General features: G+C 41.9%; 36 protein-coding genes. 9 read left to right on the top strand and 27 right to left on the bottom strand.

Annotated features, from left to right (window positions below; translation table 11 throughout):
* Window positions 1–439: 439 nt before the first annotated feature.
* The 5 genes from WBM98_RS11495 to WBM98_RS11475 all read right to left on the bottom strand — a co-directional run bounded on the left by WBM98_RS11495 (window position 440) and on the right by WBM98_RS11475 (window position 7,897).
* Window positions 440–3,718: a S41 family peptidase gene (locus tag WBM98_RS11495; protein WP_424366164.1), complete on the bottom strand. Its 3,279-nt coding sequence runs from the start codon at window positions 3,716–3,718 to the stop codon at window positions 440–442.
* 214 nt (window positions 3,719–3,932) lie between these two features.
* The gene (locus tag WBM98_RS11490; RefSeq protein ID WP_424366163.1) at window positions 3,933–4,304 is read right to left on the bottom strand and encodes a VOC family protein; all 372 of its coding nucleotides are present in this window, start codon (window positions 4,302–4,304) and stop codon (window positions 3,933–3,935) included.
* Window positions 4,305–4,338: 34 nt separating this feature from the next.
* On the bottom strand, window positions 4,339–5,091 hold the full coding sequence (locus tag WBM98_RS11485; protein ID WP_424366162.1) for an SOS response-associated peptidase: 753 nt from the start codon (window positions 5,089–5,091) through the stop codon (window positions 4,339–4,341).
* Between the two features lie 139 nt (window positions 5,092–5,230).
* The gene (gene recG, locus WBM98_RS11480; protein WP_424366161.1) at window positions 5,231–7,336 is read right to left on the bottom strand and encodes an ATP-dependent DNA helicase RecG; all 2,106 of its coding nucleotides are present in this window, start codon (window positions 7,334–7,336) and stop codon (window positions 5,231–5,233) included.
* A 261-nt stretch (window positions 7,337–7,597) separates the two neighbouring features.
* The gene (locus WBM98_RS11475) at window positions 7,598–7,897 is read right to left on the bottom strand and encodes a GIY-YIG nuclease family protein (protein ID WP_424366160.1); all 300 of its coding nucleotides are present in this window, start codon (window positions 7,895–7,897) and stop codon (window positions 7,598–7,600) included.
* Window positions 7,898–8,219: 322 nt separating this feature from the next.
* On the opposite strand from WBM98_RS11475, the gene WBM98_RS11470 reads away from it, so the two are divergent.
* Entirely contained in the window at window positions 8,220–10,307 is a 2,088-nt protein-coding gene (locus WBM98_RS11470; RefSeq protein WP_424366159.1) for a M1 family metallopeptidase, read from the top strand.
* Window positions 10,307–11,218 carry a patatin-like phospholipase family protein gene (locus WBM98_RS11465; protein ID WP_424366158.1) on the top strand — a complete coding sequence of 304 codons (912 nt, stop codon included), beginning with the start codon at window positions 10,307–10,309 and terminating at the stop codon, window positions 11,216–11,218. The genes WBM98_RS11470 and WBM98_RS11465 overlap by 1 nt, the downstream gene beginning before the upstream one ends.
* A gap of 80 nt (window positions 11,219–11,298) precedes the next feature.
* On the opposite strand, the gene WBM98_RS11460 is transcribed toward WBM98_RS11465, so the two are convergent.
* The 5 genes from WBM98_RS11460 to WBM98_RS11440 form a co-directional block, all read right to left on the bottom strand.
* The gene (locus WBM98_RS11460) at window positions 11,299–11,817 is read right to left on the bottom strand and encodes a hypothetical protein (RefSeq protein ID WP_424366157.1); all 519 of its coding nucleotides are present in this window, start codon (window positions 11,815–11,817) and stop codon (window positions 11,299–11,301) included.
* A gap of 89 nt (window positions 11,818–11,906) precedes the next feature.
* Window positions 11,907–12,683 (bottom strand): hypothetical protein, encoded by a 777-nt coding sequence (locus tag WBM98_RS11455; RefSeq protein WP_424366156.1) that lies wholly within the window; start codon window positions 12,681–12,683, stop codon window positions 11,907–11,909.
* A gap of 50 nt (window positions 12,684–12,733) precedes the next feature.
* A complete protein-coding gene (locus tag WBM98_RS11450) occupies window positions 12,734–14,308 on the bottom strand; it encodes an FMN-binding glutamate synthase family protein (protein WP_424366155.1) in 1,575 nt (524 codons plus the stop codon).
* A 90-nt stretch (window positions 14,309–14,398) separates the two neighbouring features.
* Complete coding sequence (locus tag WBM98_RS11445) at window positions 14,399–15,673, bottom strand: amidohydrolase (RefSeq protein ID WP_424366154.1); 1,275 nt, start codon at window positions 15,671–15,673, stop codon at window positions 14,399–14,401.
* An 11-nt stretch (window positions 15,674–15,684) separates the two neighbouring features.
* Window positions 15,685–16,227 carry a DsrE family protein gene (locus WBM98_RS11440; protein WP_424366153.1) on the bottom strand — a complete coding sequence of 181 codons (543 nt, stop codon included), beginning with the start codon at window positions 16,225–16,227 and terminating at the stop codon, window positions 15,685–15,687.
* 132 nt (window positions 16,228–16,359) lie between these two features.
* Here WBM98_RS11440 and WBM98_RS11435 point away from each other — a divergent pair, with 132 nt between their 5' ends.
* From WBM98_RS11435 to WBM98_RS11425, 3 genes are read left to right on the top strand one after another with little or no spacing between them, the layout of a single operon-like run.
* Window positions 16,360–18,687 (top strand): ATP-dependent helicase, encoded by a 2,328-nt coding sequence (locus WBM98_RS11435; protein WP_424366152.1) that lies wholly within the window; start codon window positions 16,360–16,362, stop codon window positions 18,685–18,687.
* A gap of 28 nt (window positions 18,688–18,715) precedes the next feature.
* Window positions 18,716–19,582 carry a glycoside hydrolase family 16 protein gene (locus WBM98_RS11430; RefSeq protein ID WP_424366151.1) on the top strand — a complete coding sequence of 289 codons (867 nt, stop codon included), beginning with the start codon at window positions 18,716–18,718 and terminating at the stop codon, window positions 19,580–19,582.
* Window positions 19,583–19,595: 13 nt separating this feature from the next.
* A complete protein-coding gene (locus tag WBM98_RS11425) occupies window positions 19,596–20,216 on the top strand; it encodes an L-threonylcarbamoyladenylate synthase (protein ID WP_424366150.1) in 621 nt (206 codons plus the stop codon).
* 71 nt (window positions 20,217–20,287) lie between these two features.
* Here the strand turns inward: WBM98_RS11425 and WBM98_RS11420 are convergent, their stop codons facing one another.
* From WBM98_RS11420 to WBM98_RS11410, 3 genes are all read right to left on the bottom strand, one after another.
* Window positions 20,288–21,139 (bottom strand): OmpA family protein, encoded by an 852-nt coding sequence (locus WBM98_RS11420; RefSeq protein WP_424366149.1) that lies wholly within the window; start codon window positions 21,137–21,139, stop codon window positions 20,288–20,290.
* A 104-nt stretch (window positions 21,140–21,243) separates the two neighbouring features.
* A complete protein-coding gene (locus tag WBM98_RS11415; protein ID WP_424366148.1) occupies window positions 21,244–22,245 on the bottom strand; it encodes a glycosyltransferase family 2 protein in 1,002 nt (333 codons plus the stop codon).
* A 12-nt stretch (window positions 22,246–22,257) separates the two neighbouring features.
* The gene (locus tag WBM98_RS11410) at window positions 22,258–22,704 is read right to left on the bottom strand and encodes a type I restriction enzyme HsdR N-terminal domain-containing protein (RefSeq protein WP_424366147.1); all 447 of its coding nucleotides are present in this window, start codon (window positions 22,702–22,704) and stop codon (window positions 22,258–22,260) included.
* A gap of 26 nt (window positions 22,705–22,730) precedes the next feature.
* Here WBM98_RS11410 and holA point away from each other — a divergent pair, with 26 nt between their 5' ends.
* Entirely contained in the window at window positions 22,731–23,732 is a 1,002-nt protein-coding gene (gene holA, locus WBM98_RS11405; protein ID WP_424366146.1) for a DNA polymerase III subunit delta, read from the top strand.
* Here holA and WBM98_RS11400 read toward each other — a convergent pair whose 3' ends face one another.
* The 5 genes from WBM98_RS11400 to uvrA all read right to left on the bottom strand — a co-directional run bounded on the left by WBM98_RS11400 (window position 23,733) and on the right by uvrA (window position 33,321).
* Entirely contained in the window at window positions 23,733–24,110 is a 378-nt protein-coding gene (locus tag WBM98_RS11400) for a DoxX family protein (RefSeq protein WP_424366145.1), read from the bottom strand.
* Window positions 24,111–24,314: 204 nt separating this feature from the next.
* Window positions 24,315–26,726, bottom strand: a complete 2,412-nt coding sequence (locus WBM98_RS11395) for an alpha-ketoacid dehydrogenase subunit alpha/beta (RefSeq protein WP_424366144.1) — start codon at window positions 26,724–26,726, stop codon at window positions 24,315–24,317.
* A gap of 164 nt (window positions 26,727–26,890) precedes the next feature.
* Window positions 26,891–29,731: a M1 family aminopeptidase gene (locus tag WBM98_RS11390; RefSeq protein WP_424366143.1), complete on the bottom strand. Its 2,841-nt coding sequence runs from the start codon at window positions 29,729–29,731 to the stop codon at window positions 26,891–26,893.
* A gap of 9 nt (window positions 29,732–29,740) precedes the next feature.
* Window positions 29,741–30,427, bottom strand: a complete 687-nt coding sequence (locus tag WBM98_RS11385; protein WP_424366142.1) for a TIGR00730 family Rossman fold protein — start codon at window positions 30,425–30,427, stop codon at window positions 29,741–29,743.
* A gap of 56 nt (window positions 30,428–30,483) precedes the next feature.
* Window positions 30,484–33,321 (bottom strand): excinuclease ABC subunit UvrA, encoded by a 2,838-nt coding sequence (uvrA, locus tag WBM98_RS11380; protein ID WP_424366141.1) that lies wholly within the window; start codon window positions 33,319–33,321, stop codon window positions 30,484–30,486.
* Window positions 33,322–33,533: 212 nt separating this feature from the next.
* Here uvrA and WBM98_RS11375 point away from each other — a divergent pair, with 212 nt between their 5' ends.
* The gene (locus WBM98_RS11375) at window positions 33,534–34,061 is read left to right on the top strand and encodes a hypothetical protein (RefSeq protein WP_424366140.1); all 528 of its coding nucleotides are present in this window, start codon (window positions 33,534–33,536) and stop codon (window positions 34,059–34,061) included.
* Window positions 34,062–34,073: 12 nt separating this feature from the next.
* On the opposite strand, the gene WBM98_RS11370 is transcribed toward WBM98_RS11375, so the two are convergent.
* Together WBM98_RS11370 and WBM98_RS11365 are read right to left on the bottom strand one after the other, a co-directional pair.
* Entirely contained in the window at window positions 34,074–34,733 is a 660-nt protein-coding gene (locus WBM98_RS11370; RefSeq protein ID WP_424366139.1) for a TIGR03915 family putative DNA repair protein, read from the bottom strand.
* A 6-nt stretch (window positions 34,734–34,739) separates the two neighbouring features.
* Window positions 34,740–34,925, bottom strand: a complete 186-nt coding sequence (locus WBM98_RS11365) for a hypothetical protein (protein WP_424366138.1) — start codon at window positions 34,923–34,925, stop codon at window positions 34,740–34,742.
* Between the two features lie 99 nt (window positions 34,926–35,024).
* Here WBM98_RS11365 and WBM98_RS11360 point away from each other — a divergent pair, with 99 nt between their 5' ends.
* The gene (locus tag WBM98_RS11360; RefSeq protein ID WP_424366137.1) at window positions 35,025–35,786 is read left to right on the top strand and encodes an XRE family transcriptional regulator; all 762 of its coding nucleotides are present in this window, start codon (window positions 35,025–35,027) and stop codon (window positions 35,784–35,786) included.
* A 1-nt stretch (window position 35,787) separates the two neighbouring features.
* Here WBM98_RS11360 and WBM98_RS11355 read toward each other — a convergent pair whose 3' ends face one another.
* The 6 genes from WBM98_RS11355 to WBM98_RS11330 form a co-directional block, all read right to left on the bottom strand.
* Window positions 35,788–36,213: an N-acetyltransferase family protein gene (locus tag WBM98_RS11355; RefSeq protein WP_424366136.1), complete on the bottom strand. Its 426-nt coding sequence runs from the start codon at window positions 36,211–36,213 to the stop codon at window positions 35,788–35,790.
* Between the two features lie 49 nt (window positions 36,214–36,262).
* Window positions 36,263–36,937: a lysoplasmalogenase gene (locus tag WBM98_RS11350; RefSeq protein WP_424366135.1), complete on the bottom strand. Its 675-nt coding sequence runs from the start codon at window positions 36,935–36,937 to the stop codon at window positions 36,263–36,265.
* 4 nt (window positions 36,938–36,941) lie between these two features.
* Entirely contained in the window at window positions 36,942–39,137 is a 2,196-nt protein-coding gene (locus WBM98_RS11345; RefSeq protein ID WP_424366134.1) for an amino acid permease, read from the bottom strand.
* A 76-nt stretch (window positions 39,138–39,213) separates the two neighbouring features.
* Window positions 39,214–39,921 carry a hypothetical protein gene (locus WBM98_RS11340; protein WP_424366133.1) on the bottom strand — a complete coding sequence of 236 codons (708 nt, stop codon included), beginning with the start codon at window positions 39,919–39,921 and terminating at the stop codon, window positions 39,214–39,216.
* Window positions 39,922–39,976: 55 nt separating this feature from the next.
* On the bottom strand, window positions 39,977–41,671 hold the full coding sequence (ggt, locus tag WBM98_RS11335; RefSeq protein WP_424366132.1) for a gamma-glutamyltransferase: 1,695 nt from the start codon (window positions 41,669–41,671) through the stop codon (window positions 39,977–39,979).
* Between the two features lie 24 nt (window positions 41,672–41,695).
* Complete coding sequence (locus tag WBM98_RS11330) at window positions 41,696–42,286, bottom strand: ACP phosphodiesterase (protein WP_424366131.1); 591 nt, start codon at window positions 42,284–42,286, stop codon at window positions 41,696–41,698.
* A 94-nt stretch (window positions 42,287–42,380) separates the two neighbouring features.
* Between WBM98_RS11330 and glmM the strand changes: the two genes are divergently transcribed.
* The gene (gene glmM, locus WBM98_RS11325; RefSeq protein WP_424366130.1) at window positions 42,381–43,769 is read left to right on the top strand and encodes a phosphoglucosamine mutase; all 1,389 of its coding nucleotides are present in this window, start codon (window positions 42,381–42,383) and stop codon (window positions 43,767–43,769) included.
* Window positions 43,770–44,084: 315 nt separating this feature from the next.
* Here the strand turns inward: glmM and WBM98_RS11320 are convergent.
* Window positions 44,085–44,740, bottom strand: a 656-nt coding sequence (locus tag WBM98_RS11320) for a lysophospholipid acyltransferase family protein (RefSeq protein ID WP_424366129.1), incomplete at its 5' end; no start/stop codon positions are given.

The following is a 44,740-nucleotide window of genomic DNA, read 5'->3' as shown; positions in this document are numbered from 1 at the left end:
TTTAATCGACCATGATGCAACAATAAAAAGGGATCCACCTGTTCCACCTTCTGAGTGGGCAAGGCTTGTTTTAAAGGAATACCTCCCATGTCAATATCAAAAGCCGGAATCAATAGTTTAACTTTTTTATTCATAGTGCTAATTTCAAAAATTGGTGCGATTCCTTACATGTAATGAAGACTAGGGCCGCATGACATCATAGTCGCTGATATGTTTTTACCCTTACTTTCGTACATTCTGTAACAAGATCCTTGACCGGTTTTTTTTATTGTCGGCCAACGCTTTCCATCTAGATAGATGTTTGGCGATGGTTTGGACTAAACATGCCGGTCGATAGGTATGGTGATTCCATCAGGATCCATAAATACAATACCATATCGGATTGCTTTGCTGAAGTAATGATTCTTTTTTTTTTACTTCATAAAAATCAATCTATAGGTCAATTTCGGTTTTCATAACTGGGCCTAGCAGGTGTTTTAAAGTTACTTGGACTATCAAGTAATAGCAAAACCTCTTTTATGGCAGCTTCCAATTGAATATCTATTCCATTGGCCAATTTTTGAAAATCTTCAATTACTTCGATATCGGGATCAACGCCATGCCCTTCTTTAAACCATGCACCATTTGCGTCGTACATTCTAAAGGTTGGAACGGTTATTCTTCCATTGTCGATTAAGCTTGGCGCTCCCGAAATTCCGATAAGTCCACCCCAGGTGCGGGTGCCGATCAATGGACCAATTCCCCTCTTTTTGAAGTAGTCTGGAAAGGCGTCACCCCCAGAACCACTGAATCCGTTGATGAGCATTACTTTTGGACCAAAATTCCCCGATGGTGGCCAAGCCCAGTCCTTACCATCCCTAACAGCCCAGAAAGCGAGGGGCTCACGATCTAAAATCTCTACGAATCTGTCTGGAATTTGACCCCCACTATTGAATCGTTCATCAATAATCAGACCTTCCTTGTTCATTTGCGCATAGAATTGACGTACCAATTCATTCTGACCATCACGTCCGGTACTGCGGACATACACATAGCCTATTTTCCCATTGGTGGCTTCTTCAACCCGTCTTCTATTGTTCTCTATCCATGCCAAATGGCGTAATCTGGATTCCGATTTCAATAGTTTTACGATATGCTTTTTAGCGTTGGTCATCGAGGGGTTACTATTGATGGTGAGTTGAACTGTTTCGTCGGCCAAGCCCTGAAAAGCTTCGAAAATCGGTTTCGTAACATCGATAGGACGACCATTAACGGCTAGAATGTAATCGTTTTCCACGATGTTTATTCCAGGTTTGGCTAGGGGCGATCGCATTTCAACATCCCAAGGGGCGCTTGAAATTATTTTTTTGATTCTATACTTTCCATTTTCCAGGGCAATATCCGCTCCTAAATAACCCACGTTCATCATATCGGCATCTTCCAGGTCGCCACCACCGGTATACGTATGGGAAGCATTCAGCTCTGCAATTAAATCTCCAATGATAATATTAACATCATTCCGTGTATTCGATTGCTCGATCAATTGACCATATTTTGTTCTCATCGCAGTCCAGTCCACACCGTGCATATTAGGGTCATAAAAATAATCGCGTTCCATTCTCCAAACATCATTGAATATCTGTTTCCATTCTTCATTGGGTATGATGTTCATGGTCATATTTTGTATAGGGACCGTTTTATCTATTTTCTGATCGGCTTTAACCTCTATTACAGCAAGTTTTTTTTCTTGGCTGACCAATAGTTTCTTACCATCCGCGGACACCTCGAAATCAGCAACCTTTGATATAATGGTTTTAACTTCCCTTTCTTCAAAATCATAGTAATCCAGGGAAGGGGAGGAGTCCTCTGGCGCCCCGGAATTAGGAAAACGAGTAAAAAGAAGTTTGCCTTCAATGGCAGCTAAGTTTCCTAAGTTACCCGAGGGTATGTCTAAGAGCTCTACTCGATTTTCGAAATCAGCAACGTCGATTACGGTCTTTGGAACCTCTTTTTTTGCCTCCTCATCATCAGCAATGTCTTTTTTCTTCTTCTTGGATTCATCATCCTTCTTGTCCTTATCCTTATCATCTTTGGTAAGTTCGACCGAATCATTTTTTAGTTTCAACAAGGAACTTTCAGATGTATTTAAGGTAGCCACCGCAATGTTGGTAGTATTTGGATAGATAAAAGTGTTGTCGAGGTCGGAATAAACAGGTTCGAACGTTCTATTGGTCGTGAAAAAAAGATACTTTCCATCAGCACTGAAGGTCGGTGAATTATCGGAATAGTATCCCGAAGTAAGTTGAGACAGTTTATTATTGGCCGTATTGTAAGCGAAAATTGCGGTAGTAGATGGATTATCAGTGCTGCGGGCATAAGCAAACCATTTGCTATCAGGAGTCCATGTAACCCGGAAATTATCTAAACCGCCTTGAAACATATCCTTTCCTTTATCAGCATGTATAATGGTACCGGTATCTATATCCAAGTAATTTATTTTCATGGCTTGGTCAACATACGCTATTTTTTTGCCGTCAGGGGACCAATTTATGGCATAATTAAAACCGCTTTTAAAATCAGTGACCATTCTTGGCGGTTGTTTATCGGTCATATCGTGAAGAAATAATTGATATTCACCATTCGAATCGCTCCAGTAAGCAACATAGTTACCATCAGGGGACCAAGCTGGTTTTCGCTCGGCAACTCCAGAGGTTCTTGAAAGGTTTTCTATAAAACCTTCATTGGCGGGTAAACTGAACAATTCACCCCTTGCCTGAACAACTACTCTATTCCCATCAGGTGATAGGGTTGTGTTTTGAATAAAAGAAGCCACTTTCTTTTGTCTTTGAATCCGCCCTTTTTGATCTGAAACCACTTGAATATCAACTTCAGAAGTAGCATTCGATGCCAAATTATACAGGTATAATTTTCCACCGGCTTCGAATACGATATCACTAGGGCCACTTTCGGGAAAAGTGATGTCGAAGTCCTTAAATGAGGTCAACTGGGTATTCGACTTGTTCGGGATATCATACTTCCATAAATTATTTCTTTTACTGGGACCATTATCGGACATGTAATAAATGGCATCACCATTCCACATCGGTAATTCATCATTGGCGTTAGAATTGGTTATGTTTTCAGTAGCATAGGTTTCTAGGTCAAAAACAGAAATATCGGGCGCTGTACCACCACGATATCTTTTCCAATTTCTGTTTACCCTAGATCGATCCGTAAAAGCTATTTTTTGTCCATTTGGTGAAAAGGAAGCAAATTCCCCATAGGGTATAGGCAATTTTGATGGGGCACCACCATGCTTTGAAACGGTATAAAACTGATTATAGCGTTGACGACCACTCTCTCTGGGCGATGAAAACAGAATGGATTCACCATCCGGAGTCCATCCTAAAACCCTATCAAACTGTCCATGAAAAGTTAATCGTTTGGGAATACCACCATGTATGTCAATGAGGTATACATCACTATTTCCATCATAATTTGCGGTAAAAGCTACCATACTTCCATCGGGAGAAAAACGAGGATAACTCTCAGCTCCTTCAGGAGAACTTAGTTGATGGGCTACGCCACCGGATTTGGGAACTATCCATACATCATCACCATAAATAAACGTGATATGTGTTTCGGAAACATCGGGATGCTGCAGTAATTGAGCACTAATCTGGGCATTTGCTGATTTTATAACGCAAAAAAGGAATAGGAGCAATAAGGTGTTTTTCATGTTGTATTTTAATTATAGAAGTAATGGAAAAAGATAATAATAAAATCTGATTTTAACTCATTAGATTATGGATCGCTTATGAAAGCGCACAGCGTATTTTTTATTTATCGTACTAATTGGGTTCAATTCAATAGCTAGAAAAGATAAGAAGCACAATGAACTTGTTTTGGAAAGCGTTTGTCTAAACGTATTGAATAGGCAATCTATTTTTATTTTATACATGTTGATCAATCAGGATCATATTTCCGTCAGGATCCATAAATACGATACTTGCAGGGCCTGAAGTGCTTTCATCCGCTTCTCGAACCAATTCTACCCCTTTTTCCTTTAGTTTGGTCTGGATTTCCCGTACATCGACAAATGACTCCAGCTTGTTTGCGTTCGCATCCCATCCCGGGTTAAAGGTGAGGATATTGTTATCGAACATGCCCTGAAAAAGGCCAATTATAGTATCGGCGTTCTTCATGATAAGATAATTGCCTTCCATTTTACCTGCAAAAACGGAAAAGCCCATATTTTCATAAAATTGTTTTGAAGTCTTAAGGTCCTTGACGGCAAGACTAATTGAAAATGCACCTAGTTTCATATGTTTCGTATTTTATTACTTGAATTTATGAAATTTAGTCGAACTGCAATTCCACATATTCAAAAGCATGGGAGATTTCGGGAACATTACCCACATAGTCCTTTCCCCTTAATCGCCTAACGGTGTAGGCTTCAAGTTCATTATCTGGATAAGATCGAATAAATTCCTCAATGGCTTTTTGACTTCCTATGGAAAGCCATTTGTCCTCAATTTCAGGCGGAAGGATCAGTGGCATACGTGCTTCCTTCAGTTTTGGGTTGTTATGTATTTTTGTTAATAAGGCATTGCCTTTTGTAGTAACGATGGTAAAGGTTTTTAAGGCACCGCCTTCATCATTTTTCCATTCACTCCATAGTCCGGCCAAAGCCATAGGTGTTTTGTCCTTTCGATGTATGAAAAAAGGGTAGGTCTTACCTTTAAAATGATGGTGTTCATAAAATCCATCCACATAAACAATACAGCGATTGCTTTGGGCTGCGGTCCTGAATGCCGGTTTCTCAAAAATGGTTTCGCCACGGGCATTGAGAGTGGAGTTCCATAGTTTCTTCCGTTGTTCTTCATCGTTGACCCAAAAGGGGACAAGGCCCCAGGTGGCCACCTCAGGGAAATCTGGAGAGCGGTCGGTATAAATGAGAAGTTCTGGATGACTAAAACCAGAGGCATGGTGAATGGGGAGGTCGGTCAAGGGAATCAACTTTTCCATGATTTCCTCCACCGCTTGATGATCTTGCTCCCTTTGCGCCCGGGCCAATTGTGCCTCTAAACTTGCTTTGATGTCGTAACACATAGGATAATTCTGCTTATTTATATTCCCATTCTAACAATTCGACTTCCCTATTCAGCGGATTCTATTTTTAGATATAGTTAGGGCTGGTACAAATTACAAAGAATTGCGCAGTAATCCTGGTGTAGAAAGCCCAGGTAACTCAACTTATATAATTCCAGATTCGGGAATGCTTTATCATTTGGGCATAGGTATGGCGAATGACCAAATTTTCTGGGCTTTCCATGCTAGGGTCTTCCTTTAGGATTTTAAGTGCATACCAACGGGCGGTTTTAAGGATATCATTGTCTTTAACGATATCCGCGATTTTTAAATTGAGGATACCACTTTGTTGGGTCCCCATTAAGTCACCCGGACCTCGAAGTCGTAAGTCCACCTCGGCAATCTCGAAACCGTCATTGGTGCGTACCATGGTTTCCAATCGGGTTTTGGCCTCAGCGGATAGTTTATGGCTGGTCATTAAGATACAATAACTTTGATCGGCCCCACGCCCCACACGCCCCCGTAACTGATGCAATTGGGACAACCCGAAACGTTCGGCACTTTCAATGATCATGACCGAGGCATTAGGGACATTCACTCCGACTTCGATAACCGTAGTGGCCACCATAATATGGGTCTCACCCTTTACAAAGCGCTCCATCTCGTAGTCCTTGTCTGCCGGTTTCATTTTACCATGCACAATGGAAATCTGGTAATCGGGCAGGGGGAATTCCCGGACGATGCTCTCATACCCATCCATAAGATCTTTATAATCCAAGGCTTCCGATTCTTGGATCAACGGATAGACCACATAGATCTGTCGGCCTTTTTTTATTTCATCCCTGATGAATCTAAAAACCTTTAAGCGATTGGAATCGTAACGATGTACGGTTTTTATGGCTTTTCGTCCTGGCGGCAGCTCATCGATCACCGAAATGTCCAAATCCCCATACAAACTCATGGCCAAGGTACGGGGTATGGGAGTCGCCGTCATGACCAGAATATGGGGTGGAATCTCATTCTTATGCCACAATTTGGACCGTTGTGCCACCCCAAAACGATGCTGCTCATCGACTATGGCCAAGCCCAGGTTTTTGTATTGTACCTTATCTTCCAATAGGGCATGGGTGCCTATGAGAATATGCAATTCTCCACTTTCCAATTGCTCATGGATAATGGTTCTGGCGGATTTCTTGACGGAACCAGTCAACAAGGCAATGTTCACGCCAATAGCACCCAAAAGTTCCCGGATGCCATTAAAATGCTGGTTGGCTAGGATTTCGGTAGGGGCCATTAAACAGGCCTGAAAACCATTGTCAATGGCCAATAACATCGTCATCAGGGCCACTATGGTCTTGCCCGAACCCACATCCCCTTGCAATAAGCGGTTCATCTGTGCATTGCTCCCCAGATCGGCCCTGATTTCCTTGATCACCTTTTTTTGGGCATTCGTCAACGTAAAGGGCAGATGGTTTTTGTAAAAATCATTGAATAGTTCCCCAACTTGGTCAAAGTTATACCCCTTGATCTTTTGCTTACGCAGCATTTTTTTGGTGAGCAACTGTAGCTGTATAAAAAACAGTTCCTCAAATTTTAAGCGAAACTGGGCTTTGGCCAAAGAGGTTTGGTCTTTTGGGAAATGTATATTAAAGAGGGCATCGCTTTTTGAGAATAATTTTAGTTCATGGATCAACGTATCGGAAAGGGTTTCCATAAACTTGCCGTTGGACTCTAAAAACAATTGCTGTAAAAGTTTACTGATCACTCGATTCGTAATTCCGCTATTCCCCAATTTTTCGGTGGACGGATAAACAGGCTGCATCGCTACTTTTAGCCCTTTATCATGTTCGGTAAGCAGTTCCAGCTCGGGATGGGGCATGGAAAATTTACCATTGTACCAATTGCATCGGCCAAAAATGACATAAGGCATATTCAATTTCAGGTTTTCCCGAATCCATTTCTGGCCTCGAAACCAGACGAGTTCCATTTCTCCGGTGTCATCAATAAAGGTGGCCACCAGGCGTTTTCCTTTCTTTTGTTCGACGGTTTTTATGTGGATGATCTTTCCAACGATTTGGACATCGGCACTACTTCGCTGTAATTGGTTGATTTTATAGTATTGGGTCTTGTCGATATATCGGTTCGGAAAGAGGTACAAGAGATCCTCATAGGTGCCAATACCCAACTCCGACTGTAGTAGCTGGGCCCTGTTGGGGCCAACCCCTTTGAGATAGGTGATGGGCGTTTGAAGATCATTGGCATTCATGCGTTAAAAATAGGGGTAATGTGAATCAGATGCAATAATGAACGCTGTCATTTCGACGGAAAGGAGAAATCACATGCTGCTGAGTAAACTTATAGGATAATTTATTTCGAGTGTGATTTCTCAGTCGTTCCTCTTTCGAAATGACATAGGCCGTCATTCCGAATGCAGGTGAGGAATCACATCCTGAAGGGTATCCCGTGCAGTAGTTCAAACTTCAATTCTACTTAAGGGGATTTCTCAATGTCACCTCCTTCGAAAGGACTAAATTACTTGATTTTTCAAAGTTTCCCATTTCGGATTAAATTCACTGATTAACTTATTTTTCTTTTCCCTTCTCCAACTTTTCAATACTTCTTCTCTGGCAATTGCTTCATTAAGTTTTTCGAAACCTTCATAATAAACGAGATAGATACAATTATACTTACCAGCAAAAGACTTTTTTGCATTTTGACTATCAAAATAGTGTTGAGCGATTCTTTTTTGAATATTATTGGTTATTCCAATGTATAGTGTAGTTCTATATTCGTTGGTCATGATATAAACAAAGTAATTGTGAAGCATAAATAAATATAACTTTTCCGTCTTAGATTACTCAGTCACTTTACTTCTTTAAAATTCCCATACTGTCATTCCGAGTGCGCCTCATGGCGAAGAGGAATGGCATCGTGATTTTCCATATTTTTTAGAAGTACTGCTCGCCGTAATGCGATTTCTCAGTCGTTCCTCCTTCGAAATGACTGGGATTGTCATTCCGAACGCGGGTGAGGAAGCACATCCTGATTGTCAAATAGAATTTTAATTGAGTTTCTCTCCCAAAGTATCGGGGTCGAAATGACTTCAATGTACTTCAAAACATTTGATAAAAACGTCGTAATTTTATGGTATGCTTGGACGATGTTTCTTCTTGTTTCTATTCGGTATTTCCACCACTTGTTTGTTTGCCCAACATCAAGACAGGGTTGATTTCATGCATGCCAAGGTCAATATTGATGTCAATCCTGAATCCAAACAAATTCAAGGCGACGTAACCTATGGATTTAAAGTTTTGGAGAGCGTCGATTCCGTTTTTCTGGATGCCAGGAACATGACGTTTCAAGCGGTTTGGTTTAACCATAGGAAAAAACGACTCAATTATGATGGCCAGCACCTTGTCCTTCATCACCGTTTTAAAAAGGGAAAAAACTATACAATAGACCTCCAATATAGTACCAAACCCAAACAGACGGTCTATTTTATGGGGGTAGAAGATGGTCTAAAAGGAAATGAACAGGTCTGGACCCAAGGTCAAGGGAAATACACAAGCCACTGGTTGCCCAGTTTTGATGACATGGAGGAGAAAGTGGAATTCGACCTGAATCTTTCCATCGATGCCGATTATGAGGTGATTGCCAATGGAGTACTTAAAACTGTCCGGGAGACCGATGACCTCAAAAAATGGTCGTTCGATATGAAACAACCCATGAGTAGCTACCTTGTGGCTTTTGCTATTGGGAATTATGACAAACAAGAAGTGACTTCAACCAGTGGTGTGCCCATTGAAAACTATTATTATCCGCAAGACAGTTTAAAAGTAGAGCCCACGTATCGGTATACGAAAGAAATCTTTGATTTTCTGGAAACCGAAATAGGGGTTGCCTATCCGTGGCAAAACTACAAACAGGTACCCGTGCGTGATTTCCTGTATGCCGGTATGGAGAATACAGGGGCGACCCTTTTCTCCGATGGGTATGTCATAGATTCCATTGCCTTTGTCGATAAAAACTATGTCAATGTCAATGCCCATGAACTCGCCCACCAATGGTTCGGTGACCTGGTTACCGAGAAAAACGGAAGCCATCATTGGCTGCATGAAGGATTTGCCACGTATTACGCTTATTTGGCCGAAAAGGAAATCTTTGGGGACGATTATTTTTATTGGAAGCTTTATGATACCGCCCAGCAATTAAACGACCAGTCCAAAGACGGAAAAGGGGAGCCCCTGACCGATCCGAAGGCGAGCAGTCTTACCTTTTATGAAAAAGGGGCTTGGGCCTTGGTTATGTTAAGAAATCAAATTGGGGACGAAGCATTTAAAAACGGAATCAAGAACTATCTTCAAAAATACCAATTCAAAAATGTGACCATTGAGCAATTTATGTCGGAAATGGAATTGGTAAGCAAGTCTGACCTTACCACCTTTAAAAAGGAGTGGTTGGATGCACCCTCCTTTCCCTTTGAAAAAGTACAGATCTATCTGACTACCCAATCAACATCAGTCGCCACCTTCATAAAGCTAAAATGGGAATTGACGACCAGTTTGGCCGATAAGACCACCTTACTTCAAAAATATTGGGTTTCTGCAGACCCTGAACTCAAGGCACGGATCATCGCAAAATACCATAAATCATTTTCGAATGAAATGATGTTACAAGGTTTTAACAGCAACGCCATCAAAATCCGACAGGCCTTGGCCTTAGCTTATGATAGGGTACCTTTGTACTTACAAGCGCAGTACGAAACTTTATTGGACGATAAGAGCTATCTCACCAAAGAGATTGCCTTGTATCGCTTATGGATTTCATTTCCCCAACACCGGGCCCATTATTTAGACCGTACCAAGGGCATTATAGGCCTACCCAATAAAAATGTACGCATGCTCTGGTTGTTATTAACAACGTTGACCAAGGATTACGATACGGAATTAAAAGAAGGTTATCTAACGGAATTGTTCGCCTATACGGCCCCAAAATATGATATGGAAACACGGCAGATCGCTTTTGGGATCCTAATTGATGTTTTCGAATTACAAGATCAAAACTTGTTAGACCTTATCAATGCTTCGGTTCATCATTCATGGCAATTTAGAAAGTATGCCAGGGATTTGCTCGATGTACTTTTAAAGGATGATAAGCAGAGAAAACGAATCATAGCGCTTTCAAAAGGGTTGAATGAGGAAGAACTTCGTTATATTAGAACTAAATTGGAGTTGTAATGAGAGCTATGGTCATTTCAGGTGGTGGAAGCAAGGGCGCCTTTGCAGGTGGTGTGGCCGAATATTTAATGCGAGGATTGAACTATAAGTACGATCTATATCTAGGCACCTCTACCGGTAGTTTGCTGATTTCCCATTTGGCGCTTCAAAAAATTGAAAAAATAAAGGAGGTCTATACCTCGGTGAACCAAGAGAGTATTTTCAGTAATTGTCCCTTTGTCATTCAAAAAAAACACGGGGTAGAGAGTATTGGTATCGATCACTGGAATGTGATGAAAAACTTTTATCGGGGCAGTAAGACCTTTGGGGAAAGTCATAACCTGCTCAAACTGATCCGCAATACCTTGACGGAGGAAGAATTCCATACCCTCAAAAATGGACCTAAGAACATCGTGGTCACCGTATCCAATCTTTCGATGAATCAGGTCGAATACAAATCGATCAATGATTTTAGTTATGATGAGTTCTGCGAATGGATATGGATTTCCTGTAATTATACCCCTTTTATGAGTTTGGTCAAAAAAAACGGGTGTGAATATGCTGATGGTGGATTGGGTTCTATGGTCCCCATTGAAGAAGCCATAAAACTTGGGGCCACAGAAATAGATGCCATTATCTTACAAACAGAGACGACCATGTTCAATCGCATGCCTTCAAAGAATGCCTTTGCGTTGTTGACGGCCATGTTCGCTTTTATGCTAGATCGCATAGAACATCAGAATATCCGAATTGGCAAGTATGTGGCCAATCATAACGATGCTGTGATCAACTTTTATTATACCCCGGCCATTTTAACGACCAATTCCTTGATTTTCAACAAAGAAAAAATGACGGCTTGGTGGGAGAGTGGCTATAATTTTGCCAAATACAAGAATTTGGAAACTTCACCATTGGAGTTGGATGTGGACTAATTTTATGGCCAATATGCTTGTTTTTGGTCGTTGAGAATTCACTGCAGTTTACTTTGCCAGCAACCAGGAACTATTTTTACCTACCAAAGTTCCCCGATTTCCTTTTTAACAAAAGAGAGCGCTGTGGCCGAGGGGGATTGCTTATCCATGGTATCATTTAAAATGTCTTCCCGAAGCTTATCCGCTGAATCGGTTTCACTTAGTGCCACTTTACGGATCATTTGAATAGTAGCGCTTTTGGCAGCTTTAATGATATTCCAACAATCATCGGATAAGTAGATTTGTTGTGAAAGATTATGCTCAAACTCCTTTTCAATGGTTCGGATCAAAAGGTTTTCATAATCGTTCTTATCGGTCGATTTTGGGGCTACACGAACCACCAAACTTGGAATGGCGATACGCTCCAAAAACAAGGCCATACGTTCGTAGGCCTGTAACCGTATCGGAAGGGTGTTCTGCTGGGAATCCTTATGCAAGAGATACCTTCGCCTCCCTTCCTCATTATTGGTATGCATTCTGAAAAAATAAAAGGCAATGGCACCTACCACCACGGAAGGTAATAAATAGGCGAATAATTGAAAGATTTGATCTCCTGTCATTTTAATTTGGTTTTAGCTTGGTTCTCGCAAAGTTAAACGCAGGTTTATTTGAAAAATTATATACGAAATCAATTCCCTATTTCACCAAATCAATTCGATGCTTTCATCTGTTCTTTTACCATATTGTAAAACCGCCTATAATCAGGATGTAGGACTACATTGATACCTTCCTTGAAATTACCATCCTTACCTAGACTTTGTATTCTATTGGGATCAATTGAATACTGCTTTTGAAGTATTGCTCCTAAGGCAGACGCTTGATTGGCAGCCAAATCCAATTCGCCTGTCATACTCAACCCTTCTATTGTCATTGCCACTTCAGGGTTTGCCTTAAGGATATTGCTTATTTTCCCTAGCCAAGCCGCACCTGCTTCGGATACGCTCGTCCCTGTGGCCGATTCAAACAAGGATTCATAATTGGATGCCAGGATCACGGACCCGTTGCTTACCCCAATTTTGGCATTTTCGCCCATGGTTTGTTTTGCATTGGTCAAAACGACAAGGGCCGTGGAATCATTGGAAGCTATATTGGCATTGATGGCCTTTAATTGATTCTCTTTCTGCTCAAGCTTTGCCATGACCTTATTGATGTTTTCCGAGTTTTTATTTGATACTTCCGCAAAACTGTTCAGGTTTTTCAATAAGGTGGCATTGGCATCCTGTAGCTCTTTCACCTGTGACTCAAAGGATGTCGCACGGGCCAAACTGATTTTCTCATTTTTTTTGGCCTCGGCAACCATGGCTTTGGTCGTTTCCAATTCGGTTTTTAACGTTGAGATTTCCGATATGAGTTCACTTTTCTTCTGGGCAAGAAGATAGGAAGAGGAGATTAGGACCAATATAAGACTAAGTATAATTCGTTTCATGTCGTTTTCGCTGTAATTAATATAATTAAAAAATTTTGCACAAAAGTATACTATTTGGCCATCCCATGGAAATACTTTCCGCCCAAGTGCGTACAATCTTGAAGTTCTTGCATGCCATTGAATGAAACTTTAGCCTTTTCATATCCGTAGGTTGATTTCAGGTCGCTATGCAAGAAATCGTCGTCAACGTTCACTTGAATGTCATCCATGGTGAATTGGCAAGGATGTTCATAGCCCGCCGCATGGGTGATTTCCAAGAGTTCTTTACGAAAGGTTTTGAAATATTGTGCCATTCGGTCCGATTTTAAAGGAACATGTATGCCCCCTTGAAGCCATTTGCTTTGGGTGGCCACTCCAGAAGGGCAACGATTGGTATGGCACACCTGTGCCTGAATGCATCCTATGCTCATCATGGCCTCTCGGGCCACATTGATAACGTCTACCCCCATGGCAAAGGCCATAGCCGCCTTGGCAGGAAAACCCAATCTACCACTACCTATAAACACGATCCTATCGGTCAGGTTCCTATCCACGAACAATTTATAAAGACTTGAAAACCCGTAGACCCAGGGTAGGGATACGTGGTCTGCAAAACTAGGTGGCGCGGCTCCGGTTCCGCCTTCACCTCCGTCAACAGTAATAAAGTCTGGCCCTTTGGCCGTTTTGGTCATAAGATCGGCCAATTCTTCCCACTGGTCCAATTTGCCAATGGCCCCCTTGATACCCACGGGTAATCCCGTTTGTTCGGCAATATCCTCAATAAGTTGTAGCAGCTCAGGAACGGTGTCAAAAGCCTTGTGTGTGGCAGGGGAGAGGACATCCTTGCCAACTTCAACCCCTCTGATCTTTGCAATTTCATGAGTGATTTTGGCACCGGGTAATACACCCCCTTTTCCGGGTTTGGCGCCTTGGGAGAGTTTTATCTCAATGGCTTTTATACAGGGATTATCAGCGACCAAGCTGATCAGCTTTTCCATGGAAAAGTTGCCATCGGCACTGCGGACCCCAAAATAACCTGTACCGAAATGAAATATGATATCACCCCCTTGTTGGTGATAGGGGGATAGACCACCTTCCCCTGTATTGTGATAAGAACCGGCTTTTCTAGCGCCTACATTCAGTGATTCAATGGCCGCCGCCGATAGCGAGCCAAAACTCATAGCGGATACATTGATCACCGATGCCGGTCGGTAAGGTTTTTTACGTTTGTTATAGGCACCGATAACTTTTGCACAGGGCACAAAGGTTTTATCTTTTGTATTGGGATGGTCGGACCCGATCTTGTAGGCCATCATACGGTTTTTCACGAATATATGTTGGTGGGCATAAATATCGCGATCTGTACCAAAACCCTCATAGTTGTTCTCCCTTTTGGCCGAGGCATAGATCCAACTGCGCTCGATACGGTTAAAGGGTAGTTCTTCCCTGTTGTTGGCAACAAAGTATTGCCGCATTTCCGGACCAATACTTTCCAACCAGTAGCGTAAATGGCCCACTATGGGAAAGTTATGGGATATCGTATGCGCGCGTTGAAAAAAGATATCGCGAATGGCAACAATCAAAAGTAGGATCAATATCCAAACCCACCAAGAAATACTGCCTAAGGCATTTAGAAAATTATCCATCCAAATTCAACCGGTTATTTATTGTTAAAACAGAAAATGTCTTTACTGTATGCTATAGCCCTCTTTACAACACAAAATGCACAAAACGCATTACTCGTTCAGGTAATCCAAGCTCATTTCCGTCAAAGTTTTGACCCCAAGCATCAATCCGCTATCATCGATAAGGAAATCGGGGGTATGGTGTGGAAAGGATTCGGTCGTCCCAGGAGCCATTCCCCCCAAGAAAAAGAAAAAACCAGGTACTTCCCGTTGATAATATGAAAAATCCTCGGCTCCGGTCACGGCTTTACGTGTTTGTACGTTGCTGTCACCAGCGACTCGTTTCATGGTTGGTAACATTCGCACTACAAGGGCAGGGTCGTTGTAGGTGATGTCGGTAGCGTCCTTGATTTCAATAGTGGCATCACCACCATAGGCTTTTGCAATGGCAGGCACCATTTCCTTCATTCTTTTGTTGATATGGTCTTTCATGTCATAATTCAAAGTCCTAATAGTCCCGATCATTTCGGCACTCTCCGGGATGATATTGAAACGGACCCCGCTTTTGATCTTGCCCACGGTTATAACCGCGGCTTCATTGGTCAAATCGACTTCACGGCTAATGATCGTTTGCAAACCGTCGATGATTTTGGCACTGATCAAAATAGGATCAACACCGGACCAAGGCTGGGAGCCGTGGCTTTGTTTTCCCATAACCTGAATATTGAAACTCTGTGCGGCAGCCATGGTTCCTCCTGATTTATAGCGAATAATACCAACTGGAGTCTCCGAATTGATATGCAAGCCGAAAATAGCATCTACATCAGGATTCTTCAATACCCCTTCTTTGACCATTAGCAAGGCACCCCCTTCTTCCCCTGGTGGTGGACCTTCCTCGGCAGGTTGAAAAATAAATTTAACGGTACCTTTGATCTTATCCTTGTTTTTGGAAAGTACTTCGGCCACCCCCATTAAAATAGAAGTATGCGTATCATGGCCACACGCATGCATGACCCCGACTTTTTCCCCTAAGAACTCTGCCGTTACGGTAGACTTATACGGAAGGTCATTTCGCTCCATGACCGGCAAGGCATCGATATCGGCCCGTAAGGCAACAACTTTGCCTGGTTGATTCCCTTTTAAAACTCCAACCACCCCAGTATGTGCCACCCCCGTTTGGACTTCAATCCCTAAGTTCTTTAGGTGTTTGGCGATTTTTTCAGCCGTTTTGAATTCTCGGTTCGAAAGCTCGGGGTTTTGGTGAAAATCCCTGCGCCATTCAATGACTTTATTTTCAATGGCCTGGTAATCTTTCTCAAGTCCAGCAGTTTGGGCGAATGTGAAACTACAGAAAAGCAGCAGCATCAAAGGAATACATTTGTTCATAAGGTTCTCATTTAAAATTTAATAAGTTTATAATCATCGTCTTGTAGTTGAATCAATGCGGTCATGGCCGATAGGGACAATTGAACCCCTTCGATCAGCTCTTCTTTAGGAAAACCCCTTGCGAGGGAAGATTGTCCGCAGAAAATAATCTGTCCCCCGGCATTCAACAATGCCTTCACCAAATCATAATTGGGATTATTGGTCCCAAAATGCTTTTGGTAGGCTTCGTTCGAAATAATATCCTTTGAAGCTTTGTTATGTACGACCAACGCTATTTTAAGCTGTGAGGCCGGTACACCGCTTTGTGCATGCATATTCAAAAAACGGGCAGCGGTTTCGATTTTTTCATTAAAAGCTACAGGGTCATCAGGTGAATCCATGATATCGAAAACAGCCTTGAACTGCTTTGAGCTGTCCGTCGCAAAGTCGGGAGATTCGATTTCCCATACGGATCCAAAATCGGTAATAACAGGTCCCGATTTCTTGGTTTGTGCAGCTAAGGATAAGCAAAAGAGTAAACTTGGTAAAAAAAGGAACGGGATAATTCTAGGCATACTTGGATTTTCGAAGCCTAAATATATTCAAAATAAAGAATAATCCATTTTCATTGTTCATAATTATTAGGGCTACGTTTTTAGGATCCGCTGAATTAATGTTATTTTCACGGCACCTAATTCCCGTATATCTTGAAAACCTTTATCGATGATTTGAATGATGCCCAAAAGGCCCCCGTACTGCATAAGGATGGGCCCCTTATGGTCATTGCTGGTGCAGGATCGGGTAAGACAAGGGTTTTGACCTACCGCATAGCCCATCTTATGGCACAAGGGGTAGACGCCTTTAACATTTTGGCCTTGACCTTTACCAACAAGGCGGCACGGGAAATGAAAAAGCGAATTGCCAATATTGTTGGGAGTTCTGAAGCCAAAAATCTTTGGATGGGGACGTTCCACTCCGTTTTTGCCAAATTATTGCGTTTTGACGGGGACAAATTAGGGTATCCCAGTAATTTCACCATTTACGATACACAGGATTCCCAACGTCTGATCGCTTCCATTATTAAGGAAATGGGGTTGGATAAGGATATCTATAAATACAAACAGATCCAGAATAGGATATCGTCGTATAAGAATAGTCTGATCACCGTAAAGGCCTATATGCAGAATCCGGAATTGATCGAGGCAGATGCCATGGCCAAACGACCGCGACTTGGGGAGATTTATGAAGAATACGTAAATCGTTGTTTTAAGGCAGGTGCCATGGATTTTGATGATCTTTTATTGCGCACCAATGAACTCTTGACACGTTTCCCTGAAGTATTGATGAAGTATCAAGATCGGTTTCGATATATTCTGGTCGATGAGTACCAAGATACCAACCATTCGCAATATTTGATCGTCAAGGCCCTATCCGACCGGTACCAGAACATCTGTGTAGTGGGTGATGATGCCCAGAGCATCTATTCTTTCCGGGGTGCCAATATCAGTAACATCCTGAACTTTCAGCGTGATTATGATAATGTAGGCATGTATCGGTTGGAACAGAATTACCGATCCACCAAAAATATTGTAAATGCGGCCAATTCGGTAATTGCCAAGAATAAAAACCAACTTGAAAAGGAAGTTTGGACGCACAATGATGAAGGCTCACTTATTGTTATACACCGAAGTATCACCGATGCCGAGGAGGGTAGGTATGTTGCGGGGTCCATCTTCGAGAATAAGATGCAAAACCAACTACCCAATGGCAATTTCGCCGTACTATATCGTACAAATTCACAATCGAGGGCGATCGAGGATGCGTTGCGCAAAAGGGATATTCCCTATCGTATTTATGGGGGACTTTCATTTTATCAGCGCAAGGAAATAAAGGATGTGCTGTCGTATTTGCGATTGGTCATTAATCCAAAGGATGAGGAAGCTTTGAAAAGGGTGATCAATTTTCCGGCTCGCGGTATTGGGCAGACTACCGTTGATAAGTTGGTGGTGGCCGCCAACCATTATGGTCGGTCTATCTTTGAGGTTTTGGAGCATCTAGATCGGATCGATTTGAAGATCAACTCAGGTACCAAAAGAAAGTTGGAAGATTTTGTCACCATGATCAAGAGTTTTCAGATCATGAACGAAGGGGTCGATGCCTTCGTACTGGCAGAACATGTCGCAAAAAAAACAGGGATTCTTCTAGAATTCAAAAAAGATGGTACCCCGGAAGGAATCGCCCGAATGGAGAATATTGAGGAATTGCTCAATGGAATAAAGGATTTTGTTGAGGGACAAAAGGAAATTGCCGATGCCACTGGGGGTATCGGGGAATTTTTGGAAGATGTGGCCCTAGCAACGGATTTGGACAAAGACACTGGGGATGATGATCGTGTGGCCTTGATGACCATTCATTTGGCCAAAGGACTCGAATTTCCTTACGTATATATCGTAGGTATGGAAGAGGATTTATTTCCTTCGGCCATGAGTATGAACACCCGCAGTGAATTGGAAGAAGAACGACGGTTGTTCTACGTAGCGTTGACAAGGGCCGAAAAGCAGGCCTATTTGACCTATACCCAGAATAGGTATCGCTGGGGCAAATTAATCGATGCCGAACCCAGTCGCTTTCTCGAGGAGATCGATGAACAATACGTAGAGAATTTAACCCCCCTTGATACGGGGTATCGGTATAAGTCATTGATAGATGTTGATATTTTCGGGGAGGTGGACAAAAGTAGTTTGCGACAAACCAAACCAAAAACCGGAACACCACCGGCGATAGGAAAACCCAACGAGATGCAACTCCGTAAATTGAGAAAGTTAAAACCGGAGCTTTCAAAACCCATTGGCAATACAAATGTTGTAGGCCCAAACCTATCGGAAGGGACTATAGTTACCCATACACGGTTCGGCCAGGGGGTTGTACTGAAGATTGAAGGGGTTGGGAATGATAAAAAGGCGGAAATAAAATTTGATCAGGGCGATATTAAAAAACTGTTGCTGCGATTTGCGAAATTGGAAGTGCTGTCATAAAACTAATTACGATACTATAGCTAACAATATGAAATTTAAAAAACACTGTACCCTTTATGTAATTCCATTTTTAATAGGGATTTTATTTCAAAGCTGCGGGGATTCTTCGGAAAAGGAGACTGAGAAAATCATCGATATAAACGCTGCGGATTATTGGGAATATGCTGAATTGGTATGGAGTGATGAATTTGATGGAACACAACTTTCCTCTTACAATTGGGATTTTGAAACAGGTCAGCATGGCTGGGGCAATAACGAATGGCAGAATTATGTAGCGAACGAAAATGTTGAAGTCAGTAATGGCACCTTGAAGATAATTGCAAAAAAAGTAGGTGATGGTCAGGAAGTAGGGGATTATACTTCGACCCGATTGAATAGCACCAAAGATTTCACCTTTGGAAAAATGGAAATACGCGCCAAATTACCTGATCATAAAGGCAATGGCTTATGGCCTGCATTGTGGATGTTAGGAAGTTCCGTTTCCACTAAAGGTTGGCCTGCGTGTGGTGAAATAGATATGATGGAGTATGTAAGTTACGATCCCAACAACGTACATTTTACCATACACAGTACGGCGAACAACCATGTGGATGGTACACAGGCCTCATCGGGCCCGGTGGTGCTGGAAACGGCCGAAGAGGAATTCCACACCTATGGATTATTATGGTCAGAGGAATATTTGAAATTTTATATCGATTCGAAAGACAATGTAAAATTCACATTTGAAAGACCTGAGGGGTATACGGAACAAAACTGGCCTTTTTCAAAACCGTTTTATTTTATTATGAATATTGCGGTCGGGGGAAATTGGGGGGGGATTGAAGGTGTTGATGACACCATTTTCCCTGCAATCATGGAGGTCGATTATGTTCGGGTGTATCAGGTTAAACAATAATATATTTGAATGGATGGCAGAGTTACTAAGAATATATGAAGAGAATCCCAATCCCAAGGCGGTTGCCAAAGTGGTACAGGTTCTAAGAAAAGGGGGACTTATCATTTATCCTACAGATACCGTATATGGTTTGGGTTGTGATATAACAAATACCCGGGCTTTGGAAAAAATTGCACGTATCAAGGGGATTAAATTGGATAAAGCCAATTGGTCCTTTATTTGTGCCGACCTAAGCAATCTCTCCGATTATGTGCGCCAAATAGACTCCGCCACCTTTAAAATTTTAAAGCGTGCACTTCCAGGTCCGTACACCTTTATCTTGCCCGGTAGTTCTAACCTGCCCAAGGATTTTAAGAAGAAAAAAACCGTTGGTATTCGTGTGCCTGATAATTCCATTGCCCAAACATTGGTTCGGGAACTGGGGAACCCGATTGTTTCGACGTCAATTCATGACGAGGATGAACTATTGGAGTATACGACAGACCCTGAACTTATTTATGAAAAATGGAACAATCTTGTCGATATTGTAATCGATGGTGGATATGGGGGCAATGTAGCTTCAACGGTCATTGACCTTTCAGGGGATGAGCCTGAGGTACTTCGGGAAGGTAAAGGGAGTTTGGATATTTTTTAAGAATGTTTTTATAAATAAAAAATGCCCTGACCATGTGGTCAGGGCATTTTTACTTTTATTCGTTATTCGATCTAGTTGTTGATTGCAGGATCTTTCATTCCTTCCTCAATCATACTATAGAACTGATCCAATTTAGGAAGTACAACAATTCTGGTTCTTCTGTTTTTTGATTTTTCAGTAGGGGAAACGGGAATATATTCAGCTCTACCCGCGGCGGTCATACGCTTTGGATCTACATTAAAATCGTTCTGCAAAATTCTAACAACTGCAGTTGCGCGCTTAACACTCAAATCCCAGTTATCCAATAAAACACCTTTTCTGTAAGGAACATCATCGGTGTGGCCTTCAACCATGAATTCAAAATCTGGTTTATTGTTTACCACCTTGGCAACTTTACCTAAAACTTCCTTAGCTCTGCTTGTGATGTTGTAGCTACCACTACTAAACAATAGTTTATCTGAAATAGATACGAAAACCACTCCTTTTTCAACGCTGATCTCGATATCCTCGTCATCCAAGTTACCTAAAACACCTTTTAAACTTTGTACTAGGGAAAGGTTTACAGAATCCCTTCTAGTGATCGCATTTTGCAATTTTCTTATGGTAAGGTCTTTTTCCTGTAGACTTTCCAATGATTTTTCAAGGTTTTCGGCACCTTTGGTAGTTAAAGTGGTCAAATTGCCCATGTTGTTGATCAATTCTTGGTTATTGGCCTTTAAAAAGGCATTTTGATCTTCAAGGGTCTGTAATCTTGAGGTTGCAGTTGCCTTATCTTCAAGACAGCTGTTCAATTTAACGGTTGCGGAATTCAACAAATCCTGGGTCTCCTTGTGCTTAGACTCCAAATCGGCATATTTCTTTTGTGATACGCATGACGACAATAAAAGGGCTACCCCTAAACAACCTAAAATAATTTTCTTCATAATCTATGTTTATAACTTGTTTTATTAATTAATAATCTAAAAAAAGCGATCTCAAATAAAGACCAAAATTATACAATTAGCCTTCTTATAATAGGCAAAATTAGTTAATCTTTTACTAAAATGTTAAAATTCTTTACATGATGTACGAAATGAGACCACACTATGGATTTTGTTACATAATATTTTTTAATGAAACTGGTTTTTTCCCGCTTCCCATACATTCTCAAAAAATTTCCATAAAAACTCAAATGGGCTTTTAGAATGGCCGCACAGTGCGTGAATTTCAGTTGTACGACAAACCTCAGGGCTGCAATACCATCTAACAACAATCTGAAAATTATAATAAGGAAGGCCTTTCTTCGAGGAAGGTTTTTGGTAATCGAATAAAGGGAATTCCTGAAATTTAGAAAGGTCTTTTTGGGATTCATGTTGCTGAGCGTAAAACCACCTAAATGATATACGCACGAGGTGCCTACGTAAAAAACCCGATACCCCCTATTTTTAGCGCGCCAACAAAGATCTACCTCTTCTTGGTGGGCAAAATAATCCTCATCAAAACCGCCCAGCTCAACAAAAACATCTTTTTTAATGAACATACAGGCCCCTGTTGCCCAAAAGATTTCCCGAATATCGTCATATTGGCCAGTATCTTTTTCAAGTTCCTGGAATATGCGGCCCCGACAAAAAGGGTACCCCAATTGATCGAGAAATCCGCCAGCTGCACCAGCATACTCAAAATGATCTTTTCGCATTAGATCCAAGATCTTGGGTTGAATGATACTGGCTTCAGGCATCAAATCAAATGCCTCCTGAATGGGCCCCAACCAATTCGGGGTTACTTCCACATCACTGTTAAGCAGGCAAAAAACGTCTGCATCCACAGCCTTTAATGCGTCATTATATCCTTTGGCAAAGCCTCCATTAATGGTATTTTGTATGATCTTTACCTTTGGAAAGTTGGTTTTTACAAATTTGACGGAGTCATCTGTAGAGGCATTGTCCGCAACGTAAATGTCGGCACCTTCTGAATAGTGTACCACCGAAGGAAGGTATCTTTCCAAAAGTACCTCTCCGTTCCAATTAAGTATGACGATAGCTATTCTCAAAACGCTTGCAAATTAACGGCTAAAATCAGGAATATGCTTTAAAAACACGTAATTTTCTACTTCATAGTCCATTTTGCAATAAAAATGCTGGAGTCCATTGGTTACCATGAGGTACTTGGCGTTCAACTGCATGTTGTAGCGCGCGATTTGGTCAAAAGTAGCTTGGGTAATAGCAATCTGTGGTGATTTACATTCAACAAGTAAGGCAATGTCCCCCATGGTATCGAAAACAACGATATCATACCTTTTTTTGATGTTGTTCACCGTTATCTGTTTTTCAACATTAATGAGGCTTTTTGGATATTTTTTTTCATGGAGCAAGAATTGAACAGCATTCTGACGTACCCATTCCTCAGGCTGCAATACCACAAATTTTTTGCGGATCACATCAAAAATGTAGACCTTATTTTCGCTATTTTTGAAACGAAAATCATAAACTGGGAAGTCAAGTCGTTGCATGGAACAAATTTGATGAATTTTTTTGGATGGAAGAAGTAAAACGAATAGTTGCCGATATCCGAAATGGAAAAATAAGTCCTCTTTATTTTCTGTTTGGGGAAGAGCCATATTATATTGATAGAATATCGCAGTTCATTGAGAAAAATATCCTTACTGAAGAGGAGAAAGGTTTCAATCAAATGGTGTTATATGGTAAAGATGTCAGCATCGATGATATTGTGGCGAATGCCAAGCGCTATCCCATGATGGCAGAACGGCAAGTGGTAATCGTCAAGGAGGCGCAAGAACTTTCGAGAACCATCGAGCAATTGGTTGATTATGCCGAAAATCCACAACCAACTACCGTTCTCGTTATTTGTTTCAAATACAAAAAACTGGACAAACGGAAGAAATTATACAAGTCGGTCCAAAAACATGGGGTGCTCTTCGAAAGTAAGAAATTATATGAAAACCAAGTTTCGGAATGGATACGAACCATTCTCCATGGTAAAGGTTATAGTATCTCCCATAAGGCTTCGCTCTTACTGGTTGAAAATTTGGGAACGGACTTAAGCCGGATAAGCAAAGAGTTGGACAAGCTTACCTTGGTGTTACCCAAGGAAAGCCAAATAACGCCAGACCATATTGAAGAACATATAGGAATTAGTAAAGACTACAATAATTTTGAACTTAAGAAAGCGATTGGTGAGGGGGACGTATTGAAGGCGTCTAAGATAATCAACTATTTTTCCCAAAATCCGAAAGACAACCCTTTCGTTTTAACGGTAAGCCTGTTATATAACTTTTTTTCACAGTTATTGCAATATCATGGTTTAAACGACCATTCTCCCAAGAGCGTGGCCAGTGCCCTTCGAATAAATCCGTACTTTGTAGGGGAGTATCAAATCGCCGCCAAGAATTATCCCATGAAAAAAGTAAGCGCGATCATTTCGAATCTACGTGAAATGGATCTCAAAGGAAAAGGGGTAGGGGCCAATGCGCTTCCTCCTTCCGATTTATTGAAAGAACTCCTATCAAAGATCTTTTGACTACTTTTTGTCGATACTGAACTTTCCTGGCCCCAATAATATAATAACAATAAAAAAAGCCAAATATAGAAAAGCCTTTTCCTTGGTTGCAAAGGGGTCAGCGGAATGAGCGATAAAACCAGCAACTACCATGGTTATCGCAGGGGGTACGGCCATCCATCTTGTCTTGAACCCGATGATCACCAGAATGGGGCAGATGAATTCGCCTATGACGGCCAGAAATAATGACGGCGTTGCGCCTATACCGATGGGGTCACCGAATTCAAAATCACCACTGATCAATTTCTGAAATTTAGGAAGACCATGCGTGAGCATCATTATGGAAGGCACTATTCTAAGGAATGCCAATCCGATATGGGTCTGAAGGTTATTTTTCATAGGTTGTAAATTTGAAAGCCACTAAATGTACCGATTTTTTGGCGAAACCAAAAGAAGATTTGAATCTGTTGGTCAGCCCCGTGAATCCCAGATTGAATGCTGTATTATGAATCTATCGAAAGTGGTCGATAAACCCATAAAAAAGGATTTAAGAACATCAAACAGAAATATTTATGGCAGCAGTGATAAATACACTGGGGTCATTTACCTTAATTTAGGAAAATCGGAAGGTCTTGCCTCATGCAGTATGGCATAAACCCTATCAAAAATATCCTCGGCATTGGGTTTTGAAAAATAATCCCCATCAGTACCGTAGGCCGGTCGATGCGCCTTACTGGTCAGGGTCTGTGGGGGACTGTCAAGATACTGGTACCCTTTTTGTCTTTCAACGATTTCATGAATAAGGTACGCTGAACAGCCGCCGGGGACATCTTCGTCAATGACCAATAATCGATTTGTTTTTTGAACACTTTTAACGGTATCATGATTGATATCGAAGGGCAACAAGGTCTGTGCATCAATAACCTCGGCCTCAATTCCGACTTCTGCCAATTCTTTGGCCACCCGAAGCACGATGCGTACCGTTGACCCATAGGATACTAAGGTGATATCACTGCCGGTTCGCAGGGTTTCAACCACGCCGATCGGCGTGCAAAATTCACCAAGATTCAAGGGCTTACGTTCTTTACGTCGATAACCGTTCAAACTTTCAATGATCAAGGCCGGTTCGTCACTTTTCATCAGCGTATTATAAAAACCAGCCGCTTGGGTCATATTTCTTGGGGCAAGGATATACATTCCCCTCAACAGGTGAATGAGTCCTCCCATTTGGGAGCCAGAATGCCAAATACCTTCCAATCTATGTCCTCTGGTGCGCACTATTACAGGTGCTTTTTGTTTGCCAGAGGTTCTGTATCGCATTGTTGCCAAATCATCGGTAAGGGGTGCCATGGCATAAAAGATATAATCTAGATATTGAATTTCGGCAATTGGTCGTAAGCCCCGCAATGCCATTCCGATGCCTTGGCCTATAATGGTAGCTTCACGAATACCTGTGTCGGAAACACGTATTTTCCCATATTTCTTTTGAAGACCTTCCAGGCCTTGGTTGACATCACCAATAGTGCCGGTATCCTCACCGAAAATCAATGCTTTCGGATATTTTTCGAATAGTTTGTCAAAATTATCCCTTAAGATAATCCGGCCATCCACCTTTTCTGATGCTGTCCCATACGTTGGCAAGACTGCTTCGATGTTTGTTGCCTTATTCTCCTTTTCGCTGTAAAGATGATCGCTGTATTTTGGTTGTTCACTACTTAAGAATTGGTTTACCCAGTCGATCAACATAGTTCTTTCCTCCGATTCCTCCCCAATGACATAGCGCAATGCCTTTCTTGAGATTACTGCTAAATCTTTTTTTACCGGTTCCTCTATGGCAATGAGGTCGTTCTTGAGCTTTGAAATGATGTTTTTATTTACACTTTGGGCCGCCAATTCGCCTAATATCCTTATAAGTTCGGTTTTCTTTACCTTGTGCGGTGCCAAAAATTCGGACCAGGCATCTTTTTTAGCCGTTCTGACCGAAATACGGATTTCACGTTCAATAAGGTTCAATTCATTTTCTGTGGCAATTCCAGATTCCACAATCCATGTTCGAAAGCGTGCGTTGCAATCATATTCTTTCTCCCATTGCAATCGTTCGGTACTTTTATAACGTTCATGGGACCCCGAAGTTGAATGGCCTTGAGGCTGGGTCAACTCGGTAACATGAATGATTACGGGCACATGTTGTTCCCGTGCTATATCCGCTGCATTCTCATAGGTATGCATCAAGGCTGTATAATCCCAACCTTTGACCTTGAAGATTTCGTATCCTTGGAGTTCTTCCTCCCTTTGGAAACCACTGAGCAATTTTGATATATCTTCCTTGGTAGTATGGTATTTGGCCGGTACAGATATGCCATACCCATCATCCCAAATACTAATGACCATGGGCACTTGAAGTACACCACCTGCATTTATCGTTTCAAAGAAAAGACCTTCGCTTGTGCTCGCGTTGCCTATGGTGCCCCAAGCGACCTCGTTACCGTTGTCGGAAAATTTAGTGGCATCCAAAGTCTTCAGATTTCGATACACCTTTGAAGCTTGTGCCAGTCCCAATAACCTAGGCATTTGGCCTGCTGTGCAAGAGATGTCGGAACTACTGTTTTTTTGTTCGGTCAGGTTTTTCCAAGAACCATCGTCGTTCAAACTATAGGTCAAAAAATGACCGCCCATCTGTCTCCCTGCACTCATGGGTTCCTTCGTCATGTCAGCCGTGGCATAGAGTCCATGAAAGAATTCCTTCGGACTCAATAATCCTAAGGCCATCATAAAGGTCTGATCCCTATAATAACCACTGCGAAAGTCGCCATTTCTAAATGATCTCGCCATGGCCAACTGGGGAAGTTCCTTGCCATCACCGAAGATGCCGAATTTGGCCTTTCCGGTCAGTACTTCCTTTCTCCCCAAAAGACTACAGACGCGACTGGAAAACGCCAACTTATAATCCTCCAGAATCTGCGTTCTAAAATCTTCAAAGGAAATATCAGTACTTGTTTTGGGAGATAGGTCCATGTATAACTTTTCGGCTTTTTACAAAAATACCAAACGACAAGGGATTTTGCAATGTGGCACAAGGTTAAATAAATCTTAGAATTATCAGATAATCTACGAATAATATCGGCAACGCTAAGTATTTTGAATAATTCAGTCCTAATTAGTACGAATGTGTCAAGATATCAAAACCATTTTCTGGTAAATAATCCGGTCAACGTTCTTGGACTTAGCGTAATGATGAATCTGATTTTCTCACCGTAATTGGGTTGTGAGACTTCCCAACCGTTATTGGAGTACAGGGGAAAATACAATTCAAAATAGTCCGTTACCAAGTTCAAACGAACACCGGAATCATAAACCAACCGTTCCTTTTCGTTTTTTCGTTTCATAAATCCGATATCACTATAGAACTCGATCCACCGCCAAACGTTGATACTTGTATTAACGGTCGCCATCCAATTGTTGGAAAAAGGATTTTCCAGTTTCGATTTGAATCCACCTTCGGCAATAATGATCTGTTGGCTATAGATTCCGGTTTCTTCGGACCTTCCCAAGTAATTATAATCAAATAGATAATCATTGGGCCTATCCAGCGCAAAATCAAAGAATCTGATATTGGGATTTATGGTATTGTTCAAAAACTTTCCTGCGAAAAACCTGAAATTGAATTGTCTATTGCTCTCAAACAATTTTCGATATTCAAGTTCAAAGGAAACCTTACTGAAGTCTTTGCTGTATTGGGCATCGGCAAACCATGATAAATAATCGATAATACCATTGTCAACGTGGGTAAAACGCGCATTCAATACACTATAATCAGGATCGGTTTCAACGTTTTCCAGATTCTCATCCAAATTTCGAAATACATTCACATAGCGTAAACTGGCAAAATCCCTTTTGTTCGATCGAAGATTTTCGGGTCGCCAACCAAATCCAATTGAGGGGGTGATCGTAGAATATCTCGAATTTATCTGATAATGGGATGTCGAACCCCTGAGCCCATAATTGGCCACGTAAAGGCCACTTTTACTCAAATACTTACGATAGTTGAATTTGCCGTACCCAACCAGCGATTTTTCCTTAATTGCGTAGGAGGGGGCAAAATCATATACGAATGGTTTTTCTAAAAAGGTTTTGTTGTAAATCCGCATTCCCGGGCTCCATCCGTCATATATGTTGAAGTTCATCACTGGGACATAAAAGACTTGATTGTAATAGGGGTCTTCGGCATCCTTAAAAAAACGGAACTGCAATTTCTTATTGCTAGACAAGAAACCTTTTAATGATTTCCAGTTATCCCGCTCGTTGAATTCGGGAATTTTATGATCATAGTTCAGTACCATTCGATCTTCTGCGCCTCTTGGAATGGTGACTGTTTTTTCATCGGTGATATCGGAAAACCAATATTTAGAAACCACGGAATCATTCTTTATGCCAAACAGGGAAATGGGAACTCGGGTGCCCTCTTTGTTCTTAAGGGTTACCCTAAGGGAATCGTCGATCTTTTCTATTTTCTTTATCTTGAAGTCTATTTTCTTCGACGTTGATAGGTAATCCCTGAAAAACCAATCAATATCAGTTTCCGTTGCGCGTTTTAATATGGATTCGAAATCGATTACCTTAGCTGAGTTCAGGGAATAATGCTTAAAATAGGTCTTGATACTTTGATCGATCTTGTCCTTGCCGATATAATCGGCCAAATAGGAAAGTCCCATCCCGGCCTTGTACTTATTGGCTATCTTCTGGTTGAATTTTATAAGGGAATCATTAGGGGTTCTAAGGGCTTGATCTAGGTTCTTTCGGGCCGTGAGCATATACAAGAATGGATATTGCTCGTTAAAGTCCATTTTAGCTAGGTTAAATCCGCGTATGCCCCAAATATTGGAAAGTTTGCCCAGTAGTTTTTGGTCGGGATAATAAGTTTCGACATAAGCAATCATCAAGTAATTGGCAATGGCATCCTTTAGCCATTGTTCTTTCCGAGGATTGAGGTACAGCGTCTCTTCCAAGAATTTGTTCAAGGCGGTTTTCAAGAACTTCATTTCAAACTGAAACTGCTCTTCGTAGGGACGTATAAAGGAGGGCAGTTGGTTTAAGCCATACAAGGGACTTTTATCATAATCCTTTTGGCTGACCAACAGTTGAGAATGGGGATATTTACCAAGGTTGTCATTGATGAAACTCGATACCTTATCTATAGAAATACCTTCGGAAATATCGTCATATTTGGGCGATCCAAGGTCAGTGACCAAAGTCATGTAAGGGGTGACGTGTGTTTTGAACTTTTGGAACGGGCTAAGGATGATCTCACAATTTTTTTGTTGTAAGGCTTCCAATTGGGTTTGTTTTCCGTTTGAAAAACTGGAAGTACCAAGGTTTCTATAATTGGTCGTTAAGTAAAGTTCTTTAGGGTATATAAAATTCACTGTGGTTTTTGTGATATCGGTATAGAGATCATCAAGATCCTTGTTGGAATATAGATGCCACTTGCCATTAAAAACCGCCGGGGACAGGTACCAATCCTTTAAATAGTACTCATCCCTATTGTTATACCCATAGCCCGTATACTTGTCAGGGGGTAATTTTATGGTATAGGTCATAAAAAGTTGCACCTCTTCCCCGGGGGGCAAAGGTTTGTTCAGCAGTATCTTGAGGATATCCTTTTCTGAAGTTCGTTCCCATTGCAATCCCCGATATTCATCATCAACAGCACTTAGCAAGGTTGTACGTCCGCGTTCTTCATTGTTGGCCAAGTGTAGGCTTTTTTTGAACTCCTCTGCAAATCGTTTTGCAAGTCCCGTGTTTTTGTTCGAGTAGGCGTGGGCCCAATCGTTGAAATAAAGCACTTCTAAGGTGTACTTGGAAGAATTTCTATAAATGAATTCCTGTTGTATATTCAATTCCTTGGTTTCCCTGTTCAGGCGAACGGAAAGCGCGTTGCTATGTTGGCCAATGGCCGCAATACAACCTATAAAAAAGGCCAATGTCCCTACGACGGAATTAAAATAACTTTTCTTTTTCAATGATTGAATTTAAAAATTCGGACTTAGGGATTTGCCTTTGTAGAATGAATCCAAAACATCAACAACCTCAACACCTGTATCCACTACTTTAATTAGATCCAAATCTTTTGGACTGATATTCCCAGCCACGAGCATGGTGTTTTTCACCCAATCGATAAGTCCTCCCCAAAACTCGGTACCTACCAGGATAATTGGGAATTTTTCGATTTTATTTGTTTGTATCAGGGTTATTGCCTCGAACAATTCATCCAACGTTCCAAAGCCCCCCGGCATGACCACAAAGCCTTGGGAGTATTTTACAAACATAACCTTTCTTACAAAGAAATAATCGAAGTCGAGACTCTTATCGCTATCGATGTACGGATTGTCGTGCTGCTCAAAAGGTAGGTCTATATTCAGCCCAACGGAAGTTCCACCAGCCAAATGGGCCCCACGGTTACCCGCCTCCATAATACCTGGGCCACCACCGGTGATGATTCCGTAACCAGCCTCTGAAATGCTTTTGGTAATATCCACAGTGAGCTTATAGTAATCCATGTGTTCCTTGGTCCGGGCCGATCCGAAAATGGAAACGCAGGGTCCAATTTCACTCATTTTCTCAAAACCCATGACGAATTCGCCCATAATCTTAAATATGGCCCACGAATCGTTGGTCTTGATTTCATTCCATCCTTTATGATGTTGTTCTTTTCTCATCGTATTATTTTTCGTTTATAAAGGTAATCGGAGTTTTTAGGTGCTTTTTTAAGCTACTAATTTAATCCCAATTCCTTACTTAAAAACTGAGCTGTATAACTTTTTTTATTTGCACAGACCATTTCTGGGGTTCCTTCTGCCACGACCATTCCGCCACCACGCCCGCCTTCATATCCAATGTCGATGATATGGTCTACTGTTTTAATGACATCCAAATTATGTTCGATCACCAACACTGTATTTCCTTTGACAACCAACTTGTTCAGCACTTCCATCAACACGCGTATATCCTCGAAATGGAGCCCTGTGGTCGGTTCGTCCAAGATATAAAAAGTATTGCCGGTATCCCTTTTTGATAGTTCTGTAGCCAATTTTATGCGTTGGGCCTCCCCACCGGATAGGGTAGTGGACTGTTGCCCCAGGGATATATATCCCAATCCCACATCTTGAATGGTCTTTAACTTTCTATGGATTTTGGGGATCAATTCAAAAAAATCAACGGCATCGTCAATGGTCATTTCCAGGATATCTGAAATTGATTTTCCCTTATACCTGATTTCCAAGGTTTCCCGATTAAAACGTTTGCCGTTACATGTTTCACATTCGACATATACATCAGGTAGGAAGTTCATTTCTATTACCCGTAGCCCACCTCCTTGACAGGTTTCACAACGCCCGCCTTTGACATTAAAACTAAATCGCCCGGGTTTATATCCCCTTATGGCCGCTTCGGGGGTTTTGGTGAATAGGGAACGTATTTCACCAAAAACACCTGTATAGGTTGCGGGATTGGATCGCGGTGTCCTGCCAATCGGACTTTGGTTGATATCAATGACCTTATCAATATGTTCCAATCCTTTAATCGATTTATAGGGCATTGGCTTTCGAACCCCGTTAAAATAATGGGCATTCATGATCGGGTAGAGGGTTTCATTGATCAACGTGGATTTTCCACTACCCGAAACCCCGGTAACGCCGATCATTTTGCCCAATGGCAAATCGACCGTAATGTTTTTAAGATTATTGCCCGTACATCCGGCAAGTGTTATTTTTTTGCCATTTCCTTTTCTTCTTTTTTTAGGTACGGCGATTTGCTTTACCCCAGTTATGTAATCAGCGGTCAGGGTATGATGGTTTTTTAATTCTTCAGGAGTGCCCTCGGAAATGATCTCACCACCATGATGCCCGGCCCTTGGTCCAATATCGATGACATGATCGGCCCTTTGAATCATATCCCGGTCATGTTCTACCACGATGATCGAATTGCCGATATCGCGAAGCGCCTCCAACGAACTGATCAAGCGATTGTTGTCCCTTTGGTGAAGTCCGATACTGGGCTCATCAAGAATATAGAGTACCCCGACCAATTGCGTGCCGATTTGAGTCGCCAAACGAATGCGTTGCGCCTCACCACCTGAAAGCGATTTTGAACTTCGGTCCAACGACAGGTAATCGAGCCCCACATCCAATAAAAAACGAATGCGGGTTTTTATTTCCTTGATAATTTCTTCGGCGATTTTTAGTTGATTGCCTGAAAGCTTCCCTTCCAGACGATCAAAGAATTCGGCCAATTCGGCAATATCGAGATTAGCGAGTTCTGCGATATTATGTTCATCGACCTTAAAGTTCAAGGATTCTTGTCGTAACCGTGCACCCATACAGGTGGGACAGGTAATCTTATCCATATATTCTTTGGCCCATCGTTTTATCGAGGTAGAATCGGATTCTTCAAACTGGTTCTTGATGAAGTTGGAAATGCCTTCGTAATCTATTTTATAGTTACGTTTAACCCCAAGGGTTTTTGATTCGATATCAAAACTTTCCTTACCCCCGCGCAGGAGCATATCAATGGCTTCACTGGGAATCTTGCCTATCGGCAGTGATAATTCAAAACCAAACCGTTGGGCAATTGTTTCAATCTGTTTGAACGCCCATGATTTTTTAAAGGGGCCCAAAGGGGCTATGCCTCCAGCCTGGATCGAAAGTTTGTGGTCTGGGAATATTTTCGCCTCATTTACTTCATAGATATGGCCCAGCCCATTGCAATGGCCACACATTCCCTTGGGTGAATTAAAGGAAAAGGTATTCGGTTCAGGGGTTGGATATGAAATGCCGGAAGTCGGGCACATAAGGTCACGACTGAAATATCGGGGTTCTTTTTTGTCTTCTTCCAAGACCATCAATACGTTCTCTCCACTGTACATGGCCGTATTTATGGATTCGGTCATGCGCTTATCCAAATCATTATGATCGCTTATTTTCAGACGATCAATGACGATTTCAATATCATGGGTCTTGTAACGATCCACCTTCATGCCCTTTACGATATCCTTGATGTCGCCATCAACACGGACTTTAACGAAGCCTTGTTTCGCGATTTGCTCAAACAACTCCCGATAATGTCCTTTTCTCGATTTGATAATGGGGGCGAGTACATTTATCTTTTTCCCCTTATAGTCAGAAATGATGAGTTCCTTGATCTGCGCATCGCTATAACTTACCATTTTCTCCCCTGAAATATAGCTGTAAGCATCACCCGCGCGGGCAAAAAGCAATCTTAGAAAATCATAAATCTCGGTAATGGTACCTACGGTAGAACGGGGGGATTTTGAAGTGGTTTTCTGTTCAATGGCAATAACAGGCGAAAGACCATCTATCTTGTCAACATCGGGGCGTTCAAGTCCACCTAAAAACTGTCGGGCATAGGCCGAGAAGGTTTCGATATATCTTCGTTGGCCCTCTGCATAAATGGTATCAAAAGCAAGGGATGACTTACCACTTCCGGACAAACCGGTGATAACCACCAATTTTTCCCTGGGAATGGTAACGTCAATGTTTTTGAGATTATGGACGCGAGCTCCTTTGACCTCAATATTTTCCTCGTATTTTGTCATTTTTTCACAGCAAAGTCGCAAAGGTACGGTTTTGCCCCCTAAAAAGGAAGCTGCCTTAGTTTTGATTTGTCACAATTGAAAGTTAATTTTGATTCAATAAATATCATTCGAACCCAGCTGTTTCTTTAAGCCGACGAAGCTGGCAATTGAGGCCATACATACCTGAACATCGTAAAGGCAGGTATGATTTATAAAAATTAAACAAAAGAAGTATGAAATTATTAGGTATAGGATCACGTATCGAACATCCTGAATTTGGGAAAGGGGTAGTGACCAATTTGACCTCGAACCAATATTGGGTCACGTTTATTGATAGCGGTTTGGAAACCATTGAAATCGATGCGGAATTTAAGGTTATTGAGGCGGTTACGGACGAGGTGGATACCGTAAGTTTTTCCGATGTTGAAATGTCCTTGATTTCAATTTTGAGACGTTGGAGCGATAACAACAATGCGACCGCCCTTGCAAGCAAGTGGAAAGGGGGTACGCTCATCCTTAAACCAGGGGATGACAATCTATCCGATAAGGAAATACCCATAAATACATTTTTTCATAAGATCGTAATGGTCCGCGATAGGATTCGGGTCATGGAGCAAAAAATAAATGCCAGCACCAATCTTGATGACCAAGAGAAAGTTGACTTACAACAGTACATCACCCGTATCTATGGCAGCATGACCACCTTTAATGTGCTCTTTCAAAATAAGAGCGATCAATTTGTTGGGGATAGTTCAAAATAACCCCCAGGGCAATTACATGGCCATTCGATAGTTGTTCACAGAATAGGAATCAAATGCCCTATTTGATTTTTTATAGTTATCAAAAGTCTTCTTAGAGATCATTTCAAGTGAATAACCGTTATAATGCACACCATAGTTTCGTTTATCATCATAGATGATCCATGGGTGTCTTGGGTATTTGTATCGAAAATGTCGTGAAATAAGGGGTAGGATATTGAACCCCGGTTTCAGTTCGGCAATATATACGGAATCTTGGGTAGGCTCAAACCCGACCGTATTCTCTATATAGGATTTCTCCCGACTTACCTGCGTCGCCAATTTTGATATTTTCAATTCGATCAAAGCCGCTTGATCCATTTCTTGGCTATCCAACCTTCCATAAAGTTTCCGTATGTATTGGTACACTAAAAAATCAACCCCATCGGCTTCACTCAAAAAGGCAAAATAAATGTTTTTGATTGCAGGGTGGCTTTTTCGTTCAATACCCGCCCAAACACTTTTGGCCTTTGATTGTTCGGTTGTTATGGCCAGTTTGTCAATGAACAGGCCTTCCTGATTGCATTTGTTTTTTTGAAAACCCACTATATCGATATTGTTTTCAAGCGCAATGTATATCGCGGTAAGAAAACCATTAAAACTCCCATCATAAAGTAATACCCTTGAATTTTCCATAATGTTCTAAAATAAACTTAATTGAATGCTGTTTTTGACAAATCGCTTCGTATCCCTATGGACTTCAACGATTCTAGTTGGGGTCTCCATCACCGATTTGATGGTAGGTACTATTTTATTTTCAGATAAGGTATCCCTTGTACCCACCATGGCATAAAAACCAAGTTTGTCCTGAAGTAGTGTATTTGTCATGTTCTTTTGGTATTTAATCCAAAAATATGGAATAAATCCTAATTATGGAAATATTCCTAATAATATTTTGGATATTTTCCAAATTATGTATCTTTGGGTATGGAAAATGAACTTACATTAAAGCGTTTTGTTGATATACGAAGGAATCTTGGCTACACACAGGTGGAATTTGCAAAAGTTTTGGATATTCGTAATACAACAGCCGATATTGAAAGAGGACGAACCAAATTATCGGGTAAGGTAGTGGCTGAGCTTTTAAAGCAATTCAAGATAAACCCACTTTGGTTGTTTGGTGAGAGCGAGATGCAATATTTGGAACCTTCAAAAACCAGTGTCATTCCTAAAGTGGTGACCGTTGACTCTTCGGACAATGAGAATATGGTATTGGTCAATGCAAAAGCAGCTGCAGGGTATCCCCAAAACATACAGGATACGAGTTGGTATAAGCAATTGCCTGCCTTTGATCTTCCGCTTCCGGAATTCAGGAACGCCACCTATCGTGGTTTTCAAGTTGAGGGGGATAGTATGTTGCCCAACTTAAAACCGGGGGAATGGGTGCTGGCCAAAGCGGTTGAGGATATTGCCCATGTGAGCCCCAATAAAATCTATGTCATTGTATTGGAGGATGCGGTTTTGGTGAAGAAAATTGAAAAGGCACCCAATTCGAACAACGTCACCTTAATCTCCCTGAATGATTCCTATCCGCCGTATCGTATCGAGCCGCAACAGATTCAGGAGATATGGCAGGTAAATAGTAAAATAACCTTTGGGGTCGATGCAACCACTGAAAAAGGGCTTTTACGTCAATTACAGGAATCCATGGAGGAATTAAAAAACCAATTCAATCACGGTAAAAGTTAGTTTATAACTTTAGGGTATATAAACCACTGTCCTTTAGATTGAACCCCAAACTTTGATATAGGGCGATGGCAGGTTTTCTATGGTGTCCGCTGAACAGTAAGATTTCTGACAGCTGTAGTTTTTGGCCTTCAACAAGAAGTCGCTCCATTAATTTACGACCAAGACCCTTTCCTCGAAAGGCTTCGGATACCACAACATCCTCGACCATACCCTTATATCCCGAAATAACTTTGTAAGTGGCCAAAGAAGCCATGCCAACCAGCTTTTCATCTTCCCAGCAACAGGCACAGATAAATTCGTTGCCTTGTGACAATACTTCCTCAATATCCCGTTGGTTGATATCGGCATTCAATACCTTGAACAGATCATGTACTTGCTTTTTAATGTCAGGGGTTAGAGCCTCTTTCTGTAATATATGAATCGTCATGGTGTGATTTTTAGTTCATAAATGTACCAAAAAATTAATTTCAAGCACCCTAATTTTCTGGTAGGGCCTTCGCCTCAGTTCGTTTTAGGTATAGGGCAATGGTTATCCCGATCTGCGCCAAATAATAGGTGGGCAATATCAAGAAATTCAATGCGTCATAATGAATGAATTCGGTAAAGGATATGATGGTGTCAGAAAACAGGATCAAGGCGATGCCAATGACATAGGGCCATTTAATGGTGGGCTCCAGTTTTAGTCCCAAGGCGGCACCCAATGAAACACAGGAAACAATCAAATAGAACAAGACCATAAAAGCAAGGGTTTTATCGTCCAATGTTGGATACAATGCCAGATAGAAGAAAATCAAAAATACCACGGTAAGGGCGATGCTGCTTTTCCATCGTAGTGTGCCATTGAGCAATGAAAAAGTCAAATATCCTATATGAGCCAATAGATATAATGAAATTCCCAAGATAAAGAATGTAGTGTCCCCGTGCATATGGGATAGAAAATAGTCGCCGATCATTGAGCATACAAAGGCAATAATAACGACCCAAACATCCAACGCTTTTGGCAGTTTATGGGCGTACGCTATCAAAAGGATTACGGTGCCCAGGGCAGCTACGCTAATTTTAAAGATGAAAATATCAGTTGCCCAAGCTATGGCCGCGCCAATGAATTGGGATGTCAAGAGTACAACGAACCATAGTTTTAAAGTCTTCATCGCTTTAGCTTGCTGTAGAATTCGAAGGTACCAAATCCAGGTCGAGTTCATTAAAATTGTTGGCCGCTTTGACCAGAAGGGTAGACCCTATGGTTTCGAACAACTGGTTGGTCTTTAATACAAACTCGGCCTGTTTTTCTATCCTATAATTCGGTATGCCAACCAATGTCAGGTTTGTGTGGGCGGATTCTTCGGCGATGATATCATAGAAGGGTTTTTGCTCCACGGCATTATTGATGATCTTTATCTGCACGTTCACACGTAAGTCTTCCACCAATTTTGCGATAGTATCATGGATCAGTTCTACGGCCACATTATTGTTGTTGACGAAAAGTACCCTAATATCAGGATTGTCCCATTTGGGTGATGCAATGATAAAGCGGGCAATATTCAGCATCATTTCCGCATTCTTGCTGTCGGTTTCCCGCCACCATAAGTCCACAGATTTGTAATTACCGAATTTCGTTTTTCTATCAAAGTCCAAATACAACAGGTTATAATCTAAGTGTAAAAGGGTTTCCGTCATTTTCGAATATTCTGTGGAATTTTCCAAACCTTTGGGCCAGCCCATCATAATGGTGTTTGGTTCAACCCCCGAAAAACCAAAGGTTGATGCTATATTGGTAATACCCGTGTAGATGTTGTCCACTTTGATCTGCCGGGCAAAAATACCGAGTTCCTTAAAATTGTCATCCCTGATGGTTTGCTCGGCCTTTCGAATGGGAATGTCATTATGCTTGTCCAATATCAATTTGAAGTTTGTGACGATCCCCGTTCGACCAGATACGGTTTTGCCCAGTTCCAAGAGATATTTTTGGTGGTCACTCTTACCGCTGAAAAGAATAATATTCGGATTCCAATTCATATTTTCATCATCCTTTTCATCGATTTTCTTCAAGCCTTTGTTGACCACATTCTCCCAGACACTCCGCCATACATCATTCGATTGTATCTTGACTTCCTTGCGTTGCAGTGCAAAATACAGGGCCGTAATTACAGCGAGCGCAGCCATCATGGCAATCATATCCAACTTGAACATAACCACAAAACAAGCAATAAACCCCAATAGTCCAATCCAGCGCTTGATCTTGAAGCTCGGTTGAAAATCAGGATTGGCCCAGCTTTCAAGAAAATAGGAAATATTGATGAATCCGTAGGCGGTCAAATAGAACATAGAGACCACGCGGGCAATTACATCCAATTCCCCGATAAGAATACCGGCTTCGGCAATGATGAAGACCATGAACAGGGCATTGACAGGTTCGTTATTCTTGCCATTTCCCTTACCAAATATTTTTGGTGTCACTTTATCAATGGACATGGCCTGTAAGATACGCGGGCCCCCGAGGATGCCTCCCAAGGCGGAAGACAAGGTCGCACCCCAAATACCGGCCACTACAGCGGGAGCAAATAGGGCCATTTTCATTAAAATATTATAATCCGATTTTAAAAGTTCGGGCGATATGGTGAACGCCATGAAAATGGCCAAAAGAATGTAAACCAAAAGTCCGGTGCCAATCGCTGCCAAGGTTCCTACGGGTATTGATTGCTTGGGGTCCTTTAAATCGCCACTCATGGCGATACCAGCGGTAAAGCCTGTTACCGCTGGGAAGAAAATGGCAAATACAACTTCCAAAGGCACGGCATCCTGGGTAGAGAAAAGCGGCACCGATTGTGGCGCGAATTCAGTGGTGCCAAAAAAAACGGATGCCAAGGATAGGGCTATGGCAGCCAAAATAAAGAATTGGGCCTTTAAGGCCACAGAGGTACTTATCAATGCCAAAACGGTCAAAGCCGTAAGCGCAATGCTCCCAGTAATCCGAAAATCATTCACGGTCATGCCATACCCGAAAAATGAATTAAAACTTTCTGAAAAACCAATAAGATATAAGGCTATGGAAAACGCCGTTCCCACATACAATGCTATACCAATAGAACCACCAATGGGAATGCCCATACTTCGGGATAGTACATAATAGATGCCACCGGCACCGATTTTCTTGTCGGTGGCAACCGACGAAACACTCAAGCCCGTAGTAACGGCAATGACATGGGCGATGATAATAATGCCAATAGCACCCAAAAGCCCGGCATTACCTACGACCCAACCTAAACGCATATACATGATTACCCCTAGGATGGTCAGTATAGAGGGAGTGAAAACACCGGCAAAGGTGCCGAATTTCTTTTTTTCTGGCATTGGTTTTTGTCGTTCGCTGGTGTATAAAAATAAGGATCAGGATGGTGTAAAGCTAGCAATCCACGGAATTTTCGCCTTAATTATGTCCTTTTACCACACCCATATCAATAGTCATGGGTCCTAGTTGGTGTTTTCTTGGAAGAAATGCCCCACTTTCAACCAATTGCCAATCGTCCCAAGTCGCTTCCAGCCCGCCTATGGGGATAATCCGTACCCACATTTTAAAACTTATGGGAAAACCGTTGGGTTGTAATTTCCACAAATAGGAATCTCCGGGCGTACTACCTCCAGTGGTGTAGGTAACCATAAGTCCCTTCGAGCCGTCTTCCAAATCCACTAAACTGCGCTCAACACCTTGGTCAAACACCTTAAAGGGTGCTACCAGCCAAAAGGAATCATTGTTGAATAGTGTTATTGCCTTTTCAATGGCCTTTGTACGCTGTCTATCATCAGCTACAGCAACTCCTTTTTTCAAAACAGTACTGTTCGTCGGATTTTCCAATACGAGATCAACCGTCAGGTCACTCCACGAAACCTTAGCTTTGCCCATGGTTTTATCCCATAGGTACCTATGTGCACCATTTCGGAAGGTCCATTCAAGATAACGTGTATCCTTAAAGGCCTCGGCATTTATGGAATGCAGCATTTTTTGCGCCAAGACGTCGGCTTCTGGGGATGATTTGCCAGTAGGCAAGGGTTCATTGTAAATAACATAAAGAACAATTGAAACAATGACTAAAAACGAAATAAAACCGAGGGTGTATGTTATAAGCTTTTTTCGCATGGTGGATTTCGCATTTTGCAGTAGTTAAAAAAAACGAATTGGTTTTTGGATGTATTTAAAAACCAACCGAAGTGTCATCGCCACGTTTGTCAGCACCACCTTCTAATTTTCCATTAGACAACACCCGGATTGCGTCAACTTTGCCCAAGATAGGAGTACGGTCTTCATTGATGATGTACCCTTTCGACCTAAGGCCTTCTTTAACCTCGTCTGAAAAACCTTCGGTTTCAAATACGATATAGTCCGGCAACCATTGATGATGGAACCTTGGTGCGTTCACAGCTTCTTGCATGCTCATGTTGAATTCATAGGCATTCAAGATGGTTTGGGTTACAGCAGTGATGATCGTTGCGCCCCCTGGACTTCCAACAACGAGCCATAGTTGACCTTCTTTCTCGACGATGGTAGGGGTCATGGAGCTTAACATCCGTTTTTCCGGGGCAATACTATTGGCCTCGGCACCTATGAGCCCGAACATATTGGGTACCCCAGGTTTGGCACTAAAATCATCCATTTCGTTGTTCAGAAAAAATCCCAGTTCATCGCAGTATAATTTGGAACCATATGCGCCGTTGAGGGTGGTAGTGACCGATACGGCATTGCCTTCTTGGTCAACGATGGAGTAGTGGGTAGTTTCCGAACTTTCAGCTATTCGAATATTTCCGCGTTCAATATCGGATGATAACGTCGCCTTCTCAAAAGAGAAATCATCCATTCGTTGGGTTAAGTACTTTTTGCTCAACAATACATCCAAAGGAATATCGACAAAGTCAGGGTCCCCCAAATAATAATTACGGTCGGCGTAGGCTCTACGGCTGGCTTCGGTAAACAATTGGATGGCCTTAATGGAATTATGTCCAAAACCCGAAATATCGTAGGGTTCGATCATTTTGAAAATTTGGTTCATAGTGACACCACCACTGCTTGGTGGACTCATCGAGATGATTCGCAGGTCCTTATAGTTAAAGATTATGGGTTGGCGCCAAATAGCTTCGTATTTTGCCAAGTCCTCCAGGGTGACATACCCCCCTTTTTCTTGAATAAACGCCACTAGTTTTTTGGCGGTCTCCCCTTTGTAAAATTCATCACGTCCATGCTGGGCAATGCGTCTCAAGGTATTTCCCAAGGCAGGGTATTTTAAAGTATCTCCCTGAATACAACTATTGAAAAACAATGTATTATCACCATTTACCTCAAGTATTTGTTCTCTATAATTCTCGAGCCGTCTGGCTTGCTTTTCAGTCACAACGACACCCCGCTCAACCAATGCAATAACGGGATTTATTATATCTTCTATCGGAAGGCTTCCGTAGGTCTTGTGCACTTCGAATATACCCGCGATGGTTCCGGGAACACCCACAGCTGTGGCCCCAATGGTACTTTTACCAGGAAGGAAGTTGCCCAAAGAATCCAAATACATGTCTTTATGGGCCGAGGATGGCGCTTTTTCGCGGTAATCCAAGGCACCAACATCACCATTCTTCTTGCGGTAGACCATGAATCCGCCACCGCCAAGATTTCCGGCAAAAGGATAGGCGACAGCTAGGGCCAGTTCAGTGCCGACCATGGCGTCAAAGGCATTCCCGCCTTTTTTCAGTATTTCGACACCAATGGCCGAAGCTTCTTCACGGGCAGAAACTACCATGGCACTGTCGGTTACCAAACCTGTAGGTCTTGCAGGTTGCTTCTTGCATTCGACAAGAAGGAGAAGCAGGAGCACAGGAAGAAAATACTTAAATTGATACTTCATTATATTTATATTAAGCCTTGATATTCATATTATTAAAGAAATATATTTTTGTTTTGAAAAAATAATCAGCTCGTCAAAAAACGAAGTGAATTCCTTTTCGAACGCTGCATAATGTTCTTCCAGATCCAAGATGGCAAAATTCATTTTCGATCTATTTTTTGTCCTCCGGTTCATGCCGTTCAACACCCTATCGATTCCTTCCATTTTTGAATAGTTGTAAAGCCAATTATCACTGATCATATAAGGCATCATGTGTTGTACGCCATCAGGAAGTATTTTATAATTTTCCTCTAGAAGGTCATAAAAGTCATTGACGAATATCTTTAAGGGTATATCGGAGTAGTTCTTCCAATTTTTCGCCAAAAAATGGTCGTAATAGATGTCGACGATTACCCGGCTATAATGGCTGTAATTTTTATGCAATCGCTTGCTGCTTTGTTTTGGAATGCTGTGGGTATCTGTAAAGGTGTCTATTTCACGGTGCAATATGACCCCATTTTGAACGCGTTTTGGCAAATGATCTATTTTGTTGCCACGTATACTATCGGCAATAAAGTTGCCAATTGCAATTTCATCATCGCCAAAAGATAAATAGATATGCGCCAAAAAATTCATTCGCCCGTAAAATAGTTCACAAGGTCGAATTTACCAATTTGCTGGACAGGATTGACATCAGTCCTTTATATTTGCAAAAACTTTTTTACAGATTATGACACTAATAAAATCAATTTCGGGAATACGGGGAACTATAGGAGGGAAACCAGGGGATAATTTAACACCTATCGATACGGTCAAATTTGCGGCCGCTTATGGTATTTGGCTTAAGGACTATTCAAAAAAAGACGCTTTGAAGGTTGTCATTGGCCGTGATGCACGACTCTCCGGTGAGATGATCCAAAATCTTGTGGTTTCGACCTTGATAGGATTGGGGATCGATGTAATTGATTTGGACCTTTCAACAACACCCACTGTTGAAATTGCCGTACCAGAGGAGAAAGCGGATGGAGGTATCATTTTAACAGCAAGCCATAATCCCAAACAGTGGAATGCCCTTAAACTTTTAAACGAAAAAGGGGAATTTCTCGATGCAGCACAAGGAGCCAAGATCCTTGAAATCGCCGAGAAAGAACAATTTGATTTTGCCGAAGTAGACGATTTAGGGAGTATTACAAAAAACGATGCATATTTAGACATCCATATTGATGAGGTGCTGAACCTATCCTTGGTCGATGCCGACACCATTCGTAAAGCGAAATTCAAAGTAGTGGTAGATGGGGTGAATTCGACAGGAGGCATCGCTATTCCCAAATTATTGGAAACCTTGGGGGTAGAGGTGGTGAAATTATATTGTGAACCTACGGGTCATTTTCCCCATAACCCAGAGCCTTTAAAGGAGCATTTGGGCGATATCTGCAAACTTGTAGTCCAGGAAAAGGCAGATTTCGGCATCGTGGTAGATCCCGATGTTGATCGTTTGGCCTTTATAAGCAATGATGGTGAAATGTTCGGTGAAGAATACACTTTGGTAGCCTGCGCGGATTATGTGTTGGGCAAGACAAAGGGTAATACCGTTTCCAATTTATCCTCGTCCCGTGCACTACGGGATATCACTCGAAAACACGGTGGCACCTACGAGGCAGCGGCAGTCGGCGAAGTGAACGTTGTGACCAAAATGAAGGCCAATAAGGCCATTATTGGTGGCGAAGGCAACGGGGGAATCATTTATCCTGAAAGCCATTATGGCCGTGATGCTTTGGTGGGTACCGCTTTGTTCTTAATGCTTATGGCAGAAAGAGGAGGGACCGTTAAGGAACTTCGCGATAGTTACCCGAGCTATTTTATGAGTAAGAAGAAAATTCAGCTCACCCCTGAATTGGATGTCGACACCATTCTTAGGGCCATGGCCGACAAATATCGTCAGGAGGATATTTCGACCATTGATGGTGTAAAGGTCGATTTTGCCGAGAATTGGGTACATCTTCGTAAGTCGAATACGGAACCCATCATTCGAATTTATACCGAAGCGCAAAGTCAAGGTGAGGCTGATGGCCTGGCGGATCGCATTATTGGTGAAATCAAGAAAATCGCAGGCATCTAAATATCCAAACAAGCAATATAGCCCTGTTCATTTATAGTAAGTAATGGACATCTTCCGGCCTTTTAGAAACTTGGGGCCATCGGGCAATGTCATTTAGGTAAAGGGTTTCGATGTCTGGTCGAGCGCAGCCGAGACCTCATTAATGTGCTCAAGTGACGTTCTCGACTGTGCTCGTACGGACATTTATACACATGGCCTTCTTAATTAATGATATTGGTCCAAGGGGAGGCGATGAGGGTAGTTGTGGCAATCTGCCAGTGATCATAGAATGTTGTGGCAATATTTTTTTAATCTTTTGAAAGAACGACTGCCCAACTATTGTTTGGGCGCCTTGTCTCTATGCTTCCAGCGACGGTGTGTCCAAAGATAGTGCTCTGGACGCTCCTTGATCTGTTGTTCGGTAAGCGCCAAAAATGTATCGGTGATTTCATTTATTTCGGTATGGCTCCCTGCAAGCGTAATCGGAATGAATTCTGCCTGGTAGTAACCTCGTTTCACTTTGCTTACTTTTAAGAACACCACCGCAAGATCCAGCTTTCGCGCCAGGGTCTCAGCTCCATTGAAAATAGGTACTTTGACCCCCATGAACTCCTTCCAGTATTGGGCTCTATGGACCTGGGGTGATTGATCGCTGACCATGCCATAGCCTGCTCTTATGCCATTTTGATGATTGCGCACCACGGTTTTGACCGTTTCTTTCTGGGTAATCAACTCCGTATTCCATTTCGCCCTTGTTTTCCTGATAAAAGCATCAAAATATTTATTACTTATTTTTTGGTAAACCGCATACCCTTTGGAGTTTACATAATTATTTATGCTGACATTCCACTCCCAATTGGCATAATGCGAACAGACAATCAAGATGCTTTTCTCTTTTTCGATTTCACGGAGTACATCGATATTCACAACATGATATTTCTTTTTGACCGCTTCTTTTGATAGGGCCATGGTCTTGACCATTTCCAAGAACA

This window comes from Maribacter sp., assembly GCF_049667165.1.
GTDB lineage: Bacteria > Bacteroidota > Bacteroidia > Flavobacteriales > Flavobacteriaceae > Maribacter_A.
Note: the sequence above shows the minus strand (reverse complement) of the source record. Positions and strands in the feature narration are given on the sequence as shown.

Coding starts and splice junctions, on each gene's coding strand:
- WBM98_RS11495 (WP_424366164.1), bottom strand. CDS start 3,718: ATGAAAAACACCTTATTGCTCCTATTCCTTTTTTGCGTTATAAAATCA.
- WBM98_RS11490 (WP_424366163.1), bottom strand. CDS start 4,304: ATGAAACTAGGTGCATTTTCAATTAGTCTTGCCGTCAAGGACCTTAAG.
- WBM98_RS11485 (WP_424366162.1), bottom strand. CDS start 5,091: ATGTGTTACGACATCAAAGCAAGTTTAGAGGCACAATTGGCCCGGGCG.
- recG (WP_424366161.1), bottom strand. CDS start 7,336: ATGAATGCCAATGATCTTCAAACGCCCATCACCTATCTCAAAGGGGTT.
- WBM98_RS11475 (WP_424366160.1), bottom strand. CDS start 7,897: ATGCTTCACAATTACTTTGTTTATATCATGACCAACGAATATAGAACT.
- WBM98_RS11470 (WP_424366159.1), top strand. CDS start 8,220: ATGCTTGGACGATGTTTCTTCTTGTTTCTATTCGGTATTTCCACCACT.
- WBM98_RS11465 (WP_424366158.1), top strand. CDS start 10,307: ATGAGAGCTATGGTCATTTCAGGTGGTGGAAGCAAGGGCGCCTTTGCA.
- WBM98_RS11460 (WP_424366157.1), bottom strand. CDS start 11,817: ATGACAGGAGATCAAATCTTTCAATTATTCGCCTATTTATTACCTTCC.
- WBM98_RS11455 (WP_424366156.1), bottom strand. CDS start 12,683: ATGAAACGAATTATACTTAGTCTTATATTGGTCCTAATCTCCTCTTCC.
- WBM98_RS11450 (WP_424366155.1), bottom strand. CDS start 14,308: ATGGATAATTTTCTAAATGCCTTAGGCAGTATTTCTTGGTGGGTTTGG.
- WBM98_RS11445 (WP_424366154.1), bottom strand. CDS start 15,673: ATGAACAAATGTATTCCTTTGATGCTGCTGCTTTTCTGTAGTTTCACA.
- WBM98_RS11440 (WP_424366153.1), bottom strand. CDS start 16,227: ATGCCTAGAATTATCCCGTTCCTTTTTTTACCAAGTTTACTCTTTTGC.
- WBM98_RS11430 (WP_424366151.1), top strand. CDS start 18,716: ATGAAATTTAAAAAACACTGTACCCTTTATGTAATTCCATTTTTAATA.
- WBM98_RS11425 (WP_424366150.1), top strand. CDS start 19,596: ATGGCAGAGTTACTAAGAATATATGAAGAGAATCCCAATCCCAAGGCG.
- WBM98_RS11420 (WP_424366149.1), bottom strand. CDS start 21,139: ATGAAGAAAATTATTTTAGGTTGTTTAGGGGTAGCCCTTTTATTGTCG.
- WBM98_RS11410 (WP_424366147.1), bottom strand. CDS start 22,704: ATGCAACGACTTGACTTCCCAGTTTATGATTTTCGTTTCAAAAATAGC.
- holA (WP_424366146.1), top strand. CDS start 22,731: ATGGAAGAAGTAAAACGAATAGTTGCCGATATCCGAAATGGAAAAATA.
- WBM98_RS11400 (WP_424366145.1), bottom strand. CDS start 24,110: ATGAAAAATAACCTTCAGACCCATATCGGATTGGCATTCCTTAGAATA.
- WBM98_RS11395 (WP_424366144.1), bottom strand. CDS start 26,726: ATGGACCTATCTCCCAAAACAAGTACTGATATTTCCTTTGAAGATTTT.
- WBM98_RS11385 (WP_424366142.1), bottom strand. CDS start 30,427: ATGAGAAAAGAACAACATCATAAAGGATGGAATGAAATCAAGACCAAC.
- uvrA (WP_424366141.1), bottom strand. CDS start 33,321: ATGACAAAATACGAGGAAAATATTGAGGTCAAAGGAGCTCGCGTCCAT.
- WBM98_RS11375 (WP_424366140.1), top strand. CDS start 33,534: ATGAAATTATTAGGTATAGGATCACGTATCGAACATCCTGAATTTGGG.
- WBM98_RS11370 (WP_424366139.1), bottom strand. CDS start 34,733: ATGGAAAATTCAAGGGTATTACTTTATGATGGGAGTTTTAATGGTTTT.
- WBM98_RS11365 (WP_424366138.1), bottom strand. CDS start 34,925: ATGACAAATACACTACTTCAGGACAAACTTGGTTTTTATGCCATGGTG.
- WBM98_RS11360 (WP_424366137.1), top strand. CDS start 35,025: ATGGAAAATGAACTTACATTAAAGCGTTTTGTTGATATACGAAGGAAT.
- WBM98_RS11355 (WP_424366136.1), bottom strand. CDS start 36,213: ATGACGATTCATATATTACAGAAAGAGGCTCTAACCCCTGACATTAAA.
- WBM98_RS11350 (WP_424366135.1), bottom strand. CDS start 36,937: ATGAAGACTTTAAAACTATGGTTCGTTGTACTCTTGACATCCCAATTC.
- WBM98_RS11345 (WP_424366134.1), bottom strand. CDS start 39,137: ATGCCAGAAAAAAAGAAATTCGGCACCTTTGCCGGTGTTTTCACTCCC.
- WBM98_RS11340 (WP_424366133.1), bottom strand. CDS start 39,921: ATGCGAAAAAAGCTTATAACATACACCCTCGGTTTTATTTCGTTTTTA.
- ggt (WP_424366132.1), bottom strand. CDS start 41,671: ATGAAGTATCAATTTAAGTATTTTCTTCCTGTGCTCCTGCTTCTCCTT.
- WBM98_RS11330 (WP_424366131.1), bottom strand. CDS start 42,286: ATGAATTTTTTGGCGCATATCTATTTATCTTTTGGCGATGATGAAATT.
- glmM (WP_424366130.1), top strand. CDS start 42,381: ATGACACTAATAAAATCAATTTCGGGAATACGGGGAACTATAGGAGGG.